Source organism: Rhodococcus sp. PvR044 (assembly GCF_040548995.1).
Classification (GTDB): domain Bacteria; phylum Actinomycetota; class Actinomycetes; order Mycobacteriales; family Mycobacteriaceae; genus Rhodococcus_G; species Rhodococcus_G oryzae.
Genome location: NZ_JBEPSX010000010.1, coordinates 170861 through 228397, shown reverse-complemented (window position 1 = coordinate 228397; position 57537 = coordinate 170861). Strand labels below are relative to the sequence as shown.

Here is a 57537-nt window from a genome sequence, read left to right as displayed (position 1 = left end):
AGCAACTTCCACTTCACGACAGGAGACCTTCCCTGTTCAACGACCAGTCACAGCGTGTCGTCGCAATCCCTCAACCAACCTGCCTGGGCAGTACATCTAGGCGGCTCCGCCGCCCGTGCGCGGTTGACTAGTCCCCACACTCGTCAACCGCGCACAGGCGCGTCGCGCCTTCCCAACCCACTTTTCGAGGAGAACTTTCACATGACCGTTCGTGTCGGCTACTTCCCGCACAACAACTCCCTGTTCGTCCTGCGTCACCGCGGCATCCTCGAAAAGGCGCTGCCCGAGGTGGAATGGGTTGACCTGCGCGCCCTTCCGGAGGCCGAGGCCGTGAATCCCAAGACCGGTCTGCCGAGCCTGCACTCCGACTGGCTGTTCACCGAGGGTGGCTACGACGTCATCGGGACCGGCTTCACCCCGCCGCTGACCGCCCTCGCCAAGGGCCACGACGTGGTCTACATCGGCATCTCCGGCCCCCGCGTGGAGAACGGCCGGCTGGTGGCCCTCGCGAGCTCGGGCATCGAGACGGCCGCGGACCTGAGTGGCAAGAGGGTGGGGATCGCGCACGGCTCCTGGCAGACCACGCTGCTGTTGTTCGCGCTGGAGACCGCCGGGCTCAGCTGGGCAGACGTCGAACCGGTCGACACCGGCGTGAACGACGGCGCCGAGGCGCTGTTGCGCGGCGACTTGGACGCCTGGGTCGGCGCCTACCCGGGCCTCGAGGCGCTCGAGAAGTCCCACGAGCTGAAGATCCTCGTGGACACCGAGTCGCTGTTCAGCCACCCGTCGCTGTGGTTCACCCGCCGGGATTTCGCGGAGAACAACCGCGAGGCGCTCGAGGCGGTCATCGCGGCCCTGCAGGAGTCCGACGCGTGGATCGAGGCCAACCCGCGCGAGGCCGCGCAGTACTTCGTCGACGATGCCCTCGCCCGCGGCGATCGGGCCGACCTGGACCGCTGGGAGCGCGCGCTGCGCGGCCGCCCGTTCGGCCTGAACCGGGTCAGCGAGGCGTTCCTCGACGAGCAGCAGCGGGCGGGGGAGTTGTTGGCCGCCAACGGGCTGCTGTCGAGGCCGGTCGACGTGCGCGCCGCGGTGGTGCCGTGGATCGGTGAGGCGGTGGAGGCGGCCCGGTCAGTCGCGAGCGTCTAGCAACGGCCTGGGTGTCCGCTCGCCTGCTCCGATGGTCGGGCGAGCGGGCGTGCCCAGGCTTCTAGGTTGCCCCTCGTGCCTGGAACTGGTCGAGTCGCCGCTCGATCACGGTTCCCGCCGGCCAGTGCGCCGCGATCGCAAGCATGTCGCCCGCCAGCTCGCCTGCGAGGTTCGGCGGCCACCCGGCCTGCGCGAGCCCGGATCGGAGTGCCTCGACGTAGTCGTCTCCTGTGAACCCTGCGAGTTCGGCCACTCGGGCAGTGGTGGTGGCGCGGTGCGAGTTGAGGCCGCTGAATGCCCGTCCGCAACCGCAGCCGCCGTCGGGATCGGCTTCGTCCCTGGCACATACGAGGCCAATCCACACGAGTTCGCCTTCGACGCAGAAATCGAAGTCGTTGTCTCGCTGCCCCTGAGTTCGAGCCGTTGCCACCAGTCCCCGCATCGTGATGCCCCCTCCGGTCGGTTGCGCGCAGTGTGGCAGTCACGTCCGACACTGTGAGACGGGATCGCGAGTTTGACGGCATTTGGCCGGCGTCCTGGCACGATGGACGTCATGGACGAGGTGAAGTACGCCGAGGACCTGATGGTCGGCGACGTCATCGATCTCGGCTCGCATACCGTCGGCGAGGCCGAGATGGTGGACTTCTCGACCGTGTGGGATCCACAGGACTCCCATCTCGACGCGGCGGCGGCCGCCGACGGCTACTTCGGCGGGCTCATCGCCAGCGGGATCCACACCACCGCCGTCTACCAGCGGCTCGCGGTTCTCGGCGCCTATCGGTACTGGAGCGTGATCGGCGCCCGCGGGCTGCGCGACGTCCGGTTCCTGCGCCCCGTGCGTCCCGGTGACGTGCTGACCGGACTGCTGGTGATCGACGAGGTCGAACTGGACGATCGCGGCCGCGGGCTGGTGACCACGACCGGTCAGCTGGCGGACGCGCAGGGCCGGGCGGTGTTCAGCCTGCTCACCGAGCTGTACCTGCACCGTCGGCCCTGACGCCGTTCCTATCCGCGCAGGCACCGGAAGAACGCCCGCACGTCGCCCACCAGCAACTCCGGCACCTCCAGCGCCGCGAAGTGCCCGCCTTCGTCGAACTCGCTCCAGTGAACCAGCGTCGGGTGCGCCTTCTCCGAGACGCTGCGGACCGGACGGACGATGTCGTGCGCGAACACCGCCATCCCGAGCGGCGCGACGCCGGTCGGTCCGTCGCCGCGCGGTCCGCCGGACTCGAACGTCAGCCGCGCCGAGGATCCGGCGGTGCCGAAGAACCAGTGCAGCGAGACGTCGGTCAGCAGCACGTCGTCCGGCAGCGGGTGCGCCGGGTCGGTCCACTCCCTGACCTTGTCGGCGATCCAGGCCAGCTGCCCGGACGGTGAGTCGGTGAGGGAGTAGGCGATGGTCTGCGGGCGGGTGGCCTGCATCTGCATGTAGCCGGGCCTGTTGGCGAGGAAGTTCCGGATGACCTCGACCCGCGCGGCGTCGCCGTCGGAGAGCCCCTCGGTCGCGACGGGTCCGTGCGGCAGGTAGTTGACGTGCACGCCGATCACGTTCTCGGGCGCCGCGATTGCGAGCTGCTGGGAGACTCCGGAGCCCCAGTCTCCGCCCTGTGCGCCGTATCGCTCGTATCCCAGCCGGTTCATCAGCTCGGCGAAGGCGCGGGCGACGCGGGCGGTGTCCCAGCCGCGGTCGCGGGTCGGGCCGGACGGCCCGAAGCCTGGGATCGACGGGATCACCAGGTGGAAGGCGTCCGCGGGATCGCCGCCGTGCGCGCGGGGGTCGGACAGCGGGCCGATGACGTCGAGGAATTCTATGAACGAGCCCGGCCAGCCGTGGGTGAGGATCAGCGGCGTCGCGTCCGGCTCGGGGGAACGGACGTGCAGGAAATGCATAGTGGCGCCGTCGATCTCGGTGACGAACTGCGGGTGGCGGTTCAGGGCGGCCTCGTGTGCGCGCCAGTCGTATCCGTCGCGCCAGTAGTCGGCCAGTTCCCGCATCCGGCCGAGCGGGATGCCGTAGTCCCAGCCGGCCTCGTCGAGCTCGTCGGGCCAGCGGGTGCGGGCCAACCGGTCGCGCAGGTCGTCGAGCGCGGACTGCGGGATGTCGATCCGGGACGGGCTGATGGTCGTGTCGGGCATCGGAACCTCCTGCGTTGATCGTTGGCGACGCCAACGATAACAGAACTTGTTGGTAGCGCCAACGGTTACTAGGATGGTGCGCATGGAGTCCATCGATGACGGCCCGCCGACCGCGCTGCGACGCTCGCCGACCTGGCTGATGGGGCAGGCGGGCATTCACGCCCAGCGGCTGCTCAATGAGCGGATGGCCGAGGTTGGGGCGCACCGCTGGCACTACTCGGTGCTGTCCGCGCTCGCCGAGAACGGTCCGCTCAGTCAGGCCTCGCTCGGCCGTCTCTGTCGCCTCGATCGCAGCGATATCGCCGCCGTGGTCGGCGAATTGGAGGGCGGCGGGTATCTCGTGCGCGAACCGGATCCGGTGGACCGGCGCCGCAACGTCGTCACGATCACCCCCGAGGGGAGTCGGCACCAGCGGCGGTTGGAGGCCCTGGCGGTCGAGGCGCAGGAGGATCTGCTCGCGCCGCTCGGCGCGGGGGAGCGTGAGACGTTGATCGCGCTCGTCGAGCGGCTGGTCGAACATCAGTCCGGGCGGCGGGGAGCCGGCTGGGCCTAGGTATGGGAACGAATTGTGTTCTCGCGCAACGCTAATAGGTGCTTACGACGGTGGTGAATTGAGGTTAACTTCAGTATTGACGGCGGGTATATGGGTGGTTACTATCCAGTAAGTTTGTGACGGCGGCCACCCGGGCGATCGAGCGTCACCGGAGAATCCATGGGGGGTTCGAGTAGCGATGCGCACACGGATGGCTCGACGAGGGTCGCTCGCGCGGACCGGAACGCTGGCCCTGGTCGGCGCCCTGGCGATCGGCCTCGCCGTCGCGCCGGGCGGCGTCGCGTCCGCCGACCCGAGCGGGGGAGCGGACGGCGCGAAGTGGCAGGCCACCGCCGACGCCGCGCCGGAGTACCCGGTCGTCGCGATCGACTGGGACGTGCCGATCACGATGGGCGACGGGACCGTGCTCAAGGCCAACGTCTACCGCCCCGCGGACGCGTCCGGCAAGCCGATCGACACCAAGATGCCGTCGATCCTGAACGTGACGCCGTACACCAAGCTGATCAGCAACCTGGTCGACTCGATGATGGCCGTGCCCGGACTCGAGGACACCCTCGTCGACCTGGTCAGCTCCTACGACCTCGCCGGCACCCCGCTCGACGGCGTCGGCGAGACCGCGAAGGTGCTCACCGGCGGCGGCATGCGCGTCTTCGCCGTGAACCGGGACCTCATCCGCAGCGGCTACACGCAGGTGGTCGTCGACACCCGTGGCACCGGGTTCTCCCAGGGAGATTGGCAGACACTCGGCCCGCGTGAGCAGCAGGATTCCGTCGAGATCATCGACTGGATGAGCAAGCAGTCGTGGTCGAACGGCAAGGTCGGCATGGGAGGCGTGTCCTATTCCGGGATCAACTCCCTCCAGGCCGCCGGCTACCGCCCGCCCGCGCTGAAGGCGATCTTCCCCATGGAGCCGGGGAACGACCTGCTCCGCGACATCGTCGGAACCGGAGGCGGACTCGGCGTCGGCTTCATGCCGCTGTGGCTCGCGCTCGTCAACGGGACCAAGCTCATTCCCGACGTGCAGTCCCTCGTGCAGGGGCGGTTCGACCAGCAGTGGCTGCAGGACCGGTTGCGCGACCCGCTCACCCTGATCGCCGAACTCCGCGAGGCGATGACAGCCCCGACGGTCAACGATCTCGATCCCACCACGCTGGGCGTCGCGCAGGACGGCACCTTCTATCAGGAGCGGAAGGCCAACGTGGAGAACATCGCGGTGCCCACCATGCTCTACGGCGCCTGGCACGACATCTTCGCCAACAGCGAGCCCCGCGTCTACAACGCGATCCCGCTCCCCGCCGGGCAGAAGCAGCTGATCATGAGCGACAACTACCACGTCACCTTCGGCGGCGGATTCGGCGAGGCGGGCGCCCCGCCGCGGCTCGACGTCCTCGAGCGGGCCTGGTTCGACAAGTGGCTCAAGGGGATCGACAACGGCATCGACCGTTACGGCCCGGTCACGCTGTACCAGCAGGGCAACGGCTGGACGACCACCGACCAGTTCCCCCGTGCGGGCGTCGAGTACCAGCGGATGTACCTCTCGGACGCGCCGAGCGGGACCGCGGGCCACGCCGCGCGCGACGGCAGCCTCGTCGCGGCGACGCCCCAGAGTTCGGCGCGTCTGACGGCCGCCCCCGGGCTGCGCGGGTTCTGCTCCCGCGACGGCGCGCAGGGGACCGCGGGCATGACCGTGATCCTGGGCTCGGTGTGCAGCAAGGACTCCCGGTTCCAGGAGGCCGAGGGGCTCGCGTTCACCAGCGCCCCGGTCGCGGAGCCGACCGAACTGTCCGGGCCGGTGAACCTGCACCTGGAGACGGTCCTCGACGCACCCGACGGCTTCTGGGCGGTCACCCTCAATGACGTTGCGCCCGACGGCACCTCGACCACGCTCACCAACGGCGCCCTCACCGCGTCGCTGCGCGAGGTCGACGAGGCGCAGAGCCAGCGGTCGGCGAACGGGGACTACGCCGAGCCGCACCACAAGCTGACGGTGTCCGCGCGCAAGCCCGTCATCCCGGGCCAGGTGACGCCGGTGGACATCAACCTGGTGCCCACTGACGCGCTGCTCAAGCCGGGGCACCGGCTGCGGGTGGACGTCTATGCCGCCAGCGTCCCCCGGTACCTGCCGCTCGGCCCGATGATGGCCGACGGCCAGAACCGGCCGCAGCACGTGCAGCTGTCGCCAGAGCGGCCCAGCTTCCTGAACCTGCCGCTGGTCGGGGCGAGCGCCTGGTAGCGGCGCGGGGCTACTTCTGCCCCGCCATGATGAGCTTGGCGGTGGTCTCGAGCCGGTCGGCGATCTGCTCGTAGGACTCGTAGCCCATGCCCGCGCGGACCAGCGCCCCGGACCACGCGATCTCGAGCGCGTCGAGCACCTCCGGGGCGTGCCCCGGGCCGAGGGCGGCGATCAGCCGGCCCCGGATGTCCATGCCGATCCGCAGGCGCAGGTGCTCGACGTCGGGGTCGTTGCCCAGGATCGCCGTGGTGCTCGCCGCCGCCAGGGCGGGCTCGTCGGAGACGAGCAGCGCGACATCGCGCAGCACCCGGCAGACCCGGGCGACCGGATCGAGGTCGGTGGGCACCTCCCGCGGGACCGCGTTCAGGCGCCGCCAGAACACCTCCGCGACGAGGTGGCTCTTCGACGAGAAGTAGGTGTACGCGGTCGCCGCGGCGACGCCCGCCTCCGCCGCAACCATGCGGACGGTGAGGCCCGAGAATCCCTGCTCACGCAGCACCGCGACCGCGGCCGTGGTCAGCTTGTCGACGGTCTCGGCCTGCTGCTCGGTCAGGCGCCGGCGAGTGGATTCGAACTTGGCTTCACTAGACACATGTCCAGACGCTACTGGAAGCGGGGGGACTCGGGCAAAGGGTCGGGCTCGGCTCGATCACCAGCCCGCGGGCAGGGCCGTGAAGTCCGGCTGGCGGCCCTCCGCGAACGCGGTGAGGGCCTCGATGTTGGCGGGGCCGCCCATCAGGTCGCGGAAGCAGGCGTTCTCCCGCTCGCGTGCGGCGTCGATCTCGGCCCGCAGCGGCTCGGTCATCGTGCGCTTGACCGCGATCAGGCTGGAGATCGGCTTGGCGGCAAGCACTTCGGCGTGCCTGCGGGCCTCGCCCATCAGCTCGTCCGGCTCGCAGACCCGCCAGACCAGTCCCATCTCCTTCGCCTGCGCGGCGTCGATCCACTCCGAGGACATCAGCAGCCAGGCCGCGTTCTGCCTGCCGACCAGCTGGGGCATCAGGTAGCTCGAGGCCGCCTCGGGTGCGACGCCGAGGCCGGTGAACGGGCACTTGAGCTTGGCGGTGGTCGACATGAAGGCCAGGTCCGCGAAGCCGAGCACCGTCGCGCCGATGCCGAGCCCGATCCCGTTGACCGCGCAGATCAGCGGCTTGGGGAACTCGACAAGCGCGTCGAGCAGCCCGGGGAACCCGTGCTTGCCCGGCCGGAAGTCGGGATCGGTGGTGCGGGCGTGCATCTCGCGCAGGTCCGTGCCCGCGCTGAACGCGCGCCCGCTGCCGGTGAGCAGCAGCACCGCGACGTCGGGGTCCTCGGCGGCCGCGCGCAGGGCCTCGGTGGTGGCGTCGTAGAGCGCCTCGTCGAACGCGTTCAGCGCGTCGGGCCGGTTGAGGGTGATCGTCCGGACGCGCTTGTCGTCGGTGATGAGGAGGCTCATCGTTGCATGCTAGAACGTGTTGCAGTTTTGGGGAAGGGTGTCGGTGCCGACGCCGGTCGGGCGGTGCTGTCCGGGCGTCCCTCCGTACATCGTTAGCATTGGCACCAAGTAGCGGCCGGCCGAGAGGCGCGGCCCGGTTCGGACACCCGAGAAGGCGGTCGACGTCGTGAAGAAGTACCTCCCCAGCTGGCACGACGACGAGGTCCGTGCGCTCTCCGAGCTCGCGGCCGGATTCTTCGAGCGGGAGGTGGTGGCGCACAACGACAAGTGGGACGCCCAGCACCGCATCGACCGCGAGGTGTGGCTCAAGGCAGGTGAGCTCGGCCTGCTGTGCTGCTCCATCCCGGAGGAGTACGGCGGCGGTGGCGGCACCTTCGCGCACGACCTCGCCGTCTTCGAGGCCCAGGGCTACGCCGGCGATCTCGCCCTCGGGATCTCCGTGCACAGCGGCATCGTCCCGCACTACATCGCCGAGTACGGCTCCGAGGAGCAGAAGAAGACGTGGCTGCCGGGCATGGCGACCGGGGAGATCCTCACCGCCATCGGCATGACCGAGCCCGGCGCCGGCTCGGACCTCAAGGCCATCAAGACCACCGCCATTCGCGACGGCGACGACTACATCGTCAACGGCTCCAAGACGTTCATCACCAACGGCGCCTCCGCCGACATGATCGTGCTTGTCGTCAAGACCGACCCGAAGGCGGGCGCCAAGGGCGTGTCCCTGCTGATCGTCGACCTGCGCGACTGCCCGGGATTCGTCGTCGGGCGGGTGCTGGACAAGGTGGGCCAGCACGGCGCCGACACCTCCGAGCTCTCGTTCACCGACGTGCGGGTGCCGGTGTCGAACCTGCTCGGCGACGCCGAGGGGCAGGGCTTCGGTCAGCTGATGGCGCAGCTGGTGCAGGAACGGCTGATCATCGGCGCGCAGGCGTCGGGCGCGATGAACCGGGCCGTGCAGGAGACCGTCGCGTACACGAAGTCGCGGCAGGCGTTCGGGCACAGCCTCTTCGAGTTCCAGAACACCGCCTTCGAGCTGGCCGAGTGCCAGACCATCGCGCGCACCTGCGAGGTGTTCCTCGACCACTGCATCCAGTCGCACCTGCGCGGTGAGCTGGACCCGTCCGAGGCGGCGATGGTCAAGTACTGGCTCACCGAGCAGCAGTGTGCGGTGATCGACCGGTGCGTCCAGCTCTACGGCGGCTACGGCTACATGCGCGAGTACCTGATCGCCCGGATGTACGAGGACGCCCGCGTCCAGAAGATCTACGCCGGGGCCAACGAGGTGATGAAGGGAATCATCGCGAAGTCGCTGTAGCCGCTGCCGGGCGCCCGAGATCGACGCCCGGCCCGCTCAGTTCGACTGCCGGAGTAAGTCGGCCGCCCTTTCCCCGATCACCACGCACGGCGCGTGGGTGTGGCCGCGGATGATGGTCGGCATGATCGACGCGTCCGCCACGCGCAGTCGATCCACGCCGCGCACCCGCAACTGGGGGTCGACGACGCTGGCCGCGTCGCTGCCCATCCGACAGGTTCCGGTGGGGTGATAGAGGGTGTGCGAATTGCGCTCGAGGGCGATCTCGAGCACCTCCTCCAGCGGTGGGCGGGAGGTCATCGCGGGCCGGACCATCTCGCCGAGCCGCGACTTCAGCGCGGGGGCCGAGGCGAGCGAATCGCACACCCGCAGGCCCTCGAGCATCGCGCGGCGGTCGACGCCGCCCGCATCGCTGAGGTAGCGCGGATCGATGATCGGCTTGTCTGCGTGCGCCGCCGACCGCAGCGTGATCTCGCCGCGGCTCTCCGGCTTGAGCAGGATCGTCCCGAGGATCACGGCGTGCTCGGTGCCGGGCACCAGGCCCTCGTCGAAGAACGGGGCGGGCGCGAAGATCATTTCCAGGTCAGGCAGCGCGAGATCCTCACGGCTGCGGGTGAACCCGTACGCCTCGCCGACATTCGAGGTGAGCATCCCGCGGCGCCGGGCCAGGTAGTTGGCGAGCTCGGGGAGCTTCTCGGCGGCGAAGAGGGTATCCGCTTCGACGCGGTAGCCGAGCATCGACACCAGGTGGTCGGACAGGTTGCGGCCCACCTCGGGGAGGTGGTGACGCACGGCGATGCCGTGCGCGCAGCTGCTGCTCGTCGCCGATGCCGGACAGCATCAGCAGCTGCGGGGTGTTGATCGTGCCGCCGGCGAGCACCACCTCCTTGCGGGCGCGGACCGTGCGGACCGCGCCGCCCTGCACGTACTCGACCCCGACGGCGGCCGATCCCTCGAACAGCACCCGGGTCGCGGCGGCCTCGGTGAGCACAGTCAGGTTGGCGCGCTTGCGCGCGGGCGCGAGGTAGGCGTCGGCCGTGCTCCAGCGGGCGCCGCGCTTCTGGGTGACCATCGTCTGCAAGAAGCCCTCGGGCTGAGCGGTGTTCGCGCGCTCCACCGGGATTCCCGTCTCCCGCGCCGCCTCCAGGTAGGCGCCGGTGAGCGGTCGGGGGGAGCGCTGCCGGCTCACCGTCAGCGGGCCGGTGGTGCCGGCGTCGTCGGTGGCGGCGCCTTCCACGTTCTCGATCCGGCGGAAGTACTCCACCACCTTGCCGAAGGACCAGGAGTCGTCGGCGAGTTCGGCCCACTCGTCGTAGTCGGCGGCGAAGCCGCGCACCCACATCATGGCGTTCATCGACGAGGAACCGCCGAGCGTCTTCCTTCGCGGCCAGTAGATGCTGCGGCCGCCGAGTCCGGGCTGCGGCTCGGTCAGGTAGTCCCAGTCGACCTCGCTGCGGAACAGCTTGGAGAAGGCCGCGGGAATGTGGATGTACTTGTCCTTGTCCGGCGGACCTGCCTCGAGGAGGACGACCTCGGTGCGCGGGTCGGAGCTGAGCCGGCCGGCCAGCGCGGCGCCGGACGATCCCGCGCCGACGATGACGTAGTCGGCGACTGACGATGACTGGACATGCGTTCATCTCCACATCGGGAAGTGTTGGGGGGAGGCGGCTCTCGCCGCGGGTGCGGAACCGTCGGTCTTAGCCGCGCAGCGCCGAGGCGAAGATTGCGGGCAGCTTCGTCCACGATGGCTTGCCCGCGAACTCGGTCAGCCGCCGCCCGGTGCCTGCCGCGGTCCGGTTGGTGACGAACCACGGCGGCTTCGGTGAGATCGACCACTCCCGGTGCATCAGCGACCGCGGGGACGGCCGGAACGGCCCGCGCACCACGGTGCGCTCGGGCCGGTCGATCAGCAGCGCGTTGTGCACCACGCCGATGCCGCTCTGCACGTCGCTGAGGGTGTGGCCGGGGAACGCGCCCCAGGTCGCCGCGGGGGTGAGGTACCCGACCCCGGTCCATGCGTTGATCGCGATCGTGCCGTACCGCAGCGATTCGAGCAGCGCGTCGAAGCGCGCCCCCATCGAGTCGATGGTGCCGGGCTCTGCGATGATGTTGACCCCGAGCGTCCCGACGAACTGCTCGTTGACCACGTCGGCGGCGCGGGTCGCGAACTGCTCGCCGTCGTGCGGCAGCTCGATCACCCCGAGCACCGGCCCGAAGTACTCGGTCTGCAGCAGCGGGGCGAACTCGTCGGGCTGCAGGCCCGACACCAGCACCCGGCCGCCCTTCTGGCCCAGGCGCTCTGCCTTCGGGTAGGACCGCTCGGCCGAGGCGACCCGGTCGTCGCTGCCCGGGTAGTACGCCGGCCGGGCGGGGGCGCGGTCGACGGCGGCGCGCAGCGCGGCGACGAACTCGTCGCGTTGCGGCCACCGCGAGGACAGCACGACCACCTGCGAGGCGATGCAGTTGTAGCCGCCGTTGTGCAGGCGCTGCGTGGCGATGTGCTCGGCCTGGAACTCGATGTCGGCGCGGCTCCAGGTGCCGGGCAGCACGATGGTCGGCGACACCCCGCCCAGCTCGCTGGTCATGCCTTTGTCGAGGACCGGCTCGCCGGCCGCCTTGCGGCGCGCGCCCTCCTCACCGGTGCCGAAGACGATCGCGTCGTGGGTGAGCGCGCTGCCCGTCATGTGCACGTGGTCGACGAGCCGGTGCCGGGTCAGGTAGGTGCCGACGTCGGCGCCGCCGGTCAGGATCCGGACCGCACCGATCGCGATGAACGGCTCGAGCACCTTCGTGAACACCGGCAGCATCCGGTCCATGATCGGGTTGAGCTTGAGCGCGACGACGCGGTTGTGCGCGAACAGTTCGTACAGGGTGTCGAGCGGCGCGATCGAGGTGATGTTGCCCGCGCCCAGGACCACCCCGACGCCCTGCGTCCGGGTCGGATCGAGCTGGGCGAGGCCCGCCTCGCGCTGTGCCGTCGCACGATCGACGCCCGGCTGCAGCCACACGTCGGCGCTGAACCCGCTCAGCAGCAGCTTGTCGAAGACGTTCATCGGCAGGGCCCGCACGGTGGTGCGGCCGCCGGGGGCGGTGCCGAAGGTGGCGTCGGTCAGCGGACTGGTGCCGGATTCCAGCTTCTCGAGGCTGTCCGACAGCACCGTCGCGGCGGTGGCCACGGAGTACGGTCCGGAGATCCACTCCTCGCCGACCAGGGGGGAATCGGGGTCGAGTCGCTTGATCTGCACCGCCGCCGCCACCCATTCGGCCGCGTGCGCCGCCGTGAGGTCGCGGACCTGGTCGAGCAGTTGGCGCCTATGGCCAAGGGACAGGCCCGCCCAGGCCTTCTCGCCCTCGACGAGGTCGGCCAGGGCCTGATCGATGGCCGGGTGGGTGCTGGCGGGGTCGTGATCAGACACGGGACAACTCCGTTCGATTCGAGTCGGGCGGGGCCGGACTCGTCGGATCTTCGACTCGTCGGATCTTCTATGTGTGATCCTCGTCCCATCCGGTGCCGTGCGCCATAGGCGGAGGGCGTCGATGTCGACCAGCCGGTTGTGCGACCGCACAAATTACTATGGCGTGGATCACTCACCGGCGGCTACCCTGGGGCGATGGTCGTCAGCCCCGAAATCGCTCCACCCACGCCCGCCGAGCTGCTGCACGACATGCGCGCCTCGGTGGACGCGCTCGCCGACGAATTGGTCGCTCGCATCGTGGCCGCCGAGCAGGACTACGCCGACGCCTCGCTGCTGACGCCGGAGCAACTGCGGTCCGCGTGCTGGGACAACCTCTCCTCGATGCTCGGCAACCTCGACGGCACCGCACCGATCCGGCTCGAGTCGGCCCGCGCGGCCGGGCGGATGAAGGCGGAACGGGGAGTGTCGCTGGCCGCGCTGCTGCACGCGTTCCGGCTCGGCGGGCGGCTGATCTGGGAGGAGCTGATGGCGCGGTCGGACGGTCGCGCCAGTCGCTGGCTGCTGGACATGGCCGAGCAGGTCTGGGCGCTGGTCGATGTCTATTCCGACGCCGCGGCCGACGCCTATCGGAAGGCGGCCGACACGAGGGCCAGGGAGGACGCCGAGGCGAGGCGGCGGCTGATCCGGATCCTGTTCGCGAACCATGCCCTCAACCCGGCGGGTGTCGCGGATGCGGTGCGGGCGTTCCGGATCCCCGATCGAGGATCCTTTCTGGTTGTGTCCGTGCGGGATTCGGAGTCCTGTCCGTCGGCGGACGCGCTGCGATCGCGGCTGGGCGGGGTCGGCGTCGACTCGGTGTGGGACACCGAGGTGGACGGTCGCCTCGGCCTGCTGTGGGCGCCGACGGAGGCGGCGCTGGACGCGGCACTCGCCGCGCTGGGCGAGATCGGCGGCGGACCCGTCGGGGTGAGCCGCGGGTTCGCCCGACCGGGCGGCATCGGGGCGGCGGTGGAGCAGGCCCGGCAGGCCAGGAGCTGCGCGCCCGACGGCGCGGGCGCCCCGACGCGCTACGACGCGGTCCCGGTGCCGCTGCTGGTGATCCGTCAGCCGGACGCCGGACAGCTCGCCGCCCGTCAGGTCCTGGGGCCGGTGCTGGCCCTGCCCGCCGACGAACAGCGCAACCTGCTGACGACCCTCGAGGCCTGGTTCGCCGCCCGCGGATCGACGACGGCCGCGGCGGCGGAGCTGCACTATCACCGCAACACCGTGCTGTACCGGCTGCGCCGGATCCAGGAGCTGACCGGCCGCGACTTCTCCGACCCGGTGCACGCCGCCGAGCTGTACGTCGGGCTGTGCGCCCACCGGCTGCTCGGCGCCGGGCGGGAGTGAGCCCGGGCCTGCGCCGGTCCTGATGGGGTCGAGCTTCGGTTGTGAGTCGCCCTGCACCCGTCTTCGGTGGTGATGGAACCGATCGAACCGTCCGTGCGTCCAAATCACGTGCGCTCTGTGAGTTGAGCCGGGACACTTCGGGAAGCGGGTGGGCAGTGCGGATCAACGTTCGACGACTGGACGGCTATCTCGAGCGACTCGGATTCGGTGAGCGTGATTATTCAATCGGTCGCGAAGTCGAGAACAGGCTCTGCCTTCTGCAGGAAGGCGACCAGTGGCTCGTGTTCTTTTCCGAGCGAGGCTCGAGGTGGGATGACGTGAGCTTTGACTCCGAGGAGGTCGCGTGCACCTTCATGCTCGGCCTGTTGGCGCAACAGTATGTCGAAGAGGGGCCGCGTCGATGACGGACTCGGTCACGACGGTGTCGATCACGGAGATAAGAAGACTGCTCGCTCAGTCGAGCCTCGACCGAACAGCGGTTGATATCGCCGATGGCTTGCTCGCGGGCGTCGGGCCTGCAGATCAACACGTCGAGGTTCACGAAACCGACCGGCAGGTGGCGGTCACGATCTACGAGCGAAGGTGGCGCCGCGAGTTGAAGTCCGGGGCCGTCGTTCATGGAACGCAAGATCTCCTGTCCGGGCTCGAGAACGCCGACTGCGAAACCGTGTGGATGGCGATGCCCGCGGTCGCTGGGCGGGCGGTCATCCTCTGGTTCGATTCGGCGATCGCCGAGGTGCTCGGGTGTGTCGTCACCTCACTTCCCCGACCGTTGAGGAGGCACGTGTGATCGCCCTGAACTCCACCTGGCAGGGCGAGTCCGTGCAAAAGCCGGATGGGCGTTGGATGTCGAGTTGGAGATCGCAGACCCGGTTCCGTGGGGGAGCGTTGTGATCATCAAGTGCGGTGTTGCCGAAGTGTCGGAGAGCAGCGGAGTTCTTGCCGTGAGCGGGCAGATCAAGGCTCTGGAGGCGGATGATGTTGTTGCGCTAGATGTTCGGCTCGGAATCATCCTTGTCGAAATGGTCGGGCAGCGGCCGACGATTCGAATCGGAGACTTCATCAGTTTTGCACCGCGTGACGTCACGATCTACCCGACCGGAATCTGGAGCAGCGGCGAATGAGCTGGATCGAATTCTTGCAGGACGCCCGCAGTGTTCGGGCGATCTACGGCGATGTGATCCCGAACCTGTCCGAAGTCGAGGTCCACGAGATCCGGTTCGACACGCGGGGGAGTTCGGTCATTCTGCGGCTCGACCTGGCCGACTATCCACTGAACCCGCCACCGAAGTGGGTCGAGCAGCAAGCGAATACGGTGCAGATCGAACTGCACTTCTCCGAGGTGCGAGGCGTTGAGTTGAGCGGTTGGGGTACCGAGCGACGGGCGAGCCTCCACGTCGACGAGGCCCCGGGCTCGGGGTATGAGGTTGCCTGCATTGGCGCGTCGCGTCTGAAGATGGTGGCGCGGTGGATCGCGATTCGCAAGATCTCAGCTCACCAGAGTGCCGGTCTGGGAGGAGGAGTGGCATGAGATACCTGAGACTGTCTGCCGACTATCTCGAACCGTCCCTGGTTGATCCGCAGGCGGGGCGGTCAACCGCGGCCGAACTGGGATTGTCCGAGGCGCTGAGTCAGCGGATCGAGGACTGGAACGAGCAATACCAGCAAATCATCGCGCTGACGATGCCGGAACGCGCCGCCGAGGAGATCCGGTCGGTGATCGCCTCGCTGGATTCGGAGGGGCGCGAACTCGCTAGGGACATCGTGGCCGAGACACCTGGTGGGGCGAAGGTCGAGTACTTCAGCGAGGGACTACTGAAACTCTATCGGGAGCTGCCATGACGGCTGTGGGACAGCTGGACCAGCGCATACACTGGGAGGCAACCGGAGACCCGCGCGAGCCACACCGCGCAAGACTGGATGGCCAGACGCTGTCGATTCGGCTGGGCGATTTCCCGGCGGACGCGCTCTACACACTGCTTCTCGACGGAGAGGTTGTCGCGGAGTTCGACGACTGGCCGGCCCTCTGGGTACGGTGACGGGGATGGCCATGGGGGTGGACTGATGTCTCGACAGTTGCTGTCCGACAACCAGCATGCGATCAGGGAGTTCGAACGAGATCTGATCGACGTGGCCGAAGTCCAGGGCAGGCTCGCCAGGTGCGGGCGAGGGCTGGATCGCACGTTGAAGCCGGTAGCCGATCGGATTCGCGATGTCGAGTTCGAACTGGAGCGGGTGCGGTTTCTGGTTTCCCAGGAGGACCAACGTGGGCAGGGGTTGCTCGCGCTCGAGGGCCTGGATGTCATGGCCTCATCCCTTAAATCCGGCAGGAATGAGGCGTAGGGGAATGCACCCTGCAATGAACGGCAACCGTTTCACGCTGAACCGTGAACCGGCGCAGTCAGTGCCCATTCTGGCGCCGGTCGCATCCGCGTATCCGGGCATCGGTGTGCTCGGTATCGAGTTTGCTCGGGTAGGAGACCGCTCGATATCGGGTGCGGTCGCGTCGGCATTCGAGGTGCTTCGGCCTGCCGTGTCGAGCTTCGCGAACAGTCGAGTCGCGCTTGTCGGGATGACGCCGCCGCTTCGGCCCTACAGCCGGACCGGACGGCTGTCGATGGAGCGTCAGGCGCTCTGGGGCCAGTGGGAAAGCCAGGGCGTGGCCCTTCCCCACGGGGAGCGCCGCGATTGGCAGACCGGGCGAACGGACGTGCAGTTCGGGGGATTGCTGGTGACAGATCTCGAGCAGTTGGGTACCGCGATCGAAGTCAGCCGCGCGCGGTCGGCCGTTTGCCTCGTGCTGCCGCCGCCGGAGAACATCGACCGACTGGAGCGCGCGGCCCGCGCGATTCGGGATGTGTCGGCCGACGGCAACACGCTCGTTCCACAACTCGTGCCCTCCATCCCGTCCGGCGGGCTGCTGATTCGGGGTTTCGGGTCGTTCGACGATCATGTGGTCGGTATAGATATCTATGCCGACACAGCGGAACTCGACAGCCTGCAGCAGGCATTGTCCTAGTTCGGAACGGTTGGATGAACGGCCAGGCGATGGGAGGCTTTCGTCTGACGAGTACGAGGGGGAGACATGTCATACCGCCAGTTCGAGACCCCGAATCTCTCGGATTTGTCGGAGGTCGACCGGATCTCCCTGCTGGAAGGTGGCGGGGATCTCGGAGTCCTGGCGCTCCGGGCGGTGTCCGACGACGGGGACCATGTCGACCTGACCCTCGATCCGCTCGGCCGTTCGATCAGGCTCGTCTGGATCGCGGACGGTCGTCGACTCGTCGATGTCTACCGTGAAGGCGCCACGAGATTCGATGTATCTCAGGAACCTGGTTCGGCTGTGCTCCGCGTCGCGGTGGAGTACGACGATGCGGCGGGACTCCTCGAGGTCGGGATCGGATCCGAAGTGTCCGTGAAGGATCGGCTGATGTTCAACTGAGGAACAGGTGCGCGAGGCCGGGTTGCAAAGGAGCAGCATGAGATTCAATGACACGTACGTCTCGCGCGACGAGCGATTCTCGGTCGGCATCGATCTGGTGACAGGCGGAGGCTACGTGTCGATCCCGGTGAGCAACGGACTGGTCGACTACGAGGAGTACTACGAGATCGACCCCGAAACCTACGCGCGTTTCTTGTCCGACCCGGCCGTTGCCTCGTCGTTTGCGGCTGAGTGCAGGCGCCGTGAGCGGGACGAGTTGCTCATCATGCCGCCGGGTCGGAACCGGGGTACCCCGATCTAGCAAACGCTCGATGGAAGATGGTGCGTGACTTAACGGATGGGACATCTCAAGAGTCGACCGAACTTCATCGATGGGGTCTCGGACGTGCTGGGGATCATGCTGGATCGGAAGGGGCGCGTTGAGTTCAAGGTGATCGAGCGGCTCGGCGTCGACCATCCGGGTCTCGACGAAGAACACCGCGCGCCCGCACTCGGACGGCCTGGCCTCATCCTCGTCGAACTGGCTGGGCCGCGGTCGGCGATTCACATCGAAGACTTCATCAGCTTCGCACCGGGTGAGGTCTCGATCTCCCCGACCGGAATCTGGAGCAGCGGCGAATGAGCTGGATCGAGTTCCTACAGGATGCCCGCAGTATTCGGGCGATCTACGGCGATGTGATCCCGAACCTGTCCGATGTCGAGATCCACGAGATCCGGTTCCATACCAAGTAGGCGGGTCAGTCGGCAGCCGTGACGAAACCCTTGTCCACCAACCACGCTCGGGCCACGTCGGCCGGCTCCTGGCCGTCGACGTCGACGCGGCGGTTCAGCTCGGTGATCTCTTCGTCGGTCAGCTCCGCGGATACTGGCGCCATCACCTCCGCGACCTGCGGGTGCTCCTGCGCGAATCCCTCACGCATGATCAGTGCCGGATTGTATTTCGGGAAGAAGGAGCGGTCGTCGTCGAGCAGGACCAGGTCCAGCGCGATGATCCGGCCGTCGGTGGTGAACACCTCGCCGAACTTGCACTGGGTGCCGTCCGCGGTGGCCTGGTAGATGATGCCCGTCTGCAGGATCTGCTTCTGCGCCTTGGCCGGATCGAAGTCGTAGGCCGCGGCCATACCTGGATAGCCGTCCTGGCGGACGTTGAACTCGGTCTCGACGCAGGTGGTCGCCGCGGCCGGGTCACGCTTGACCAGATCCGCGTACTCGGAGAGCGTCCGCACCCCGGTGGCTTCCGCGGTGGCTCGGCTGGTGGCCAGGGCGTAGGTGTTGTTCATCGGCGCGGGGTCGGTCCACACCAGTCCGTTACGGGTGAGGTCCTCGTCGCGCACCGCCTCGAACTGTGCGGTGGGGTCGGGGATCGGGTGCTCGTGGCCCAGGTAGTTGATCCAGCCGGTGCCGGTGTACTCGTAGGTGAGGTCGATCTGGCCGTGGACCTGCGCGTCGCGGGTGCTATTGGAGCCCTGGATGTTGGTGAGGTCGCGGATGTCCGCGCCGGCCGCGGACAAGGCGAACTCGATGATGTACCCGAGGATGATCTGCTCGGTGAAGTCCTTGGAGCCCACCGTGATCGGGACACCCTCGAGCTCGGGGACAGGAGTGATGCTGCCCGGGCCGACCTTGAGGGGCAGCGCGCCGCCGGACTCGAGCCCACAGGAGGCCAGCGTGACGGCAGTCGCCGCGACCATCGCGAACGCTGCGACCTTACGCAGCAGGGGCTTCCGGCGTCCGGCCATGTCAACGCAATCCCTTCGGGCCGAGGTAGACCTCGGCGAGGGCGCCGAGCCAGTCGACGAGCAGGGCCAGCGAGACCGCGAGTACGGCACCCACCACCAGGGTCACGTTGTCGCGCAACTTGTACCCCGTGTCGATCAGGACGCCGAGCCCGCCGGCGCTGACCAGGAAACACAGGGTGGCCGTGCCGACCGCCAGCACCAGCGAGGTGCGCAGGCCGGCCAGGATGTACGGCACCGCCATCGGGAACTCGACGCGGCGGAGCACCGTGCGCGCCGACATGCCCTGGCCGCGGCCCGCGTCGATCAGCATGGGATCCACCTGCTGGTAGCCGAGGATCGTGTTGCGCAGCACCGGAAGTAGTGAGTAGAAGGCGATCGGCAGTACCCCGATCCAGAACCCGGTGGTGCGGGTGGCGAGGTAGAAGAGCACCAACAGGCCGATGGCCGGGGCGGCGGCACCGATGTTCGCGATGCCGACGAACACCGGCGCCAGCCGGGTCCAGCCCGGCCGGGTGAGCAGCGTGCCCAGGGGTACCGCCACTGCCACCACGATCACCACGACGGCGACCGTGATCAGCACGTGCTGCCAGGTCAGGGTCGCCAGATTGGCCACGCTGATGCTGGCCTGCTGGGTGGCGTTCAGGTCGCGGCTGAACGCCCACGCCAGGACCCCACCGGTCAGCAGGAGAACCAGCACCGGCTGGGCGAGCAGGCGCATCCGTTCGGCGCGGCGGTCGGCGGCCGCGGTGTGGTCGACGACGGCCACATCGGTGGCGGCGACGCCCGCGCCCGGCGCGGAGCCCCGCGGGGACGTCTCGGTGCTCACGGGGCCAGCTCCTCGGGAGCGCGCTGCGCCTCAGCGGGCTCGTCGAGCGCGCTGGGGCCCGGGTCGGAAAGGTCGTCGTGGTCGTCCGCGTGCTCGTCGCGCAGCTGGCGCAGGTTCTCCACCAGGGTGTCGATGGTGATGAGGCCGACGTACTCGCCGCGACGTCCGGTCACGACCGTGGACGCGCTGGACTCTGCGAGCAGGGCCTCGAGGGCGTCCTGCAGCGTGGACTGCACCGAAAGGATCTCGCCGACCGGATCACCCACGTCGCGCAGCGAGTCCACGGTGGCCAGGTGCGCGGGGGAGACCCAGCGGACCGGGCGGTTGCGGGCGTCGAGGATCAGGCCCCACTGCCGTCGGCGGGCGAGCAGGGCCCGGCGCATCTCGTCGACGGAACCGTCCTCGTGGGCGGTCGGGCATTCGATCAGCCGCACGTCCCGGACCCGGCTCAGGGTCAGTTGCTTGAGGGAGGCGTCGGCCCCGACGAACCCGGCGACCATGTCGTTGGCGGGGTTCGCCAGGATCGCCTCCGGGGTGTCGTACTGCATGATGTGAGACTGGCTGCCCAGCACCGCAATTCGGTCGCCGAGCTTGACGGCCTCGTTGAAGTCGTGAGTGACGAAGACGATGGTCTTGCCGAGCTCGGACTGCAGTCGCATCAACTCGTCCTGCAACAGGCCCCGGGTGATCGGGTCGACGGCGCCGAACGGCTCGTCCATCAGCAGCACCGGTGGGTCCGCCGCCAGCGCGCGGGCCACCCCGACCCGCTGCTGCTGACCGCCGGACAGCTGTCGCGGATACCGGTCCCGGTAGGTGTCGGGGTCGAGGCCGACGAGGTCGAGCATCTCGTCGGTGCGTTCGGCGATGCGTTTGCGGTCCCACCCGATCAGGCCGGGCACGGTCGCGACGTTCTTGGCGACCGTCAGGTGCGGGAACAGACCCGCCTGCTGGATGGAGTAGCCGATGCCGCGGCGCAGTTGGTCGGGGTCGATCGACAGCGCGTCCTTGCCGCCGATGGTGATCCGTCCCGACGACGGCTCGATCAGCCGGTTGATCATCCGCATGGTGGTGGTCTTCCCGCACCCGGAGGGTCCGACGAACACCACGGTCTCGCCGGCGGGGATCGTCATCGAGACGTGGTCGACCGCGGCGTCCACCTGCCCGGGGTAGCGCTTGACCACGTCGTCGAGGACGATCTCGACCCCGTGGGTGTGGTCGTGGTGCGCGGCGGTGCCCTTGCGCGATGCGGTGTCGGTCACCGGATCCCCCTCGAGGTGGTGAGTCGGCCGAGCAGGACGTAGAGCCCGTCCAGGACCAGTGCCAGGACGACGATGAGCACGGTGCCGGTCAGTGCCTGCGGAACCGCGGTCGGGCTGCCCACGCGGGACAGGCCCGAGAAGATGAGGTTGCCGAGGCCCGGGCCTTTGGCGTAGGCGGCGATCGCCAGGATGCCCATCAGCATCTGGGTGCTCACCCGGATGCCGGCCAGGATCGAGGGCCAGGCCAGCGGCATCTCGATCCGCCCGAGCACGCGAAGGCGGTTCATCCCGACCCCACGCGCGGCGTCGGTGATGGCCGGGTCGACCGAGGCGAGACCGATGATGGTGTTGCGGATGATCGGCAGTAGGCCGTAGAGCACCAGTGCGGTGACGGTCGGGCGCACGCCGAGGCCGAGAATCGGGATGAGCAGACCCAACAACGCGAACGAGGGCACGGTGAGGATGGTGCTGGCCAGTCCGGTGGCCACCGCGGATCCGATCGGGCTGCGGTAAACCATGATGCCGATGCCGACGGCGATGATCGTCGCGATCACGATCGACTGCACGACCGCGCTCACATGGAGGTAGGAATCGGTGACCAGTTGGCTGCGTCGCGCGAACACAAAGTCCCACCAGGCCTGAAAGTCCACCGGCGACACCTCCGTCCGTACACCCGCCGACCACCACATTGCTCGCAGGTCGGCCTCCGCGCAATGAAGCGCGAAACGTGGCGTGTCAGGTTTCGGACACGCAACGGCGCCCCGACCGAGGGTTGGGGCGCCGTTGCGGTCTGCTGAGGTTCAGCCCTACGCCCCCGTCCGCAACTCCCGTTTGAGCAGCTTCCCGCTCTGGTTTCGCGGCAGCGCGTCGACGAACTGGATGTTCTTCGGCACCTTGAACGGCGCGATCCGCTCCTTCACGTGCCCGATCAGGGCCTCGGCCGTCACCGGCTCGTGGTCCTCGCGCAGCACCACGACGGCGGTGATCGCCTCGATCCACTTCTCGTCGGGGGTGCCGATCACCGCGACCTCCGCGACCGCCGGGTGGGTGTAGACGGCGTCCTCGACCTCGCGGGAGGCGACCAGGATGCCGCCGGTGTTGATGACGTCCTTGATGCGGTCGACCACGGTGATGAAGCCCTCGGCGTCGCGGGTGACGAGGTCGCCGGAGTGGAACCAGCCGTCGCGGAACGCCTCCGCCGTCGCCTCCGGGTTCTCCCAGTAGCCCTGGCACAGCTGCGGCGATCGGTACAGCACCTCGCCGGACTCGCCGTCGGGCACGTCGTTGCCCTCGGCGTCGACCACCCGGGTCTCGACGAAGAACACCGCGCGTCCGCACGCGGACGGCCGGGCCTCGTGCTCCTCGGGCTGCAGCACCGTCGCGAGCGGGCCGATCTCGGACTGCCCGAAGCAGTTGTAGAAGCCGAGGTTCGGGTAGCGCTCGCGCAGCCGGTTCAGCACGGTGACCGGCATGATCGATGCGCCGTACTGGGCCTTTGTCAGCGAGGACAGGTCGCGGGTCTCGAGGTCCGGGTGGTTCGCCAGGGGCACCCACACGGTCGGCGCGAGGAACAGCGAGCCGATCTTCTCGGCCTCGATCCGGCGCAGGATCTCCGGGATGTCCGGCGCCGCCATCAGATTCACGGTCGCGCCCACGGACAGGTAGGGGATCGCGAAGACGTGCATGCCGGCGGAGTGGTATAGCGGCATGCAGATCAGCGGGTTGTCCTCGGCGCTCAGGCCGAGCGCGATCACGGACGAGACGTACTCGTGCACGAGCGCACCGTGGGTCATCATGGCGCCCTTGGGCTTCGACGTGGTGCCCGAGGTGTAGAGCAGCTGCACCAGATCGGTCGAGGCGGCCTGCGGCTCCAGTGCCGGCACCTCGCCGGCGCCGCTGAGCTCGAGCAGTGAGCCGTCCGCGTCGCGCAGCGGCAGCACGTGCTCGATCGCCAGGTTCTCGCGCACCGAGGCAAGCGTGCCCTCGAGCGCCGGGTCGACGAGCACCGCCCGCGCCCCGGACTGCGACACCAGGTAGCTCAGCTCCTCGCCCTTGAGGGCGTAGTTGACCGGCACGTGCACCAGGCCCGCGCGGGCGCAGGCGAGGAAGCCGATGACGTACGCGTCGGAGTTGGTGCCGTACGCGGCGACGCGGTCGCCCGGCTCGAGTCCGAGCGCCAGCAGGTAGCCGGCGGCGCGGGTCACCGCGTCGTCGAGGTCGCGGTAGCTGCGGCTGCGACCGTCGAAGGTCAGCGCGGTGCGATCGGGGAACTTGGCGGCCGAGCGGCGGAGCACGCCGTCGACGGTGTTGGTGCGCGGATCGAGACTCATGGACGTCAGGTTATCGGACGTCCAACTATCGCGATAGGGGTTGCTTTTCCGCCCCGATTGTGGCCCGGATCACGCGACTAGCGGTCGTCGGCCGAACTCAGGTGGTCCATGAGGTCGTCGAGCGACTCGAACTCAACGACCTCATGGTCGTCGTCCATCTCATCCACGAAGACATCCTCGACGACGAGATCCTCGTCGAGCTGGGCCCGGATCCAGCTGTCGGGGAACTGCTTCGGCGCGAGGAAGGACAGCAGGACAGCGTCGTGCAAGACGGCCACGGACCTGAGGGTCAGATCATTGCGCAGGTCGGTCGCTTCGATCAGGCTCTGATCGCCGACCGCGTCCTCGATCTCCTCGGCGATCGAGTCGACCACCTGACCCCACTGTGTGGTCGAGATCGTGAGCAGTCGTTCGACAGCAGAAAGGAGCGCACCGGTGTCCAGGCCGGACCGCTCATCGAGCTCGGGATCGACGTTCACCGTGACGTCGGTCCCGGCAGCACGCAACAGTGCGGTCCCGACGACGATCCCGTCGTGGGCGAGTGGGTCCGTCAGCAACCCACGCCGAGCGATCTCGTCCCTGAGCCGGTCAATCGGGTCCATCACGGCCATGCCTCCTGCGCGCGCTCGGTCATCCCTTCCGGTTCGTGCGCTGGTTCAACCGGCGCCTTCGAAGGGCTGTCGCCGAGAGTAGCTGTGCGCTCTAGGTGCGTGAGTCGAGGTGACCGAGCAGCGTGCGCAGGATCGGTTCGGCATGCGTCCACAGGACGGCGCCGCCGATGCCGGGCACCAGATGGCGAACGGCTCCGGGGATGCGGGTGGCCAGCCAATCGCCGTGGTCGGGTGAGTGGCTGGTGTCCTGATCGCCGTACCAGAGGTCCACGGGGACACGGATCGTCGTGAGGTCGAAGGGCCAGCGGCCCATCGCCAACACTGTGTCGCGGGCGTAACCGGCGGGGCCCGGCGCGAACGCCTCGCGCATGCTGCCGCGGTAGGCACGCTCGAAGACGGGGTCCCGGTAGACGGCGACGTCCGACGCGGGGCTGGAGTCGATCACCATCTGCCACATGGCGTCCGCGTCGAACGTCGCGAAGAGGCGCTCCGCGGTGTCCGGGTCCGACGCCGTCAGTTCGACGAGATCGCGTAAGGGCTTCGGCAGGGCATCGGCGAACCGCGGCGCCGCCACCTCGTCGCTGCCGGACACGATCGCGACCGCGGCGCCGACGCCCGCCGCCGCGCACGCGAGTGCGAAGGGCGCGCCCTGAGAGTTGCCCACGATCGCCGGGTTGCCGAGACCCCGCAGCGCGGCGAACTCGCGCACGTCGGCCGCGAAGTCCCGAAAGGTCTTACCGGGCAGTGGCGTCGACCGGCCGAGGCCCGGGCGGTCGAGCGCGACGAGCCGCACGCCGAGCGACTCGACTGCCTCGGCGCCGAACCCGAGCGACCCGGTGGTCGCGGCGCCCGGGCTCAGCAGCACCGGAATCCCGTCCGCGCGGCCCCATTCGGCCCACCCGATCACCCGCCCGTCGGCGAGACGCGATTCGCCCAGCCGGGCCGGCGCCGAGACATCCACAGACATGGTCGCGATTCTCGCCCACAGCCCGCGGGTTTCGCGACCGAGTTTTCGGCGTCGGCTACCGCCGCGCGAACAGCGCCGGCTCGCTTCCCGGCACCTGCGCGACCTGCTCGCGCGCGACCAGGTGGCGCAGGTGCGCGGCGGCCTCGGACAACGCCATGCCCTTGGCCATCGGATGGAAGTCGGTCCACGGGCGGTACCACTTCATCCGCTGGGCCACCTCCCAGACGGTGATCTGGTCGTCGCCGAACGCGGCGTACAGGTGCTCGAGCCGCTCCTCGTGGTGCTCGATCAGCTCGCCTGCGCGGCCCGCGACGTCGTCGATCGGGATGCCGTGCGCGCCGAGGCCGCGGGTGATGTCCATCGTCTGCACGCGGCGCAGCGAGTCCAGGAACTCGGCGAGCGCGTCGCGCTCCTCGAGCGGGTAGACGAAGTTGCCGACGTGCGGGGTGGTCTTCTGCAGCACGTGGTCGCCGGTGAACATCACGTCGGCATCATCGAGGTAGAAGCAGGCGTGGCCGGGGGTGTGGCCCGGCGTGAACACCACCCGCAGCCCGCGCCCGGTCAACGCGATCACCTCGTCGTCGGCGAGGATCCGGTCGGGAGTCGATTCCGGGCCGGCCGGAGACTTGCCGTTCGCCACGGCTGCGAACGCGTCGAGGTCCGCCTGCGTCGCGCCCGCGCGGGTCAGGTTCACCTGCTGGTCCGCGAGCCAGACCTCGTCGTGGGGGGAGGACATCTTCCCGAACATGTCCATGTCATCGGCGTGCATCGCGATCCAGGCCCCGGAGGCCTCGCGCACCCGCCCGCACAAACCGGTGTGGTCCGGGTGGAAGTGCGTGAGCACGACGCCCTCGACCTCGGAGATCGAGTGCCCGACCGACTCGAGTCCGCTGGTCAGGCCCTCCCACCCCTCGTCGCCATCCCAGCCGGCATCGACCAGGACGATCCCACCAGGGGACTCCATCGCGTAGACGAGGGTGGTGCCAAGGGGGTTGTGGGACATGGGAACGGGAATCTGAAAAATGCCATCGCCGATGGCGGCCGCGTCGAGCATGGGATACCTCGTCACTAGTGAAATTGGTTTCAACTCTTTGACCTCATCATTACCGGACGTCGACGCGCCGGTCCATACCCGGGTCCCGGGCGGCGGGATCGGCCCGACGGTGCACGGGTCGATGTCAGCCCCGGTTCTGATCGACCATCCAGGCGGCGACCTGCGCCCGCGAGGTGAATCCCAGCTTGGCGAGGATCCGCTCGACGTGTCCCTCGGCGGTCCGTTTCGAGATCACGAGCCTCGCTGCGATGGCGCTGTTGGTCAGCCCCTCCGCGACGAGGCCGGCGACCTGGAGCTCGCGTCGGGTCAGGGTGGTCTTGCCCGTGTCGGCCCGCTCCCGAGATGACTCGGTGGACTCGCCCAGCGCGTAGGCGACGGCCTCCCCGAAACTCGCGGACGCACCCTTCCGGTAGCTCGCGTCGAACGACTTCGGCGTGAGCGCCTTGCGGGTCAGCCGCTCGCACTCGTCGTGCTGTGCGCGCAGGCCCGGGATGGCGATCTCCGGCAGGCCCCCGGTCTGCCGCATGGCCTGCGCGCAGCCCAGCAACACCGCGGACTTCGTGTGGTCGCCAGCGGCAGCGGCGATCCAGGCCAGGCCCTCGAGGCTCGGGGCGGCGCCGAACGAATTGTCGACGGACCGGGACAGTCGCAGAGCCTGTTCCAGCAGCGCGATCGCCCTCGCCGGCTCGGTCGTCCACACCGCCAACCCGAGCGTCCGCACGGCCCACGACCGGAACGCGAGCTCGCCGCGCGGCTCGGTGATGTCCAGCACCTGTTCGAGGTAGTCGGCTGCCCGCTCCGGTTGTCCGAGCAGCCCGCTGGCCACCTCGGCGCCGGTCAGGGTGATGACCCGCAGGAGGTGGGCGTCGGGCGGACAGGTCTCAAGGACGGCGTCGAAATATGTTGCCGCGGTGGATACGTCATTGGCGCCCAACGCCAGAACGCCTGCGGCGTAGAACGCGGTCGCGGCGGCGTCCGGGTCGCCGGTGTCCGCTGCTGCCGCTCGCGCCCACCCGATCCACTGGGCGCCGGTCTCGATGTCGCTCCGAAACCCGTTGAGCGCCGCGCCGAGGCTCACCGCCCGCACCCATTCCGGGCCGCGCGGAACGTCCTCGACGGTCAGCAGTCGCTCGGTCCAGCGGGCGCCCTCGTTGATCTGTCCGCTGATGAGCCAGAACGGGTACAGGGCGGCCGTGATGCGCAGACCGGCGGCCACCTCACCCGGCTCCGTCATGCTGGTATCCAGTGCCTCGCGAAAGTTCTGCTGGTCCAGCTTCAGGTGGGCGATCCAGTCCAGCTGGCGGGGCCCTATCCAGTCGCCTTCCGCCCTCAGCGCCAGGCGCTCGTACCAGTCGAGGTGGCGTCGCCGCATGAGTGCGTACTCGCCGGACTCCGCCAGCTTCTCGAGGCCGTACTCGCGGATGGTGTCCAGGAGCCCGTACCGCCCCGCCCTGGCCGATTCCTCGTGGATCAGGATCGACTTCTCCACCAGCGACGCGACCAGGTCGAGCAGCGCGCCCGGCGTCAGGTCCGCGCCGCAGACCTGCTCCACCGCGGTGAGTTCGAAGCTGCCCGCGAACACGGAGAGGCGGGCCCACAGCTGTTGCTCCTGCGGCGTGCACAGCTCGTGGCTCCAGTCGACGCTGAGCCGGAGGGTCTGCTGCCGCGTCGGGGCGGTGCGTCCGCCGCGGGTCAGGAGTGTGAAGCGGTCGGTGAGCCGTTGCAGGATCTGTTCGGGGGACAGTGCGGCCAATCGTCCCGCGGCTAGTTCGATCGGCAGCGGCAGCCCGTCGAGCCGGTGGCAGATCCCGGCCACGGCGGCCATGTTGTCCTCGGTGAGCGCGAATTCCGGAACGACCGCGGTGGCGCGTTCGGCGAACAGGGTCACCGCGTCGTAGCTGGGCAGTGCCCCCAGGTCGAGCTGATGGTCGGGGGCGGGCGCGCTGAGCGGCGGAACCCGCAGGGTCGCTTCCCCTCCGATGGCGAGGGCTTCCCTGCTGGTGGCCACGATGCGCAGCTCGGGGCAGTACCGGAGCAGGGTCTCGGCGAGTTCCGCGACCGCGTCGATCACCTGCTCGCAGTTGTCGAGGACCAGCAGGATCTGGCGCGGCTCGAGAAATTCCGCGAGGACCGTCTGCAGCGGCTCGCGGGAGAAGGACTGCAGCCCGAGGGCGGCGGCCACCACGCCGACCACCAGCGACTCGTCACGCAGGTCGGCCAGTTCGACCAGCCACGCCCCGTCGCGGAAGGCACGCTGGACACTCGTCGCGATCCGCAGCGAGAGGCGGGTCTTCCCGACGCCACCGATGCCGGTGAGGGTCAGCAGCCGGGACGACGACAGCATCTCCTTCGCCTCGGTCAGTTCGCTGCGGCGGTTGACGAAACTCGTCAGCTCCGCGGGCAGGTTCCCCTTCCGGCCCCGCGTCGACGGCCCGGTCGGCGGAATCCCGCCATCCGCCGACGGACGACGATCGCCGCGCTTGACGGCGATGGATTGCAACGCCATCTCGTCGACCGGATAACCGTGGCGGAACTGGATCTCACGCAGGACGTTGCCGAGCTGCGCGGCAGCGGGGCGGGAGCCCGGATCGGCGGACATGGCGTGCTCGATGGCGGCGGCCACGTCGTCGGGAATGTCGAGTTCGCGCAGGTCCGGAACGGGCTGCGAGGTGATACGCACGAACTGCGCGACGACCTGCTCGCCGCTGCGACGCTCGAAGGCCGCGTGGCCGGTGAGGGCGCAGAACACCGTGGCACCGAGCGCGTAGACGTCCGCGGAGGCACTGGACGGGCCACCGCCGAGGACCTCGGGCGCGGTGAAGGCCGGGGTGGCGGTGAACGTGCCGGTGGCGGTCTCGAACCCGTCGGGGAGATGTGCGATGCCGAAGTCGGAGAGCGCCGACTCGCCGTAGTCGGTGAGGATGACGTTGGCCGGCTTGATGTCGCGATGCAGGATGCCGAGCCGGTGCGCGGACTCCACCGCGCCCGCCAGCTTCACACCGAGTTGCAGCGTCTGCTCGAGCGACAGTGGACCGTGGTCGCGGATGCGCACATCGAGGGAACGCTGCTCGTAATAGGGCATCACGATGTAGGGATGGCCGTTCGCGGTGGTGCCGACCTGCAGGACGTTGACGATATTGGGATGCCCGGTGAGCCGGCCCATCGCCCGCTGTTCCCGGACGAAGCGCGTCCGATTCTCCTCGTCGAGGTCGGCGGTGAGCACCTTCACCGCCACGGTGCGGTCCAGCGTCGCCTCCGTGCAGCGGTAGACGACGCCGAAGCCGCCGCGCCCGATCTCGGTCGCATCGGTGAACCCGGCGGCGGCCAGCTCCGATGTCGCCGACGGGCGCACACCGCGCTGGGTCGCGAACGGATCGTCACCGACCATCGGTCATGCCGATCTGTGGCGTTCTCGACGATGCGGCACGGTACTCACCTCACGGGCAGGGAGCGGACGTGGCCGACCGCGAGAGCTGGCCTGGCTCCGGAACTCCATAGTGCCACCCGAACGTGGCCTCAGCCGTGGTCCTGTTCGACCATCCAGGCGGCGACCTGCGTTCGCGAGGTGAATCCCAGTTTGGCGAGCATGCGCTGGACGTGTCCCTCCGCGGTCCGTTGCGAGATGAAAAGCCGGCCGGCGATCGCACTGTTCGTCAGCCCCTCCGCGACGAGGCGGGCCACCTGGAGCTCGCGTTTGGTCAGGGTGGGTTTGTCCGTGGCGGCCGGGCTCCGAGGCGGCGCGGAGGACTCGGCCAGTGCGTACGCGACGGCCTTCCCGAAGCTCCTGGAGGCACCCTCCCGGTAGCTCGCGTCGTAGGACTTCTGCCCGAGTGCCTTGCGAGTCTGTCGCTCGCACTCGTCGTGGTGTGCGCGCCAGCTCGGGATTGCGATGCTCTGCACGCCCCCCATCTGCCGTATCGCCTGCGCGGAGCCGAGCAACATCGCGGACCTCGGGTAGTCGCCGTCGGCCGCGGCGGTCCAGGCCAGACAGTCGATACACAGCGAGGAGCCGTACGGATCGTCGAAGGATCGGCACAGTCGCAGCGCCCGTTCCACCAGCACCATCGCCCGCTGCGGGTCGGTCGGCCACACGGTCAACGCCAGCGTCTGCAAGGCCCACGCCCGGAACACGACCTCGCCGCGCGGCTCGGTGATGTCCAGCATCTGCTGGAGGCAGTCGGCCGCCGTCGCCGTCTGCCCGAGCAGCCCGCGGGTCACCTCGACACCGGTCAGGACGGCGAGCCGCAGGAGGTCGTTGTCGGCGGGGCACTTCTCCAAAGCGGAGTCGAAACATGTAGCAGCGGTGGGTATGTCATTCGTTGTCAGTGCGAGAAGGGCTGCGGCGTAGTCGGTGGTCGCGGCACCGATCGGGTCGTCCGGATCCGCTGCCGCGCGCGCCCATCCGACCCATTCCGTGCCGGCGGCGATGTCGCCGCGGAAGCCGTTGAGCACCGCGCCGAGGCCTACCGCCCGCACCCACTCCCTGCCCCGCGGCAGGCCCTCGACGGTCAGCATTCGTTCGGTCCAGTGTGCGCCCTCGTTGAGCTGCCCGCTGGCAAGCCAGAACGGGAACAGCGCGGCCGTGATCCGGAGACCGACCGCCGCGTCGCTCGGCCCCGCCATGCTGGCATCCAGTGCCTCACGAAAGTTTTGCTGATCCAGCTTCAGTCGGGCGATCCAGTCCAGCTGGCGGGGGCCTATCCAGTCGGTTTCCGCCCGCAGCGCCAGGTGCTGGAACCAGTGCCGGTGGCGTCGGCGCATCTCCGCGTACTCGCCGGACTCCGCCAGCTTCTCGAGGCCGTACTCGCGGATGGTGTCCAGCAGCCCGTACCGGCCGGTGGCCGCCGATTCCTCGTGGATCAGGATCGACTTCTCCACCAGCGACGCAACCAGATCGAGCAGCGCACCCGGCGTCAGGTCGGCTCCGCAGACATGTTCCACCGCAGCGAGCTCGAAGCTGCCCGCAAACACCGACAGGCGAGCCCACAGTTGCTGTTCCTCGGGCGTGCACAACTCGTAGCTCCAGTCGACGGACAGCCGGAGGGTCTGCTGCCGGGTGGGGGCGGTGCGTCCGCCACCGGTCAGGAGCGTGAAGCGGTCGGTGAGCCGCTGCAGGATCTGCTCGGGTGACAGGGCCCGCAATCGTCCCGCCGCCAGCTCGATCGGCAGGGGAAGTCCCTCGAGCCGGTGGCAGATCCCGGCCACGGCGGCCATGTTGTCCTCGGTGAGCGTGAATCCCGACACGACCGCGACGGCGCGGTCGGCGAACAGGGTCACCGCGTCGTAGTTGGGTAGCGCCCCGAGATCGAGCCGACGGTCGGGGGCAGGCGCGCTGAGCGACGGTACCCGTATTGTCGCCTCACCGGCGATGCCGAGCGATTCCCGGCTGGTGGCGAGTATGCGCAGCTCAGGGCAGCGCTGCAGCAGGGTTTGGGTCAGGTCCGCTACCGCGTCGACAAGCTGCTCGCAGTTGTCGAGCACCAGCAGGGTCTGGCGCGGCTCGAGATACTCCGCGAGGACCGTCTGCATGGGCTGGGCAGAGAAGGACTTCAGTCCGAGAGCGGCCGCCGCCACGCCGGCGAGCAGCGACTCGTCGTGCAGGTCGGACAACTCCACCAGCCACGCGCCATCGCGGAAGCCGCCGCGCTGGGCGCTCGTCGCGATCCGCAGCGCGAGGCGGGTCTTCCCGACACCGCCGATCCCGGTGAGCGTCACCAGCCGGGAGGTCGTCAGCATCTCCTTCGCCTCGGTCAGCTCGCTGCGACGGTCGACGAAGCTCGTCAGGTCCGCGGGCAGGTTTCCCTTCGTGCCCCGCGTCGAGTGTCCGGTCAGCTGGCGCGTGTCGCTCGTCGACGGCCGACGATGACCGCGCTTCGGAGTGGCGACGGATTTCAGCGCCATCTCGTCGACCGGAAAACCGTGGCGGAACTGGATCTCGCGCAGGACGTCGCCGAGTTGCGCGGCCGTCGGGCGAGCGTCCGGATCGGCGGACATGGCGCGCTCGACGGCGGCGGCCACGTCGTCGGGGATGTCGAGTTCGCGCAGGTCCTGCCGGGGCTCGAAGGCCGGGTGGCCGGTGAGGGCGCAGCACACCGTCGCACCGAGCCCGTACACGTCCCCCGCGGCACTGGGCGGGCCACCGCCGAGGATTTCGGGTGCGGTGAAGGCAGGAGTCGCGGTGATCGTGCCGGTGGCGGTCTCGAACTCGTCCGGCAGGTGTGCGATGCCGAAGTCGGCGAGCGCCGGTTCGCCGTAGTCGGTGAGGATCACGTTGGCCGGTTTGACGTCTCGATGCAGGATGCCGATGCGGTGCGCGGACTCCACCGCACCGGCAACCTTCACTCCGAGTTGCAGTGCCTGTTCGAGCGACAGCCGACCGTGGTCTCGGAGGCGCAGGTCGAGCGAACGTCGCGGGTGATAGGGCATCACCAGGTAGGGCAGGCCGCTCGAGGTGGTGCCGACCTGCAGGACGTTGACGATATTGGGATGCCCGGTGAGCCTGCCCATCGCCCGCTGTTCCCGGAAGAACCGGGTGAGGTTCTCCTCGTCGAGGTCGGCGGTGAGCACCTTCACGGCCACGGTGCGGTCCAGGGTGGCCTCCGTGCACCGGTAGACGACGCCGAAGCCGCCGTGGCCGATCTCGGTCGCATCGATGAACCCGGCGGCGGCCAGCTCCGATGTCACCGAGGAGGTCACATCGCGCTGGGCCACGGACGGATCGTTTCCGGCCATCGGTCACGCCGACCTGTCGCGCGTATGGCGTCCTTGACAATGCGGCACGGCACTCACCTCGGCAGCAGATCCGGCCTTGCTCCGGAACTCCATAGTGCCACCGGTTCGGGGCGGTCTACCAGCGGTCCACCGGGAAGTCGGTGCGCTGTGATAAGCCTGAGCCGACCATCGGGGAGTTTCGAACCTAGGGGGAGTACGTGCTGACGCTGCACCGCGCCGAACGCTCCGACACCCTGGCCTCCGCGCTCGCCGACGTGCTGAAGAGCCCGCTGGCCGACCCGTTCGCCCGCGAGGTGATCGCGGTCCCCGCCAAGGGCGTCGAGCGCTGGCTCACCCAGCGGCTGTCGGCCACCCTCGGAGCGGTCGACGGCGACGGTGTCGCGGCGAACATCGAGTTCCCGTCGCCGACCCGGCTGGTGGACGAGGCCCTGGCCGCGGCGACCGGGATGACCGCGGACGAGGACCCGTGGAACCCGGCGCGACTGCTCTGGACGCTGCTCGGCGTCATCGACGACGTCCTCGACGAGCCGTGGGCGTCGGTACTGGCGCGCCACCTCAGCAACGGCACCGACGATCACCGGCGCGGTCGCCGCTACGGCACCGCCGCGCACCTGACCGAGCTGTTCCGCAGCTACGGCGCGCAGCGGCCCGCGATGCTGGTCGACTGGGCTGCCGGACGCGACACCGATGGCGCCGGCGGCCCGCTCGACGACGACCTGCACTGGCAGGCGGAGCTGTGGCGGCGGCTGCGCGGGGCCGTGGGTGCCGAAAGCCCCGCCGAGCGCCTGGTCGCTGCCTGCGCCCGGCTGGTCGCCGAGCCCGGTCTGCTCGACCTGCCGGACCGGATCTCGGTGTTCGGGCCCACCCGGCTCACCACCGCCCAGATCGACGTGTTGTCCGCTTTCGCCACGAATCGTGATGTGCACCTGTGGGTTCCGCACCCCAGCCCCGGCATGTGGGCGGCGCTGGCCGATCGGGCACCGGCGGCGACCCGCGCCGACGACGACGGCGCGCTCGCCGTCACGCACCCGCTGCTGGCCGGACTGGCCCGCGACGTCCGCGAGCTGCAGGCCCGGCTGAGCCAGCCCGGCATCGAGCACGCGCACCACCGCGCCGCCCCGACCCCGGTCACCCTGCTCGGCCGACTGCAGGCCGACATCGCCGCCGACCGCGCGCCCACCGCCGGAAGTGCGGCCGACGGCAGCGTGCAGGTGCATTCCTGCCACGGCCCGGCCCGGCAGGTGGAGGTGCTGCGCGAATCGCTGCTGCACCTGTTCCAGGACGATCCGACGCTGGAGCCGCGCGACGTGCTGGTCATGTGCCCGGACGTGGAGACCTACGCGCCGCTGGTGCGGGCCGCATTCGGCCAGGAATCGGTGGGGCACCCCGGGCACCGGCTGCGGGTGCGGCTCGCCGATCGCGCACTGCACCAGACCAATCCGGTGCTCGCCGTCGTCGCGACGCTGCTCGGGCTGGCCGACGGCCGCGTCACCGCCAGCCAGGTGCTCGACCTCGCCGCCGCCGAACCCGTCCGCCGCCGCTTCCGGTTCACCGATGACGACCTCGAGCGGCTGCGCGAGTGGACCACCGCCGCCGGGGCGCGGTGGGGGATCGGGCCCATGCAGCGCACCGACTTCGGGCTCGGCGACTTCCCGCAGAACACCGTGCGGTCGGCGCTGGACCGCATCCTGCTCGGCGCCGCCGCGGACGGTGCGGACGGCCAGTGGCTCTCGCTGTCGCTGCCGCTCGACGACGTCGACAGCAACGACATCGACCTCACCGGCCGGCTCGCCGAGTTCGTCGACCGGCTCGACGTGTCCCTGCGCGGGCTGCGCGGCCCGCAGCCGACCGACCGCTGGTCGGCGGGCCTGGCCCGCGCCCTGGACCTGCTCGTCGACGTGCGCGAGCGCGACGCCTGGCAGCTGGGGCAGGCGCAGCGCGAGCTCGCCGCCGCCGTCGAGCACGGCGGCGACCGCGAGCTGCGGCTGGCCGATGTGCGCGCGATGCTCCGCGCCCGGCTGGCGGGGCGGCCGACCCGCGCCAACTTCCGCACCGGCGAGCTGACCGTGTGCACGATGGTGCCGATGCGCTCGGTGCCGCACCGCGTGGTGGTGCTGCTCGGGCTCGACGACGAGGTCTTCCCTCGCGGCGCGGGCGTCGACGGCGACGACGTCCTGGCGCGCAGACCGCTGCCGGGGGAACGGGATCCGCGCAGCGAGGACCGGCAGCTGCTGCTCGACGCGGTCATGTCCGCCAGCGAGAGGCTGGTGCTGTTCTACACCGGCGCCGACCCGGTCAGCGGCTCCCGGCGGCCACCGGCGATCCCGCTCAGCGAACTGTGCGACGTCCTCGACACCATGGCGGGCCGTTCGGACGCGGCGCTGACGCGGCATCCGTTGCAGCCCTTCGACGCCCGCAATTTCCGGCCCGACGGCCCGTTCAGCTTCGACGCCGCCGCGCTGGCCGGGGCGCGGGCCGCGCAGCGCCCGCCCGAACCCGAGGCCGCGTTCCTCGCGAAGCCGCTGCCGCCGACCACCCCGGGCGACGTCGACCTCGCCGAGCTGGTCGCGTTCCTGGTCCACCCCACCCAGGCGTTCCTGCGGCAGCGGCTCGGGCTGCGGGTGCCGGAGCTGGACGAGGACATCGCCGACGCGCTGGACCTGGAGCTGGACCCGCTGGCGAAGTGGGACATCGGCGAACGGATGCTCGCGACGCTGCTCGCCGACGACCGGGACTTTGCCGACGGGGTCGCGGACTTCCGGGCCGCCGAGTGGCGCCGCGGCACGCTGCCGCCGTTCGGCCTGGGGGACAGCGCGCTCGGCGAGATCGAGGCGACGGTGCGCTCCCTCGCCGCCGCCGGACGCCAGCCCGGTGGCGCCGAGACGATCGACGTGGACGTCGATCTCGGATCGGGTCGGCGGCTCACCGGCACCGTCGGCGGCGTGTACGGGACGGTGATCGCGCGGACTACGTTCTCGCGGCTGGCGGCCAAGCACCGGCTGACGGCGTGGGCGCAGCTGCTGGCGGTCGCCGCGTCGGCCGGGCCGCGCGAGACACCGCGGCGGGCCGCGCAAGGCACACAGTGGCGGGCGGTGACCACCGGCCGCGGCCAGTACCGCCGCCCCACCTGGCAGTCGACCCTCACCGCGCCGGAGGACGCGCTGGCGAAGCTGGTGCGCCTCGTCGAGCTGCGCGACCGGGGCCTGCAGGCCCCGCCGCCGATGGCGACCGGCGCGTCGGCGGCCTACGCGGAACGCCGCTCCGGCGGCGCCTCCGTGGAGATGGCGATGGAGGCCGCAGGCAAGGAGTGGGGCGGCACCTTCGGCGACGCCGCCGACCGGCACCTCGGCTACGTGTACGGGGCCGCGCCCGCGCTGTCCGTGCTCACCGCGGCGCCGGATCCGTTGGAGGGCAGCGTCTTCGGCGCTGTGGCCCGCGAGCTGTGGGATCCGCTGCTGGCGGCCGAGACATTGGGAGAGCCGTGAACGGGCGCACCGCCTTCGACCTGCTCGGCCCGCTGCCGAAGGGCACCACGGTGCTCGAGGCGAGCGCGGGCACCGGCAAGACCTACGCCATCGTCGGCCTGGCCGCGCGTTTTGTCGCCGAGGCCGGGGTGGACCCGGCGAGCCTGTTGCTCGTCACCTTCAGCCGCGCCGCGACGAAGGAGCTGCGCGAGCGCACCCGGGAACGGTTCGCCTCCGCCGCGGCCGGGCTCGCGGACCCGTCGAGCAGCCGGGACCCGCTCGTCGCGCACCTCGCCGACGCCGACCCCGACACCGTGGCGCTGCGCAGGCGCCGCCTGCTGCAGGCCCTGTCGGACTTCGATGCCGCCACCATCGCCACCACCCACAGCTTCTGCCAGCGGATGCTCGACGGCCTCGGCATCGCCGGGGAGCGCGACCCCGACGCGGTGCTGGTCGAGGAGGCCACCGACCTCAACGCCGAGGTGATCGGCGACCTGTACCTGAGCACCTTCGGCCGCGGCGGGTCGCCCTCGCTGACCCCCGGTGAGGCACGAAAGGCGGCGCGGGCGGCCATCTTCGACCCGCAGGCCGCGCTGGCACCCGACGACGCGGACGGGACACCAGCAGCGGACGCGGCCGCGTTCGCCGCGGCCGTGCGGGCCGAGGCGCACCGCCGCAAGCGCGCGGTCGGCGTCCGCGACTTCGACGACCTGCCCGCGCTGCTGCACGGCGTGCTCACCGATCCCGTGCACGGCCCGGCCGCCTGCCGCCGGGTCCGCGACCGCTACTCGGTGGTGCTCGTCGACGAGTTCCAGGACACCGACCCGCTGCAGTGGGGGATCCTGCGCAGCGCCTTCCACGGGCAGTCGACGCTGATCCTCGTCGGCGACCCCAAGCAGGCCATCTACGCGTTTCGCGGCGCGGAGGTGCTGGCCTACCTGGACGCGGTCGGCGCCGCCGACAGCCACCAGGAGCTCACCACCAACTGGCGCAGCGACGCCCCGCTGCTGGACGCGCTCGCGCACCTGCACGGCGGCGCCGCGCTCGGCCACCCGCAGATCGTGGTGCACCCCGTCGACGCCGCCAAGACGGGCTCGCGGATCGGCGCGGCGGTACCGCTGCGGCTGCGGCACCTGCCGCGCGCGGGCGCGGGACCGTTGGGCAAGACCGGCTTTCCCGCCGTCGGGCCGCTGCGCGGGCGGGTGGCGGCGGACCTGGCCGCGGACATCGTGCGGCTGCTCGGCGGCGGCCAGACGGTGGACCGGGGCCCCGGCCCGCGGCCCGTCGAGCCCGGCGACATCGCGGTGCTGGTCCGCACCAACGCGCAGGTCGCCCTGGTGCACGACGCGCTGGACCGGGCCGGGGTGCCCGCGGTCACCGTCGGCGGGCTGAGCGTCTTCCTCACCCCCGCCGCCCGCGACTGGCTGTGGCTGCTGCAGGCGATCGAGCAGCCGCACCGCTCGGACCGGGTGCGGCTGGCGGCGCTCACCCCGCTGCTCGGGCGCACCGCCGCCGAGCTCGACGGCGCAGGCGACGACGCGGTCGCGCAGATCGGCGGGCGGCTGCGGGACCTGTCGGCGGTGTTCGCGCAGTCCGGGTTTGCCGCGCTGTTCGAGCGGCTGGCGGCGTGGAGCGGGCTCGAGGCCCGGATGCTGTCGCGGGCCGCGGGGGAGCGGCGCCTGACCGACCTGCGACACGTCGCACAGCTGCTCAACGAGGCCGCCGTCGCCGAATCCCTCGGGCTCACCGCGCTCACCCGGTGGCTCACCGACCGGATGCGCGACCCCGCGATCGGCGGCATCGACCGCAGCCGCCGCCTCGACAGCGACGCCGCGGCCGTGCAGATCGCCACCGTGCACGCCACCAAGGGCCTCGAGTACCCGATCGTGTACCTGCCGTACGCGTGGGACGCGGCGAAGAACCCCAAGCCCGACAAGCTGCTGCTGCACGACGCGGACGGCCGCCGCATCCTCGACGTCGGCGGGCCCGAGGGCCCCGGCTACGACGAACGCAAGAAGCGGCACGACGAGGAGGAGGCCGGGGAGGAGCTGCGGCTGCTGTACGTCGCGCTGACCCGGGCCATGTGTCAGCTGGTGCTGTGGTGGGCGCCCGCCTATTCGACGAAGGCGGCGCCGCTGCACCGGATGCTGCTGGCCCGGCGGCCCGGCGAGCTGGCGGTACCGGCCCAGGAACGGGTGCCCGCCGATCCGGATGTCGCGCAGCGGCTCTCGGCGTGGGCGGGCGACTCCGAGCTGGTGCGGGTGGAGGCCGTCGGCGCCGACCCGATCGTGGTGCCGGAGTGGACGCCGCCGCAGGAGGAGGTCGGGGAGCTGGCCGCGGCGCGATTCGACCGCGACCTCGACGCCGCCTGGCGCCGCACCTCCTACTCGGCGCTGACCGCGCACGCGCACGACGCCCCGCCGAGCGTCGGCAGCGAGGCGGAGGAACCCGAGCTCGACGACGAGCCGGACGAGCCGCCGCTGGTCTCGCCCACCGAGGCGGTGGGCCTGCCGTCGCCGATGAACGGGCTACCCGCCGGGGCCGCGTTCGGCACCCTGGTGCACGCGGTGCTGGAGGAGGTCGACACCGCCGCCGCGGACCTGGAGGCCGAGCTGGTGCGCTGCTGCCGCGAGACGGTGGCCGCCGGGTACTCGGGCGTCGACCCGGACGCGCTGGCGGCCGCGCTGGTGCCGGTGCTGCACACCCCGTTGGGTGGCGGGCACACGCTGGCGTCCATCCCGCCGTCGGACCGGTTGCCGGAGCTGGACTTCGAGCTGCCGCTCGCAGGCGGCGAGGACGCCGACGCGGAGGTGACCCTCGCCGGGGTGGCGCCGTTGCTGCGCCGGCACCTGCCCGCCGACGACCCGCTGGCCGGCTACGCGGCGCTGTTCGAGACCCTCGGCGCGGCGCCGCTGCGCGGCTACCTCACCGGCAGCATCGACGCGGTGCTGCGGCTGCCCGGGCCGCGGTTCGTGGTGGTGGACTACAAGACCAACCGGCTCGCGCCGGGCGACCTCACCACCGCCGACTTCACCACCGAGACGATGGCCGCGGAGATGATGCGCGCCCACTACCCGCTGCAGGCGCTGCTGTATGCGGTTGCGCTGCACCGCTACCTGCGCTGGCGACTGCCCGGTTACGACCCGGCCACCCACCTCGGCGGGGTGCAGTACCTGTTCGTGCGCGGCATGGCGGGCCCGGACAGCCCGGCGGGCGCGGGCGTCTTCGACTGGTACCCGCCGGCCGCGCTGGTGACCGAGCTGTCGGACCTGCTGGCCGGAATCGAGGGGGCACCGTGACCGAGGTGCAGGTGGCGCAGCGCGGCAAGGGCGCGCTGCGGGTGTTCAACGAGGCCGGGGTGCTCGCTGCCGCGGACGTGCACGTCGCGCTGCGCCTCGGCGCGCTCGGCGGGGAGGCCGCCGAGGCGGCGTTACTGGCGACGGCGCTGGCGGTGCGCGCGGTGCGCTCCGGCTCGGTGTGCCTGGACCTGGGCCGGATCCGGGAGGTCACCGTCGACGTGCCCGCGGACGGGGAGCCCGTCGACCTGGAGGCGCTGCCCTGGCCCGAGGACGCGGACGTGCTGGCGGCGCTGCGGCGCAGCCCGCTGGTGATCGGCGGCGAGAAGGGGCCGCTGCGTCCGCTGCGGCTCGTCGACACCGACGACGGCGGGCTGCTGTACCTGGAGAAGTACTTTCGGCAGGAGCAGACCATCCGCCGGGTGCTCGACGAGCGCGCCCTCGGCCATCCCGCGGTGGACGAGGACCGGCTGCGGGCCGGGCTCGCGGAGCTGTTCGGCGGGACGGCCGCCCCGGACCGGCAGCGAATCGCCGCGGCGGTGGCGGCCACACACCGGACGGCGGTGATCGTCGGCGGCCCCGGCACCGGCAAGACGCACACGGTGGCGCGGGTGCTGGCGCTGCTGGCCGCCGAGCACGGCGCCGGGCTGCGGATCGGGCTGGCCGCGCCGACCGGCAAGGCGGCCGCCCGGCTGCAGGAGGCGGTGCGCGAACAGGCCGAGGAGGTGAAGCTGCCCGCCGGGCTGGCGGCGATGACGCTGCACCGGATGCTCGGCTGGCAGCGGGTGGGCGCGAGCCGGTACCGGTACAACGCCGGCAACCACCTGCCCTACGACGTGGTGGTGGTCGACGAGACGTCGATGGTGTCGCTGACGATGATGTGCCGGCTGCTCGAGGCGCTGCGCCCGGACACCCGGCTGGTGCTGGTGGGGGACCCGGACCAGCTGACCTCGGTCGACGCGGGCGCGGTGCTGGCGGACCTGGTGGCGCGGCCGGTGACCGGGACGGAGAACCCGGTGCTGGCGAGGGTGGTCGGCGCGGACCTGGACGCGACCGACGACCCGGACGAGGCCGCGCTCGGCGCGGGGGAGCGGAATCGGTTGCGCGGCGGCGTGGTTCGGCTCAGCCGCGGGCGTCGTTTCGGTGGCGAGATCGCCCGGTTGGCGGTCGCGGTGCGCGACGGCGACGAGGACGCGGTGATGGCGATCCTGCGGTCCGGGGCGGACGGGGTGTCCTTCGTGGCGCCGGACGACCTGGCCGCGCTGCGCTCGGATGTGGTGTTCGGCGCGGCGGCAGTGACCGAGGCGGCCGTGGCCGGCGACGTCGCGGCGGCGCTGCGGGCGTCGGAGGCCCACCGCCTGCTGTGCGCGCACCGCGAGGGCCCGTTCGGCGTGGAGTGGTGGGCGCGGTCATCGATGGAGTGGATCGGCGCCGCCACCGGAACCCGGCTGGACCCGGACCGCTGGTACGCCGGGCAGCCGCTGCTCGTGACCGCGAACGATCACGAGGTGCGGATCTACAACGGCGACACCGGCGTGGTGGTGGACCGCGGCGACGGCGAGCTGGTGGCCGCGTTCGCCCGCGGCGAGGACCCGCTGCTGCTGCACCCGAGCCGGCTGTCCTCCGTGCAGACGGTGTACGCGATGACGATCCACCGCAGCCAGGGCAGTCAGTACGACACGGTGTCGGTGGTGCTGCCGGGTGAGGAGTCGTCGCTGCTGACGCGGGAGTTGTTGTACACGGCGATCACCCGGGCGCGCGGGCATGTCCGGATCGTCGGGGACGAGGCGTCGGTGCGGGCCGGGGTGCGGCGGCGGGTGCTGCGGGCGAGCGGGTTGCGGCGGGGGTAGTTCAGGGGGCCAGCTCAGCGGGGGTCGTCGAACAGGGTGAGCTCGGCCGGGTCCTCGAACAGCTCCATCTGCCGCGGCGGTTCCACCGGTGGTGCGGGGGCCAGCCCGGGCCGGGAGAAGCTGACGACCCGCAGGGCGCCGCTGAGCGCGGCGAGGGTGTCGGACCAGGCCGCGGCCTCCCCCTCGCACAGTGCGATCTCGTCCGTATCCGCCTCGGTGCGAGCCTTTTCGAGCGAGCTGCGCCACTCTGCGACGCGTTCCGCGCTGATCCGCATGTACTCGAGGATGGTGGTGCGGTCGCGTTCGCAGACGTCGGCGGCGGTCTCGGCGTCGAGGTCACCCTCGCCGAAGAGCACCAGTTGCATCACCGCCATCAGCGACGGCGGCACGTCCGGGACGCATTCGTGGTCCGCGGCGGGCGAGGGGGTGGTGCGGTAGCCGACGGCGTCGAATCGTGACGCGAACGCTCGGTCCACGGTCGCGAGGAACGCGGTGATCCGGTCGAGCAGGTCGGTCAGATGTCGTGGCACGAACGGAAACCCGGGCACCTCGATCACCGCGTTGAGACGGTCCTCGCTGAGGACGAACCGTAGGTGCGACCAGCGTGCGGTGAGGTCGGCGACCGTCTCGGCGGCGCGGGTGCGGCCCCCGATCCGGTAGAGCAGCGGCACCCACAGCCGGACGACGGGTTCGGTGGCGTGCGGGATCACGAACACCGCGTGCCCCTCGATCGTCAGCACGAAGTCGCCGTCGCTGTCGACCTGCGGCTGGTCGCCGAGCAGGTCGGTGAGGGCGGCCTCGACGAGATCGCGCAGGTGGTCCGGGTCGCGCGGGGCGACGGCCAGCATCGGGTCGACGTCCGAGGCGAGCCAGTCCCGCACGGTGGGCCCGGTGAGATGGCCGGCCCGGCTGCCGATGGCCTCGGCCCGCAGGAAGCTCGGGTGCGGCACGCTCCAGACGTCGCGGAACGCCGCCACGGCCATCGAGGCGAGCTGGTCGGACCACCGGACGGTGCGGTCGAGGAAGTGGGCGGGGGACCCGTCCCCGGGATCGGCGTCGGGCGCGCAGGTGGGGTGCTGCCAGCCCAGCTCGATCAGCAGCGCCTCGTCGGCGGGGGACAGGGCGAAGCGGGGGTCGAGGAAGGCGTTGGAGGGCACCTCGCAGCGCACCAGGTCCTCGGCCCAGGCCAGGAACTGCACGCACGGGAGGTAGCCGCCGACGCCCGGCTCCTCCGCGAGCTCGACTACCAGGATGTCCTCGCCGCGCATCGTGCCGATGTGGTCGGCGAGGGTGCCGCGAAACTCACGCCACGCCAGTTCGACGGCCTGGTCGAACTTTTCGAGGTCCGGCAACGGTGTGGTCCCATCTGCAGCGCGCTCCGGCCGCACTCCCGACCGTCGGCATGCAGGGTAACGCGAGGGACCGACTTTGTGGCCTAGGACGCGACGGAGCAGGCGCCCGGCTTTTTGCCGAGCGCCTGCTGCCTTCGGGATTGGTTGGTTCGACTACGCGGTGGTCGTCGGTGCGGCCGCGGTGATGCCGAGGTCGCCCTCGACGTGCTCGTCGGTATCGCCGCACGCGCAGTCGCCACCGCAGCCCCCGCCATCGCAGTCGCCTGCGTAGCTGTCGTCGTCGGCGTCGCAGTCGAGGGTGCCGCCGAAGCGGTCCGCGAAGTCGTCGTCGAGGTCGTGGGTGAGGTCGTGGATCTCGTCGATCAGGTTGAGCAGGTGCTGCGGCGCGAACGGGTCCGCGTCGAGGAGGGTGGAGACCAGCAGGTGCTCCTCGCTGAGCGCGAAGCGCAGCCGCGGCCACTCCTCCGACAGCGCGACCAGCTGCGTGGTGGCCTGCGCGCGGTCGGTGATGCCGGTGACGATCGAGGACCACACGTGCAGCTGCGGCCCGTCGTCGGCGACGGTCACGTACACCGCGAAGCCGTGCACGGGGATCGCGATGTCGCCGTCCTCGTCGGTGTCCGGCTCGGAGCCCAGCAGCTCGGCCAGGGTGCGCACGCACAGGGCGTGCAGCTGGTCGTGCTGCTCGGTGACCACGGCGAGTGCGCCGTCGATCCGCAGCGGCTGGTCGTCGGTGTTGTCGTGGTCGCTCATGGTTCCTCTGTCCTGCGCCGGACCGGGGTACGGCTGGCCGCTGCTGTGGTGGTCTGGGTGTGCGGGTCCACGGTAGCGCGGGGTGGTGACTGAGGGTCGTCCGGTGGGTGGCGGGCGGTCGACGCTGTGGGTCAAGGCGAGCGGATCCCCGGTATGCGCGGTAACGAACGATGTCCGACATGGATGAATGTTGAAGTCACTCCCCGCGGGGAGGTCGAGTTCCAGATTGACGTCGCATTCCGACTTATTACGGTCGACTCGCTGCAGGACGCTCGCCGCCCAGGATCGGTCGCAAACAGAATTTGGATCACCGCCCACGCTTCGGGCCCATCGTGCGACTATGAGGTTGTCTTGCCTCTCTTCGGTTTGGGCGATAGTGCTGGTAGCCAATACTCGGAGTGTGGGGGGTCTTCCGAAGACGGCGTTTCTCCACGTAATCGTCGTCCGGTGGCCGAAACCGTTCTGGGCGGTCCTGATGCCAACACCTTTCTTACCTCGGGAATCAGTGAAGGAACGAGCACGTCTTCGTCGACCAGGTTGAGGATCCGGGGAAAGCCCGAGATGTCAACCCTCGGATTCCAAGTTCGATTAACGACCTGACAGTGACAACTCGATTCGATCAGGCTGGTGGCGCAAACCCCGGACTGGGCATCGTGGTGAATCCAGAGGATGCGATCTCCGATGTCGAGGCTTTCCTTCCCGATGATGGTGCCATTCAGGGACGTTGCTTGCCGATCGATGTACGGCACCGGGTCAACATGACCGAAGCTATCGGCAGCGCTGAAGCTTGAAACGTGTTCGGGATTGTCTGTTCCGTAGAGCTCGAGGGCATCGCCGTCAGATTGAGCCTGCCAGATATCGAGGACCTGAGGCGGATAGAGCGGTCCGTTTGGATGTCCGATCACAAAGAACAACTCGCCTGCACGGAGAGAGAGCACAACGCGGTCGCGGGGCCCCACGTAGGTCGTCGGACCGGTTGCCCGAGCGTCAATTCCGTCGACCAAGAGAGCCGCCTCGCGAACCGTTTGAATTGCCTCCTCGACTGGAGTCGTGAAGAACTCTCGATTGGGTGAAACTCGTTCAGCGTCAAGCGATTCGTGTGTGTGCTTCTCGACTGATTCAGGGTGCGACGTGAGGATGCGGAATTCAACAAGAAATTGGGTCGGAACCCCAGTAGTCTGGAGTTCTTTCGCGCGATCTTCTGCAAGTCTGGATGTGCAACCAACTTTGACCAGCCCAGGCATCGATGCGTTTGATAGCACGTACACAAACCCAACTGAATGACGCGTCATGCAAGAAAGCTATCTGGTGCCACTGACATTGGGTGCGCTACAGGTCGATGCAATGCGGATGTCTCGTACTTCCCCCACGATACCTCGAAGAGCTCAGGCATCACTTGTCGGCTCCCAACAAGCCCGATCGCTTCCCGCTCCATGAGACCACCAGCTCGTCCCGAGCCCGGCTTGCGGCGACGTACAGCAGCGACCTTTCTCGTAGCAATGCCTCGGCCTGCTCATCCTCGGGCACGGCGCGCAATGTCGCTGCGGACGGGACGTGGGAGTCGTCGATGCCGGCGAGGACGACGCGGGAGAACTACATACCCTTGTACCGGTGCATGGTGAGCACCTGCACGTGTTCGGTGGTGGCGGGGTTGCTGTCCAGCGCCCGCGCATCGATGCCGCGTTCTCCGAGTGCCCCGGACGAACTGGCTGCGGTCGTTCTGGCCGCGCGTGAGCACTGCGATAGTCGACTTGTCGACCTCCTCGTCGATCCACGACTGGACGAGTTCAGCGACCTTGTCGAGTTCGGCAGCGGCGTCAGTGCATTCGAGCAGCCGCGGACGCGGACCCAGCCGAGCCGATCGGTATTTCGGCGGTCGACCTTTCGCCTTGCTCGAGATCCTTGAACTCGGCCCCGGACAGGATGCTCACCGCGAAGTGCAGGTTCTGAGCGGTGGTGCGGCAGTTGAGGGTCAGTCGCCGGGCGCGGCCGACGATCTACGCCCACCCCCGGCACCGCCACCGTCGTCGACCAGCTCGACCGCACCCCGTGCCTACTCGTCCGCTGCCCCGGCACCCTCGCCCGCGCCCCCAACCGGCGAGAGCATCGTCGCGGTCATATACAGCACGAAGACTGTCGACTCCATCAGATGGTGGCGAAATCCTTCGCCACCATCCAGTCACGGGCGACGACGGCAGTCTCACGCCCATAGTCAGTCCACGGTCACTTCGCTTCCCGGATGTACGTCACGCCAAATGCCCGCACCTGGCGGAACTCCTGGCGCGTACTGCCGAAGTCGAGCCAGCCACCTTCTTGCTTCTGAAAGATGTCGAGGCCGCGACCGAGGTTGATGCGCCATCCGTTGTCCGTGCGGATCCAGCGATCGTGACCGCCAGGGTCCTTGGCCACCTCAACCTTGATGCCCTGTTGGTCAGCGCCCTGAATGATCTGACCGAGCATCTGCAACTGCCTCTTCTGATATTCGGGGTCAGAATCGAGCACGGTGAACAGTTTGAACGTCACCTCGTCGGCGGGGTCTTTGGCCGAGGCGATCACGGCCAGCAACTCAACGAGATTCCGGCCTTGGTGGCTCATCCGGATGTACGGGTCGTGCAACTCGATCTCGGTCGCACCTCGCAGGTACGGCATGAGGAGTGTCTCGAAGGAAATGCCGCGCTGATTTTCGACGAAGTCGCGCTGACCCTGGAACAGCTCCTCCTTGACCGGGGACGGGACAGCCGCAGCCTCCGAGCCGGCCGTACTCGGCGTGGGGCCAACCGGGGCGTCGATGGGTTCCCCACCATCGCCCGCAGCGCCGCGGCGACCGCGGTGGTAATGCGCTGGGTACTCGTCCTCCTCCAGCGTGGTGACGGCAGTCCACTCGCCCGCGAGCGACTGGTAGCCGAACTTCACCGCAGCCATGGTGGCGTCCAGGCGCAGGATCTGGTCCTTGACACGTTTGCGGCCCTCGATCGCGAAACGCAGGATCTCCTCGATCTCCTCAGCGGTGGCCTGCTCGTGCGGGTAGAGCAGCTTCATCAGACCTGAGAAGGTCTTGTGGATGCCGTCGCGGTCGCGGGTGGAGATATCCGAGCCGAGTGTGAAGTACCGCTGGTAGCGATCGGAGTAGTCGAGATTTCGCATCGACTTGAGGACTTCGGCTATGTAGTCAACGACGAAACCGTAACCGCTGGAGAACATCTCGCCGCGGATCGTGTCGACCTCCCAGCCGGGAATGTAGAAGTGCAGCCGGTCGAGGTAAGCTGAGTCGTGGTAGCTCTCGGGGAGTTCGTCGAAGAGATCCGAGTGTTTGAGCATGTACGGCACGGTGTGTGAGGTGTTGCCGACGAACACCATCGACGCCTCAGCGCTTTCCGGTCTGACACCGCGGGAGAACGACTTGTTCGCCATGTAGTTCTTCATGATGTCGACCAGCGCCTTGTCGGTGCGCTTCTTCTTGCCCGCGAACTCGTCGAACGCCACTACGTCCCAGTAACCGACGAGACCGATCTTGCCGTTGGCGTTGTTCACGAACAGTTTCGGCACGGTGATCTCGCCGCCGGAGATCAGCATGCCGTGGGGTGAGAACTCGGAGTAGATGTGCGATTTACCGGTGCCCTTCGGGCCGAGCTCGACGAGGTTGTAGTTGCGCTCCACGAACGGGACCAGCCGGGTCAACTGGAGCAGCTTGGCCCGACGCCCGAACATCTCGGGGTTGAACCCGATCGACTGGATCAGCAGGTCGATCCACTCATCGGTGGTGAATGCCTGGCGCGCGTCGAGGTAGCCGTGATAGTCGAAGTTCGACATCTGGATCGGCTTCAGACTCCCGAGGATCCATGGCACGGTGCGCGGGTCGTCACTGTGGAAGTACTCGATGTCGCACAGACACCACACTTCGCTGACCAGCAACTTCGGGTTGCTGGTCGCCGTCCCTGAATCAATCACCACACCCCTGATCCCAAGGTTGGCGAAGGAGGCCTCGTAGAGGTCATCTTTCGCGTTCAGCGCCACGCTGACCCGGTCGATGATCCGGAAGCGCCCCTTCTCCCGGATCTTCGACTTCACCAGCTCTGACTCGTTGCGGTGCACATAGTGCTCGGCGAGGATCCGGCGCACCTTCTCGATACCCTCTTGGATCGTCGCCTCGTCGTCGGTCGCGGCGAACTGCCCGAGCAAGTACTCAAGCACGTAGGACGGCACGATAGCGTTGCCTTTGACGGCCTTGACCAGGTCCTTGCGCACCACCGCTCCCGGGAAGTGCGCGTTGATCTTTCGGTCGAACACAGTCGTCTCCGCCACGGCCTCCGCGGGGCTCTCGTCGGGCGTCTGCTCGATGAGGGCCGCCCCGGTCAGGTCGATGTGGTCGCTCATCAGAAATCCCATCCGTCGTCGCTGGCAAAGGCACGTTTGATCGTGTACGGCGCGCTCTTGTACTTCTTCCACTGGTCGGTGCCCTCGATCGACTCTGAGAGCCGGAACTCGACGCTGTGGTTGTTGGCCTCGTCTGCCGCCTTGCTGAGAAGTATTGTGATGCTTTGGAATCGGTCGCGTCCCGCGTCGCTGCTCGAGTCGAAGGTCATCTCCTGCTCGTCGGAGATCAGCGTGTCACCGAAGTAGAGGCCGGCACGCAGGCGCCGCGCGGGTTTGTGCGGCTCCACCTTGGCCGATTGGTACAGCTTGACGACGATTTGCCCGGTTGTGATCCGATCCGACTCGGGGTGGATGTCGATGTTGACCGGCTCGACCGTGTCGGTGCGGCTCTTGTTGATCTGGATCACCGGCACCACGATTTCCTGCAGCGACGCACCGCCGTGCACGAACTGGTATCCGGCTCCGGGTTGCACGATTCGCTGGATCGAGTTCGGGATCTGCACTTCCAGATCGCTCGACAGTCCCAGTTGATCGGGTTGGAAGGTCGTGAACGCAGCGTCCTTCTTCAAGCCTCGCCCCAGCACGTACCGGCGCTTGGACTTCACGATCTGTTCGCCCTGCGGTTTCACCGTGAGGTTGAACTGCTCGGCCAGCTTGGAACGCTGGTAGAGGAACCCGTGATCGGCGGTGACGATGATGTTCGTCGCGTTCGCGCTCGCGAGCTTCTTGATGATGTCGATCAGCTCGCGGACCGCGTCCGCTGCCGCCGTGAAGGTTCGGTGCTCGGAGACGGCTTTGTCGCCGGTAGCGTCGATCGTGTCGTGGTAGACGTAGAGCACCTGGTTCGACGAATACAGCTCACGACGGTCGGCCGGTTTCATCTCGAGAAGATCTTTGGCCTGGATCGCCGTGCCACCCACCGCGCTGAGAATCTTGCTCCGGCTCGCGGTGCCATCAGACTTCTGCCCGTCGACCAGCACTGGATCACCTTCTGAAGAATGCGCCAACGTGGTGTGCGGAAGCAGCGCCGCCATCCCGAGTTGCGTATACGACGGCAGCACTCCGAGCATGGCGTCGATCGAGGCGGAGAATTTGTTCTCACCGCGGATCCTGGTGCTCAGTTCGTCGGCCACCTCGTAGCGCAGTGCGTCGGAGACGATCACGACGGCCTTCTTGCGGCCCGTGAGGGTCGGGGCGACGTAGTGGCTGTAGAACGACGTTTGCGAGGTCAGACCGACGGTGCGCCACTGCGCGACCGTATCGATCTGCTGCTGCCACGCCACCCCGAGCGGGGCGAGGAAATCGGTGACATAGGCCTTCTCGACGAGCTCGGCCAGCGCCTCGATCGGCTGCTTGAACTCGGCCGTCAGATAGGCCTGGGTGAACTGTCGATAGCGCTGGTCGATGCGGAACCACTCGTCGCGATACCGCGTCAGGCCTTCGTCGAAGTTGGTGACGTGAAGCACGGCGTTCCGGATCGCCGGAATCAGCTCGGCTGCCGCGCTCAGCCCCTCGTACAGGGTCGCGTAGTCGTCGAACCAGAAGCTGTCGCGGCGCCTGGCGCTGATCGCATCGGCGATGTCGCGGTACGACATCGTCTTCGCAATGATCCCCTTGACCAGACGCCGGATCACTTCACGCTCGCTGGCGTCGAACACGTCGGTTTCCTTCAGCGTCTCCCACGCGATCTCACAGACGTGATCGGCGTAGTCGAGGTTGCGCTCGACGGTGCGGGCCAGCGACTTCATCGCCGCGCTGCTGCGCTTGGAGTCGCGGAAGCCGCGGAAATCGAGCGCCAGGTTCCGCACCTTGTTCGACTCACTGACGTCGAACCCGCCGACGGCACGCTGGAACATCCACAGCACAAACCCCGCCACTGTTGGCGCCTGCGACGTGAACCCGTAGATGCCGGAGGCGCCGGCCCAGTAGAAGTCCGCGAGGCCGTGGGAGGCGAGCGCATCGAATCCGGTGGTATCGCCGTCGGCGTGCTGCATCAACAGCGTGCGGGTGAGCTCAGAGAAACTGTGCTCCTTCTGGTTCAGAAGCACGGCACACATCTGCGCCTGCACCACCGTCAAGTCGGCGCCGATCAGCGGCATCGCCTTGAGTCTCGTCACCAGCTTCGCGTCGTCGAAGAACGATGAGTACCGGGCGATCAATTCCTCGGAGCCTGGCGCCGTGAGCCCGAGGTCGGACCGTATGAGCGCGCCACGGTCGGCAGTGAACACCGGGCCGTAGGCCAGCTCGATGTCGAGCAGCCAGTTCCCGACGCCCTCGGGCACATTGCCGGATCGGTAAATCAAGAACTTCGCTGCCGGTTCTTCGCGCAACACCCTGTATTTGATCGCGAACTCGGTGTCGGCGACGCGCAGCACTGTCACGTCGCCCGGTGCCAGAGTGTCGAGTTCGGTTGCATAACCGCCGTCGGAGTCGTGCCAGACGACGATGCGTCTGGAGTCGAAGCGATCCGCGAGGTGGTCGGCGATCGTAGGAGTCTTACTCATTCCTCATCCTCCGCAACGCTTCGTCAATTGTGGCGACAGCATGGCCACAGTCTCCTCTGCGCACCCGGCACGCTGCTTGCCGAGTACTTCGGAATCAATGAGATGCCCGATCCGCCAGTTCGTCAGTGTCAGTGCCGCATTCACCGGCGCGGCGACAATAGCGCGGGTCTCCTCGATCACCGCCGACACCCGTCCGAACAGGTCGCCTGCCTCACCTGGGCGCTGCAGCTCAGCCATGCGACTGCCCGTACATCCCACGGCACACCGGCCCGGCACCGTCGGCGTGAGCTTTCGACTCAGAGTGCATGGTTGCGTCAAATACATCACCGTCATTCATCGCCGGCATCCAGGCCGGCGATCTTCTTCACCGCCGGGTAGAACTTCGGGTAGTTCACCCTGACGCCGTCGTCGAGGTCGATCTGAACCTGCTGCGTGGCGAGCGGATAGAGCACGTCGTGCTCGTAGTCACGCAGTTCGGCGAGCACCTTGCGCAGCCGGTCCGCTTCCTTCTGGTCCTTCGCCGAAGATCCGCCGGCGGCCGCCACCTCTGCCCGCTCGAGGGCCTTCTGCAGTTTGTTCTCGTACTCACGCAGGTACTCGTTGAGCACGGTCGAGACCGTCGACGGCGTGTAGCGGTGCAAGTAGATCAGCGCGTTGAACGAGCCCTTGGGGCTGGAGAACATCCAGTAGATCGGACGCTTCTTGTAGCGCTTCACGTGATCGTCGTAGAACCTCGACCTACCTGACTTCGTGATGAAGTAGTCGCGAAGTGTCTTGACGCCCAACGATTCCTCCACGAACCGCAGGTTCTCCTCGAAGCGTTCCAGTCCGAACGCAACCTTCAGGAACTTCCGGAAGCGTTCGACGATGTCGTCCTCGAACCAGCCGTCGTCGACGAACGGGATCACGTTGTCGGCGTCCGGCATGAACGTCACTTCGCTGGCTGAGCCCGTTCCTCCGGCGGTTGAGCCTGTTGAAACCTTGTCCAGATAGTCCTGGAGCGTCGCGCCCTGATCGGCCAGGATCAGGCCAGGCTCATCGAGGCTGTAGCGGCCGAACATGCAGCCGACAGCGTACGAGATCAACTCCGCAGCGAGATCCGCACGCTCCAGCGCCTCGTACTCAGCAGCAGATCTGTTTGGGCCATAGCGGAATTCGACGTTGCGAGCCAGGGACACTCGGTGCAAAGGCACATCGATCGGAACCTCGCCCTGCAACCCATACACCTCTGCCACAATGCGGTTGTTCTCCCGCTCGCGGGTCTGCTGCTCCTGAGAGATGACTTTCTTACGAGCTGACCAAAATGAAATTCTTTGAGTAAGTGAGGTCTCGGTGTCCGCGGTGTTGAGTGGCAGTGACGGCGCCGCGAATCCCCACGAGGTCTCAAAGTCGTCCCAATCGTCTTTAGCAGTTGCCACCGCCGCATCGACGATCACCGTTGGCGCCACGAAATCCTCAATGGGCATCAGGGCAACTTGTCCGATTTGAGTGTTGAGTGTCGGAGAGAGGACTTTGAGTAGAGCCGTCGAGGTCGATGAATTCAAGACGGACAAGAGGAGTTCGCGCTTCACACGTGATCCAAAGACGGACATCCCTTTGACATCGTGAATAAAACCGGACGGGAACGCTCTAAACGCCGGGTCGCCGCTAGTTATATCAGACCATGACACGGACGGCAGGAAGTAGGTCTGAGGACTTCGAACGACCGACTTCGGACGTAACGCATATAGTTCTGCGCCGTCATTTTTCCAGTTTACGACGCGCTCTTGGTTGCCCCACCATCTACGGAAATAGCCGCCCTTGTTGTAAGGGAACCACCGCGCGCCAGACTCGATCGCATCGTCGCGGTCGGAGCAGTTAAATGCAGACCGGCATGCACTGACTTCCCACCATGAACGTAGAAAACGGTTATTGTCACCTGTCTGGAGTCCCACCTTGGGATTAGCGAACGCTTTTAGCGAACGGCCCTTTGCGAAGGCGGCGCGCATGGCGTCGGACAGCCAGTACGCGATCGGCGTGCCGGGCACCTCGGCGAACTCCGACGTCGAAATCCTATACAAGTGGCGGTGCATGTCTGTGCTTTTCTCGCCGGCACGCCGCAAGCGATCAGCCTGGATGATTTCAAGAGTCTTAGATCCTTGAATGGCATGCCCGACGAAATCTGAGAGGCGAATGAAAGCGCCGATCTGATCTGACCGACCTCGGTGCAGAACATACGCGCAAACGGGAACCGTTGCCCCGTCGAATCCTGAGTATTCGAGCTGAACGAGAGTGGAGATCGCCTCGTCCCGAATGACGCGATGTCGCAACGCTTCGTAGCTTGAGATGAACATCCAGACGAATGGTGTCATCAGCCCGGAGTAACCGCCCTTTGGCAGAAGGTCGAGACACCGCTCAACGAACATTGCGAACAGGTCGGACTTGCTGTTTGGGAAATCGTGCTTGGCGAACTCCGTGAGCCGCGAGTTCATGTTTCTGCTGCCCATGTATGGCGGGTTTGCGACAACGACCGAGTGTGACTTACTCAGAACTTTCGCTTGCTGGATAGCTTGTCGTGCACGGTTCAGTGTGTCGTAGTGGAGCGTCTCTTCAAGGCTCTTCAGCCCTTCCATGACTGCTACTGCGTGTTTGGTCGCGTATGTGTCTGGCTGGATCAGCGAGCCCAATATATCGGCGTCACGGAATTGATTCCAGAACGTTTCTTCGGTGGCGCGGTCGCCGTCCTTCGTGATGAGCAAGTCCAGCTCATCGGGGGTGAAGGAGATCGGCTCGATCACGCAGATCTTCGGCTGAACTTCGGTACGGGTGAAGAAGCGGCGGTCCTTCGCTCGCGCCTTCATGGTGAGCGCGAACGCGGCGAGCGCCCCGGCGCGGGGGTCGATCTCGGTGCCGTGGAGGTTGTGGGTGAGGATCAGGCACGGGATCTCCGACGGTGCGTAACCCTCTTCCTCGTAGATCGCATACAGCAGGTCGAAGGCGTAGGTGAGCATGTGGCCAGAGCCGCAGGCCGGGTCGATCACGGTCAGCTCTTCGGGCCCCGAAAGCTGCAGGAAGTCTGTCTCCTCGTCGATCGGTGCGATGTAGTAGTCCATCTGCTCGACCAGGCGCGAGACCGGCCGGTTGAGCATCCAGAGTCGACCGAGCGAGTTCTCCAGGAGGTAACGAACAATCCAGTGCGGGGTGAAAAGCTGTGTAGCGGCTGGGATCTCGTCGGCCCCGGCCTTCTTGTTCTTCTTGAATCCGGCGAAGACCTCGGCTTTCCGCTCGGAGATGTAGAACTGGTAGAGCCAGCCGATCACCTCGACGTCGTCACAGACGTCCTCGGTGAGCACCTCGCGAGCACGGGACAAGACGGCGCCTTGGGCGAGCAGACCCGCGGGTACTAGCAACTCGGTGTAGGCACCCTCGGCCTCGAACATGAACGGCATCATCTTGTGCCAATGCCGGCAGTACTCGGTGAGCAGCAGCGCAAAGGCCTCACCCTCGGCGTCGGTGCTGCGGCGACTGCCGTCCAACAGACCGATGATCGCGTCGAGGGTGCCGGCATTGGTGACGACCTCGGTGTCGAGGAGACCGCGTTTCGCGTCGGCCAGAATCTCCGGCTGGCCGTGCTCTTGACCCGATGCCGGCGAGACGACCCCGGCGTCGGTGTAACCCCGAGCATCCATGAAACGCAGCGCAATCAGACGGTTGAACCAGGTGTAGGCGACCCTGTCGATCACGTGCTCACGACCGTGTTCGGCGATCTCCGACTCAAGGAGGCGTACGGTCTCGGCGCGCTCACTGCGCGCGACGGACCCGGCGGCGAGCACCGCGGATACCCGTGCCTCGATGGCGACGATCAGTTCGCGTCGGGCAGCCTTCGCGAAGCTCTCCAGTGGCTTGGTATCCATGCGTCGTCCTTACACCTGTGTCTTGTGAAGAGGCTCGGGCCTGTCAGAGGGTGATGCGCTTGTTGTCGTTGATCGTCGCGACCAACGTGGCACGAAGCTGATCCAGGTAGGCATCGACCTGCGCCTCGGTTTCGAGCACCCCGCCGGCTCCCGGCAGCGAGAGCTTCTTGATCGAGATGCTCTGCTTCGCCGGAGGGGCCGGCGTGTTCGGAACCTGCGATTCGTCGTCGCTGGAGGCCGCCGGCTTCGGAGCCGGAACAGGTCGCGCGGCTTCGAGTTCGTCGAGAATCGCGGGATAGACCGTGTCGACGAAATGCGCAGCTAGATTGCGGATCGTTGGGATCTGCGTCTCCTGCTGAACGCGCGCCCGCATCTGCTCGGCCTGCTGGGTCACCGATTGGCGGGCAGCCTCGGTCGCCGCGCCGTACGATGCGCTGGCGGGCACCTGCTCCCAGTAGTTGTCGATCTTGGCTGTCGCTGCGTCCCGCTCAGTAGCAATTACGTCATCGAGTTGCCCCCGCACGGCTTCGACCGCGCTGCCAAGCTGCATGGTCTTGTTGCCACGGAAGATCTGGGCGTCTTCGAGCGCCGTCTCGATCCCGTCGGCGACTCCGGCTGGCAGGTAGGCGATGTTGGTGCTGTTCGCCTGCACGAACGAGCGGGCGCCGTCGTAGATGGTGCGCTGATTTCCGTTGAGGAACGCCTTGATCGGATTGATCACGTTGTCCTTGGCTTCGAGCAGATCGTCGGCGTCGGCGAAATGCTCGACGAACCAGTCCGCCGGATTGCTGCTCATCTCCGCGAGCAGCCCGATCGGTTCGTCGAGCTGAGCGATGAACGGGTAGGCGGCGGCGCCTGAGCACAGTGCCTTCAGCTCGGCGAGTCTGGCTTCGAGGTGTTCCTTGCCGACGCGGCCGAGTTCGGCGGCATCCTTCGTGATGCCGCCGTCGTTGGTGAACTCGATGACGAACTTGCGGAACGAGTTCACGACCTTCTGGTCGTAGACCCGCTGCGGGGCGACGATCAGATTCGGGTAACGCTGGGTGTTGCGCAGCGCCCCGACGATCTCCGTCCGCGCGAGAGTCTTACCGTCGACCTGGATCTCGATCTTCGCCTGCCCCGCGAGATAGGCAACCACGGCGGCGATGGACCACTGGTCCCAGCCGAACGGCTTGGTGGTGTAACGCACGACGAGTTGCTTCATCGTGACCATCTCGTGCCGCTTGCCCCGCAACTCCAGATGCCCGAGCAGGTCGCCCGCGGGCACCTCGAGGATACTTCCGGTCTCCTCGACGATCCCCTCGGCCGGGTTCACCAGTCCGTTCAGCGTCTGCTCGCCAAACGTCTTTCCGCCGAGCATGCTGAGGTTGGTGTAGGTGGCGGCGATGACCTTGCCGAAGCCGTCGTTGATGCGGATCTGCGCATCCGTGGCGGTCACGTCGAGAACCCCAGCGTTGTGGATCAGGGTCGACGCCCCGACGGCTCCCCGGAGACGTTCGACGATCTCCTTCTCTCTCTCGGTGTTCTGAGAGCCCTTCTCGCTGAGGATCCGACTCTCCACGGCGGTGCGGCTGGACCCCTGAGCGCGCTTGATGTACTTCTCAGTCTTCAAGAGCAGACGCAGGTCGGCGAGGATTCGGTTCGCTTCCGCCGGAAGCGCCACTCGGAGTTCGTCCAACCCTGCGCTCTGCATCTTGATCTGCTCCAGACTGAAGTCCGTCTCGGGGCTGATGAAATGCAGCGAAAGCTCGTACTGCTTGCCGTACGGGACACCGTCGAGCTTGTAGCCGAAGGGGAAGATCTGGCCGCTCTTGGCAGTGGCCTTCGTGGACTTCACGACCGACTCGGAGAGCAACTTGTTGAGTTTCGCGGAGACTTCAGAGCTGTCGATGTCGACGTCCTTGATCTCCTGCTCGATCTTCTGCTCTTCGTTGGTCAGGTAGTCGTACAGGTCGCCATTGCGCTGAATATAGGTCTGCGCCTCCAACGTGTTCAGTGCCTCGACGACATCCTTGCCGAGCTGTGTCAGGTCGGTGCCGAAGCGGTCGTAGACCAGCACAGTGAGGTTACGGGGCGTGGCTTTGAAGCTGTCGACGTACTTCACCAGGAACAGCGCTTTGAGCAGCCGGACCGCGAGTGGGCTGAGCTTGCCGCTGTCGCGAGCGTTCTCGGCACCCAGGATCGCGCGTTGATTCGCGGACTTGAGCGACGCCCGGATGCCCTCGAACATCTGGTCAAAAGACGCGAGGGTGCCGAGCGGCTGGTCGGCGAGGCCAGTGGCGACTTCCTGGACGACGCCGAGCATGGAGCGTTCACCGACCGAGCTGTTGCGGCCCTCGAATATGTTGTGGTCACTGATCGACTCGATTGCTGCCTGGAACAGCGGGAACTGATAGCTCACGAATGGGTAGGTGCCGACGAAGTGCCGCTCGTTGCGGTAGTTCGGGTAGTGGCGGCCTTCGACGAAATCGAACAGGGTCTTGAAGTTCGCATGCTCCGCGTTGTAGATCGTCTCGACCTCGGTGATCGCACCATCTGTCTTGGACAGGAGACGCTTGCGAATGACCTCTTCGACGTCCTGGCTGGTGAGTTTAACCCGGTTCTTGAATCGCGCCTGGATCTTGGAGAAGTCGTTGGCCTGCTGCTTGGTGCGGTCGCCGCCGACCTTCTCCATGTCTTCCTGGGAGGTCACGAAGATCCACGCCCGCCCCCGGCACTTGGTGGCAAGCGATTCGGCGATGGTCTGGAGGTTCAGCATGAGCTGGGTGTTGCTGCCGATGAACTGGCCGACCTCGTCGACGAAGAAGTTCAACCGGTAACCGTCAGGTTGTCGGTCGAGCCAGGCCGCGACCTCGTCGGCGAAGTCTTCGATCGAAACCGAGTAGCTCGCGCTGTACTGGCGGATGATGCCGGGGCTCTCGGAGCCGTTGACCTCGGCGAAGGCCTTGTCAATGTTGCTTGCTTCGAGTGCCGCCTGTTCGCGGCCCTGGGTCCACGGGACTCCCGCGATCCGCTCGAAGGACTCCTGAAAGGCGGCGTACTGGCCTCTCGAGTCGAGGTCGCGTTCGAAACGGGCGATGTGACCCTGGTTGCCGTAGTAGCCGCGAGACTCGTCGAAGATCTTGACGAACACCTTCAGCAGGGCGTCCTTCTGATCCTTCGAGATCAGGGTGGCTTTCTGGTCGATGTTGAACAGCAGACTTGTCGCTTCGATTCGCTCCGCCTTGTCGATCAACGGCGGCAGGAACGCGTCGTCGGCCTTCGTCCGGAACTGGGTGCAGACGTGGGCGCGCGGGTAGTCGTGGCCGTCGATGTCGCCGAGGAGGTGTGCCAGCATCTTCAACAGGTGCGACTTACCGGAGCCGAAGAAACCGGAGATCCAGACGCCGTTGGCGTTCGTGTAGTTCGTGTACGCCTCCAGCACCTGCTCGACGCCCTTGGCGGCCTCGTTGGTGAGGACGTACTCCT

The 57537-nt window shown here is 68.2% G+C and carries 43 protein-coding genes and 2 pseudogenes (1 of these 45 running past the window's edge); 20 read left to right on the top strand and 25 right to left on the bottom strand.

The window, feature by feature from the left end; genetic code table 11:
* Window positions 1-201 precede the first annotated feature (201 nt).
* A complete protein-coding gene (locus ABIC28_RS21890; RefSeq protein WP_354580838.1) occupies window positions 202-1149 on the top strand; it encodes an ABC transporter substrate-binding protein in 948 nt (315 codons plus the stop codon).
* A gap of 61 nt (window positions 1150-1210) precedes the next feature.
* On the opposite strand, the gene ABIC28_RS27275 is transcribed toward ABIC28_RS21890, so the two are convergent.
* The gene (locus ABIC28_RS27275; RefSeq protein WP_136911408.1) at window positions 1211-1591 is read right to left on the bottom strand and encodes a DUF7715 family protein; all 381 of its coding nucleotides are present in this window, start codon (window positions 1589-1591) and stop codon (window positions 1211-1213) included.
* A gap of 102 nt (window positions 1592-1693) precedes the next feature.
* Here ABIC28_RS27275 and ABIC28_RS21880 point away from each other — a divergent pair, with 102 nt between their 5' ends.
* Window positions 1694-2146 (top strand): MaoC/PaaZ C-terminal domain-containing protein, encoded by a 453-nt coding sequence (locus ABIC28_RS21880; protein ID WP_209927135.1) that lies wholly within the window; start codon window positions 1694-1696, stop codon window positions 2144-2146.
* Window positions 2147-2154: 8 nt separating this feature from the next.
* Here the strand turns inward: ABIC28_RS21880 and ABIC28_RS21875 are convergent, their stop codons facing one another.
* Window positions 2155-3285, bottom strand: a complete 1131-nt coding sequence (locus ABIC28_RS21875; RefSeq protein WP_209927134.1) for an epoxide hydrolase family protein — start codon at window positions 3283-3285, stop codon at window positions 2155-2157.
* An 82-nt stretch (window positions 3286-3367) separates the two neighbouring features.
* Here ABIC28_RS21875 and ABIC28_RS21870 point away from each other — a divergent pair, with 82 nt between their 5' ends.
* Both ABIC28_RS21870 and ABIC28_RS21865 read left to right on the top strand, forming a co-directional pair.
* A complete protein-coding gene (locus tag ABIC28_RS21870; RefSeq protein ID WP_209927132.1) occupies window positions 3368-3838 on the top strand; it encodes a MarR family winged helix-turn-helix transcriptional regulator in 471 nt (156 codons plus the stop codon).
* 190 nt (window positions 3839-4028) lie between these two features.
* Complete coding sequence (locus ABIC28_RS21865) at window positions 4029-6071, top strand: CocE/NonD family hydrolase (protein ID WP_354580834.1); 2043 nt, start codon at window positions 4029-4031, stop codon at window positions 6069-6071.
* A gap of 10 nt (window positions 6072-6081) precedes the next feature.
* Here the strand turns inward: ABIC28_RS21865 and ABIC28_RS21860 are convergent, their stop codons facing one another.
* Both ABIC28_RS21860 and ABIC28_RS21855 read right to left on the bottom strand, forming a co-directional pair.
* A complete protein-coding gene (locus tag ABIC28_RS21860; protein WP_097214040.1) occupies window positions 6082-6663 on the bottom strand; it encodes a TetR/AcrR family transcriptional regulator in 582 nt (193 codons plus the stop codon).
* Window positions 6664-6720: 57 nt separating this feature from the next.
* Window positions 6721-7506 carry an enoyl-CoA hydratase/isomerase family protein gene (locus ABIC28_RS21855; protein ID WP_097214041.1) on the bottom strand — a complete coding sequence of 262 codons (786 nt, stop codon included), beginning with the start codon at window positions 7504-7506 and terminating at the stop codon, window positions 6721-6723.
* A 166-nt stretch (window positions 7507-7672) separates the two neighbouring features.
* On the opposite strand from ABIC28_RS21855, the gene ABIC28_RS21850 reads away from it, so the two are divergent.
* On the top strand, window positions 7673-8821 hold the full coding sequence (locus ABIC28_RS21850; RefSeq protein WP_097214042.1) for an acyl-CoA dehydrogenase family protein: 1149 nt from the start codon (window positions 7673-7675) through the stop codon (window positions 8819-8821).
* Between the two features lie 36 nt (window positions 8822-8857).
* On the opposite strand, the pseudogene ABIC28_RS21845 reads toward ABIC28_RS21850, so the two are convergent.
* A pseudogene (locus ABIC28_RS21845) lies at window positions 8858-10415 on the bottom strand (GMC family oxidoreductase).
* Between the two features lie 100 nt (window positions 10416-10515).
* On the bottom strand, window positions 10516-12234 hold the full coding sequence (locus ABIC28_RS21840; protein ID WP_307861273.1) for an aldehyde dehydrogenase family protein: 1719 nt from the start codon (window positions 12232-12234) through the stop codon (window positions 10516-10518).
* Window positions 12235-12429: 195 nt separating this feature from the next.
* Here ABIC28_RS21840 and ABIC28_RS21835 point away from each other — a divergent pair, with 195 nt between their 5' ends.
* The 12 genes from ABIC28_RS21835 (at window position 12430) to ABIC28_RS21780 (ending at window position 17687) form a co-directional block, all read left to right on the top strand.
* Entirely contained in the window at window positions 12430-13623 is a 1194-nt protein-coding gene (locus ABIC28_RS21835; protein ID WP_209927130.1) for a PucR family transcriptional regulator, read from the top strand.
* Window positions 13624-13778: 155 nt separating this feature from the next.
* Window positions 13779-14027, top strand: coding sequence for a hypothetical protein (locus tag ABIC28_RS21830; RefSeq protein WP_097214044.1), 249 nt, complete (start codon window positions 13779-13781; stop codon window positions 14025-14027).
* The gene (locus ABIC28_RS21825) at window positions 14024-14413 is read left to right on the top strand and encodes a hypothetical protein (RefSeq protein WP_209927129.1); all 390 of its coding nucleotides are present in this window, start codon (window positions 14024-14026) and stop codon (window positions 14411-14413) included. Before ABIC28_RS21830 ends, ABIC28_RS21825 begins: the two co-directional genes overlap by 4 nt.
* 64 nt (window positions 14414-14477) lie before the next feature.
* Window positions 14478-14747, top strand: coding sequence for a hypothetical protein (locus tag ABIC28_RS21820; RefSeq protein ID WP_209927127.1), 270 nt, complete (start codon window positions 14478-14480; stop codon window positions 14745-14747).
* Window positions 14744-15154, top strand: coding sequence for an Imm50 family immunity protein (locus ABIC28_RS21815; protein WP_097214047.1), 411 nt, complete (start codon window positions 14744-14746; stop codon window positions 15152-15154). Before ABIC28_RS21820 ends, ABIC28_RS21815 begins: the two co-directional genes overlap by 4 nt.
* Window positions 15151-15465: an immunity protein CdiI family protein gene (locus tag ABIC28_RS21810; protein ID WP_097214048.1), complete on the top strand. Its 315-nt coding sequence runs from the start codon at window positions 15151-15153 to the stop codon at window positions 15463-15465. The genes ABIC28_RS21815 and ABIC28_RS21810 overlap by 4 nt, the downstream gene beginning before the upstream one ends.
* Entirely contained in the window at window positions 15462-15662 is a 201-nt protein-coding gene (locus ABIC28_RS21805; RefSeq protein WP_097214049.1) for a hypothetical protein, read from the top strand. Before ABIC28_RS21810 ends, ABIC28_RS21805 begins: the two co-directional genes overlap by 4 nt.
* Window positions 15663-15687: 25 nt before the next feature.
* The gene (locus ABIC28_RS21800) at window positions 15688-15966 is read left to right on the top strand and encodes a hypothetical protein (RefSeq protein ID WP_209927126.1); all 279 of its coding nucleotides are present in this window, start codon (window positions 15688-15690) and stop codon (window positions 15964-15966) included.
* A 16-nt stretch (window positions 15967-15982) separates the two neighbouring features.
* The gene (locus tag ABIC28_RS21795) at window positions 15983-16642 is read left to right on the top strand and encodes a hypothetical protein (protein WP_097214051.1); all 660 of its coding nucleotides are present in this window, start codon (window positions 15983-15985) and stop codon (window positions 16640-16642) included.
* A gap of 66 nt (window positions 16643-16708) precedes the next feature.
* Complete coding sequence (locus ABIC28_RS21790; RefSeq protein WP_097214052.1) at window positions 16709-17065, top strand: hypothetical protein; 357 nt, start codon at window positions 16709-16711, stop codon at window positions 17063-17065.
* 37 nt (window positions 17066-17102) lie between these two features.
* A complete protein-coding gene (locus ABIC28_RS21785) occupies window positions 17103-17366 on the top strand; it encodes a hypothetical protein (protein ID WP_097214053.1) in 264 nt (87 codons plus the stop codon).
* Window positions 17367-17402: 36 nt separating this feature from the next.
* A complete protein-coding gene (locus ABIC28_RS21780) occupies window positions 17403-17687 on the top strand; it encodes a hypothetical protein (protein WP_209927125.1) in 285 nt (94 codons plus the stop codon).
* Between the two features lie 115 nt (window positions 17688-17802).
* Here the strand turns inward: ABIC28_RS21780 and ABIC28_RS21775 are convergent, their stop codons facing one another.
* The 10 genes from ABIC28_RS21775 to ABIC28_RS21730 all read right to left on the bottom strand — a co-directional run bounded on the left by ABIC28_RS21775 (window position 17803) and on the right by ABIC28_RS21730 (window position 32583).
* The gene (locus ABIC28_RS21775) at window positions 17803-18756 is read right to left on the bottom strand and encodes a glycine betaine ABC transporter substrate-binding protein (protein WP_097214099.1); all 954 of its coding nucleotides are present in this window, start codon (window positions 18754-18756) and stop codon (window positions 17803-17805) included.
* A 49-nt stretch (window positions 18757-18805) separates the two neighbouring features.
* The gene (locus tag ABIC28_RS21770) at window positions 18806-19522 is read right to left on the bottom strand and encodes an ABC transporter permease (RefSeq protein ID WP_209929042.1); all 717 of its coding nucleotides are present in this window, start codon (window positions 19520-19522) and stop codon (window positions 18806-18808) included.
* Between the two features lie 104 nt (window positions 19523-19626).
* Window positions 19627-20889: an ABC transporter ATP-binding protein gene (locus ABIC28_RS21765; RefSeq protein ID WP_354580826.1), complete on the bottom strand. Its 1263-nt coding sequence runs from the start codon at window positions 20887-20889 to the stop codon at window positions 19627-19629.
* A complete protein-coding gene (locus ABIC28_RS21760) occupies window positions 20886-21578 on the bottom strand; it encodes an ABC transporter permease (protein WP_179800705.1) in 693 nt (230 codons plus the stop codon). Before ABIC28_RS21760 ends, ABIC28_RS21765 begins: the two co-directional genes overlap by 4 nt.
* 117 nt (window positions 21579-21695) lie before the next feature.
* Entirely contained in the window at window positions 21696-23219 is a 1524-nt protein-coding gene (locus tag ABIC28_RS21755) for an acyl-CoA synthetase (protein ID WP_354580823.1), read from the bottom strand.
* A 77-nt stretch (window positions 23220-23296) separates the two neighbouring features.
* Window positions 23297-23821 (bottom strand): cytochrome C5, encoded by a 525-nt coding sequence (locus ABIC28_RS21750; RefSeq protein WP_354580851.1) that lies wholly within the window; start codon window positions 23819-23821, stop codon window positions 23297-23299.
* A gap of 100 nt (window positions 23822-23921) precedes the next feature.
* On the bottom strand, window positions 23922-24797 hold the full coding sequence (locus ABIC28_RS21745) for an alpha/beta fold hydrolase (RefSeq protein ID WP_354580821.1): 876 nt from the start codon (window positions 24795-24797) through the stop codon (window positions 23922-23924).
* A 55-nt stretch (window positions 24798-24852) separates the two neighbouring features.
* Complete coding sequence (locus ABIC28_RS21740; RefSeq protein WP_354580819.1) at window positions 24853-25851, bottom strand: MBL fold metallo-hydrolase; 999 nt, start codon at window positions 25849-25851, stop codon at window positions 24853-24855.
* 124 nt (window positions 25852-25975) lie between these two features.
* Window positions 25976-29239, bottom strand: coding sequence for a protein kinase domain-containing protein (locus tag ABIC28_RS21735; RefSeq protein ID WP_354580817.1), 3264 nt, complete (start codon window positions 29237-29239; stop codon window positions 25976-25978).
* A 128-nt stretch (window positions 29240-29367) separates the two neighbouring features.
* Window positions 29368-32583 (bottom strand): protein kinase domain-containing protein, encoded by a 3216-nt coding sequence (locus ABIC28_RS21730; RefSeq protein WP_502945060.1) that lies wholly within the window; start codon window positions 32581-32583, stop codon window positions 29368-29370.
* Between the two features lie 197 nt (window positions 32584-32780).
* Here ABIC28_RS21730 and recC point away from each other — a divergent pair, with 197 nt between their 5' ends.
* Genes recC through recD form a run of 3 tightly spaced genes read left to right on the top strand, consistent with a single transcriptional unit; the run spans window position 32781 to window position 41193 of the window.
* Window positions 32781-36068, top strand: coding sequence for an exodeoxyribonuclease V subunit gamma (gene recC, locus ABIC28_RS21725; RefSeq protein ID WP_354580813.1), 3288 nt, complete (start codon window positions 32781-32783; stop codon window positions 36066-36068).
* Complete coding sequence (locus ABIC28_RS21720; protein ID WP_354580811.1) at window positions 36026-39346, top strand: UvrD-helicase domain-containing protein; 3321 nt, start codon at window positions 36026-36028, stop codon at window positions 39344-39346. Before recC ends, ABIC28_RS21720 begins: the two co-directional genes overlap by 43 nt.
* Window positions 39343-41193, top strand: a complete 1851-nt coding sequence (recD, locus tag ABIC28_RS21715; RefSeq protein ID WP_354580809.1) for an exodeoxyribonuclease V subunit alpha — start codon at window positions 39343-39345, stop codon at window positions 41191-41193. Before ABIC28_RS21720 ends, recD begins: the two co-directional genes overlap by 4 nt.
* Window positions 41194-41207: 14 nt before the next feature.
* On the opposite strand, the gene ABIC28_RS21710 is transcribed toward recD, so the two are convergent.
* The 9 genes and pseudogenes from ABIC28_RS21710 to brxC form a co-directional block, all read right to left on the bottom strand.
* Window positions 41208-42545: a TY-Chap domain-containing protein gene (locus tag ABIC28_RS21710; RefSeq protein WP_354580807.1), complete on the bottom strand. Its 1338-nt coding sequence runs from the start codon at window positions 42543-42545 to the stop codon at window positions 41208-41210.
* A 153-nt stretch (window positions 42546-42698) separates the two neighbouring features.
* Window positions 42699-43298 (bottom strand): T3SS (YopN, CesT) and YbjN peptide-binding chaperone 1, encoded by a 600-nt coding sequence (locus tag ABIC28_RS21705; RefSeq protein WP_354580805.1) that lies wholly within the window; start codon window positions 43296-43298, stop codon window positions 42699-42701.
* Between the two features lie 338 nt (window positions 43299-43636).
* Complete coding sequence (locus ABIC28_RS21700) at window positions 43637-44590, bottom strand: GIY-YIG nuclease family protein (protein WP_354580803.1); 954 nt, start codon at window positions 44588-44590, stop codon at window positions 43637-43639.
* Between the two features lie 100 nt (window positions 44591-44690).
* Window positions 44691-45295 (bottom strand): annotated as a pseudogene (locus tag ABIC28_RS21695) (3'-5' exonuclease); the annotation flags it as partial.
* Between the two features lie 226 nt (window positions 45296-45521).
* Window positions 45522-47672, bottom strand: a complete 2151-nt coding sequence (gene brxL, locus ABIC28_RS21690; RefSeq protein WP_354580801.1) for a BREX system Lon protease-like protein BrxL — start codon at window positions 47670-47672, stop codon at window positions 45522-45524.
* A complete protein-coding gene (pglZ, locus tag ABIC28_RS21685) occupies window positions 47672-50176 on the bottom strand; it encodes a BREX-1 system phosphatase PglZ type A (RefSeq protein ID WP_354580799.1) in 2505 nt (834 codons plus the stop codon). The genes brxL and pglZ overlap by 1 nt, the downstream gene beginning before the upstream one ends.
* A 3-nt stretch (window positions 50177-50179) precedes the next feature.
* Window positions 50180-50413, bottom strand: a complete 234-nt coding sequence (locus tag ABIC28_RS21680; protein WP_354580797.1) for a DUF1016 N-terminal domain-containing protein — start codon at window positions 50411-50413, stop codon at window positions 50180-50182.
* Between the two features lie 92 nt (window positions 50414-50505).
* Window positions 50506-54069: a BREX-1 system adenine-specific DNA-methyltransferase PglX gene (gene pglX / locus ABIC28_RS21675; RefSeq protein WP_354580795.1), complete on the bottom strand. Its 3564-nt coding sequence runs from the start codon at window positions 54067-54069 to the stop codon at window positions 50506-50508.
* 43 nt (window positions 54070-54112) lie between these two features.
* On the bottom strand, window positions 54113-57537 hold the 3' portion of the coding sequence (gene brxC / locus ABIC28_RS21670; RefSeq protein ID WP_354580793.1) for a BREX system P-loop protein BrxC. The gene runs 103 nt beyond the window's last position; 3425 of the gene's 3528 nt are visible here — the last part of the coding sequence; its start codon lies off the right edge, out of view; the stop codon is at window positions 54113-54115.

Coding starts and splice junctions, on each gene's coding strand:
- ABIC28_RS21705 (WP_354580805.1), bottom strand. CDS start 43,298: ATGAGCGACCACGACAACACCGACGACCAGCCGCTGCGGATCGACGGC.
- ABIC28_RS21865 (WP_354580834.1), top strand. CDS start 4,029: ATGGCTCGACGAGGGTCGCTCGCGCGGACCGGAACGCTGGCCCTGGTC.
- ABIC28_RS21760 (WP_179800705.1), bottom strand. CDS start 21,578: ATGTGGTGGTCGGCGGGTGTACGGACGGAGGTGTCGCCGGTGGACTTT.
- ABIC28_RS21790 (WP_097214052.1), top strand. CDS start 16,709: ATGTCATACCGCCAGTTCGAGACCCCGAATCTCTCGGATTTGTCGGAG.
- ABIC28_RS21810 (WP_097214048.1), top strand. CDS start 15,151: ATGAGATACCTGAGACTGTCTGCCGACTATCTCGAACCGTCCCTGGTT.
- pglZ (WP_354580799.1), bottom strand. CDS start 50,176: ATGAGTAAGACTCCTACGATCGCCGACCACCTCGCGGATCGCTTCGAC.
- ABIC28_RS21785 (WP_097214053.1), top strand. CDS start 17,103: ATGAGATTCAATGACACGTACGTCTCGCGCGACGAGCGATTCTCGGTC.
- ABIC28_RS27275 (WP_136911408.1), bottom strand. CDS start 1,591: ATGCGGGGACTGGTGGCAACGGCTCGAACTCAGGGGCAGCGAGACAAC.
- ABIC28_RS21855 (WP_097214041.1), bottom strand. CDS start 7,506: ATGAGCCTCCTCATCACCGACGACAAGCGCGTCCGGACGATCACCCTC.
- ABIC28_RS21805 (WP_097214049.1), top strand. CDS start 15,462: ATGACGGCTGTGGGACAGCTGGACCAGCGCATACACTGGGAGGCAACC.
- ABIC28_RS21835 (WP_209927130.1), top strand. CDS start 12,430: ATGGTCGTCAGCCCCGAAATCGCTCCACCCACGCCCGCCGAGCTGCTG.
- ABIC28_RS21700 (WP_354580803.1), bottom strand. CDS start 44,590: ATGACGCGTCATTCAGTTGGGTTTGTGTACGTGCTATCAAACGCATCG.
- ABIC28_RS21750 (WP_354580851.1), bottom strand. CDS start 23,821: ATGGACCCGATTGACCGGCTCAGGGACGAGATCGCTCGGCGTGGGTTG.
- ABIC28_RS21800 (WP_209927126.1), top strand. CDS start 15,688: ATGTCTCGACAGTTGCTGTCCGACAACCAGCATGCGATCAGGGAGTTC.
- ABIC28_RS21735 (WP_354580817.1), bottom strand. CDS start 29,239: ATGGTCGGTGACGATCCGTTCGCGACCCAGCGCGGTGTGCGCCCGTCG.
- ABIC28_RS21880 (WP_209927135.1), top strand. CDS start 1,694: ATGGACGTCATGGACGAGGTGAAGTACGCCGAGGACCTGATGGTCGGC.
- ABIC28_RS21680 (WP_354580797.1), bottom strand. CDS start 50,413: ATGGCTGAGCTGCAGCGCCCAGGTGAGGCAGGCGACCTGTTCGGACGG.
- pglX (WP_354580795.1), bottom strand. CDS start 54,069: ATGGATACCAAGCCACTGGAGAGCTTCGCGAAGGCTGCCCGACGCGAA.
- ABIC28_RS21780 (WP_209927125.1), top strand. CDS start 17,403: ATGGGACATCTCAAGAGTCGACCGAACTTCATCGATGGGGTCTCGGAC.
- ABIC28_RS21825 (WP_209927129.1), top strand. CDS start 14,024: ATGACGGACTCGGTCACGACGGTGTCGATCACGGAGATAAGAAGACTG.
- ABIC28_RS21775 (WP_097214099.1), bottom strand. CDS start 18,756: ATGGTCGCGGCGACTGCCGTCACGCTGGCCTCCTGTGGGCTCGAGTCC.
- ABIC28_RS21740 (WP_354580819.1), bottom strand. CDS start 25,851: ATGCTCGACGCGGCCGCCATCGGCGATGGCATTTTTCAGATTCCCGTT.
- brxL (WP_354580801.1), bottom strand. CDS start 47,672: ATGAGCGACCACATCGACCTGACCGGGGCGGCCCTCATCGAGCAGACG.
- ABIC28_RS21875 (WP_209927134.1), bottom strand. CDS start 3,285: ATGCCCGACACGACCATCAGCCCGTCCCGGATCGACATCCCGCAGTCC.
- ABIC28_RS21795 (WP_097214051.1), top strand. CDS start 15,983: ATGAACGGCAACCGTTTCACGCTGAACCGTGAACCGGCGCAGTCAGTG.
- ABIC28_RS21755 (WP_354580823.1), bottom strand. CDS start 23,219: ATGAGTCTCGATCCGCGCACCAACACCGTCGACGGCGTGCTCCGCCGC.
- ABIC28_RS21890 (WP_354580838.1), top strand. CDS start 202: ATGACCGTTCGTGTCGGCTACTTCCCGCACAACAACTCCCTGTTCGTC.
- ABIC28_RS21815 (WP_097214047.1), top strand. CDS start 14,744: ATGAGCTGGATCGAATTCTTGCAGGACGCCCGCAGTGTTCGGGCGATC.
- ABIC28_RS21870 (WP_209927132.1), top strand. CDS start 3,368: ATGGAGTCCATCGATGACGGCCCGCCGACCGCGCTGCGACGCTCGCCG.
- ABIC28_RS21745 (WP_354580821.1), bottom strand. CDS start 24,797: ATGTCTGTGGATGTCTCGGCGCCGGCCCGGCTGGGCGAATCGCGTCTC.
- ABIC28_RS21770 (WP_209929042.1), bottom strand. CDS start 19,522: ATGCGCCTGCTCGCCCAGCCGGTGCTGGTTCTCCTGCTGACCGGTGGG.
- ABIC28_RS21730 (WP_502945060.1), bottom strand. CDS start 32,583: ATGGCCGGAAACGATCCGTCCGTGGCCCAGCGCGATGTGACCTCCTCG.